The sequence below is a fragment of the Nocardioides sp. zg-1308 genome, assembly GCF_013155375.1.
GTDB lineage: Bacteria > Actinomycetota > Actinomycetes > Propionibacteriales > Nocardioidaceae > Nocardioides > Nocardioides renjunii.
In genome coordinates this window covers 2,642,162-2,697,488 of the sequence record NZ_JABJQY010000002.1, presented here as the reverse complement: position 1 = coordinate 2,697,488, position 55,327 = coordinate 2,642,162, and the positions used below count along the sequence as shown (strand labels likewise).

At 72.8% G+C, this 55,327-nt stretch carries 59 protein-coding genes, 1 tRNA gene and 1 pseudogene (1 of these 61 only partly in view); 21 read left to right on the top strand and 40 right to left on the bottom strand.

Features of this window, described 5'->3' with window-relative positions; all coding sequences use genetic code 11:
• Both HN031_RS14820 and HN031_RS14815 read left to right on the top strand, forming a co-directional pair.
• Positions 1–1,008 carry the 3' portion of a DUF1800 domain-containing protein gene (locus HN031_RS14820; RefSeq protein WP_172271091.1) on the top strand. It extends 441 nt beyond the left edge of the window, so 1,008 of the gene's 1,449 nt are visible here — the last part of the coding sequence; the start codon falls outside the window, past its left edge; it ends in the stop codon at positions 1,006–1,008.
• A gap of 1 nt (position 1,009) precedes the next feature.
• The gene (locus HN031_RS14815; protein WP_172271089.1) at positions 1,010–2,290 is read left to right on the top strand and encodes a DUF1501 domain-containing protein; all 1,281 of its coding nucleotides are present in this window, start codon (positions 1,010–1,012) and stop codon (positions 2,288–2,290) included.
• Between the two features lie 25 nt (positions 2,291–2,315).
• On the opposite strand, the gene HN031_RS14810 is transcribed toward HN031_RS14815, so the two are convergent.
• Positions 2,316–3,518 (bottom strand): sulfite oxidase, encoded by a 1,203-nt coding sequence (locus tag HN031_RS14810; protein WP_172271087.1) that lies wholly within the window; start codon positions 3,516–3,518, stop codon positions 2,316–2,318.
• 67 nt (positions 3,519–3,585) lie between these two features.
• Here HN031_RS14810 and HN031_RS14805 point away from each other — a divergent pair, with 67 nt between their 5' ends.
• The gene (locus HN031_RS14805) at positions 3,586–4,338 is read left to right on the top strand and encodes a PIG-L deacetylase family protein (protein ID WP_172271085.1); all 753 of its coding nucleotides are present in this window, start codon (positions 3,586–3,588) and stop codon (positions 4,336–4,338) included.
• An 82-nt stretch (positions 4,339–4,420) separates the two neighbouring features.
• Here HN031_RS14805 and HN031_RS14800 read toward each other — a convergent pair whose 3' ends face one another.
• The 13 genes from HN031_RS14800 to dnaG form a co-directional block, all read right to left on the bottom strand.
• Positions 4,421–5,344, bottom strand: a complete 924-nt coding sequence (locus HN031_RS14800; protein WP_172271083.1) for a TauD/TfdA family dioxygenase — start codon at positions 5,342–5,344, stop codon at positions 4,421–4,423.
• A 32-nt stretch (positions 5,345–5,376) separates the two neighbouring features.
• On the bottom strand, positions 5,377–6,282 hold the full coding sequence (locus tag HN031_RS14795; protein ID WP_172271081.1) for an ABC transporter permease subunit: 906 nt from the start codon (positions 6,280–6,282) through the stop codon (positions 5,377–5,379).
• The gene (locus tag HN031_RS14790; RefSeq protein WP_172271079.1) at positions 6,275–7,522 is read right to left on the bottom strand and encodes a glycine betaine/L-proline ABC transporter ATP-binding protein; all 1,248 of its coding nucleotides are present in this window, start codon (positions 7,520–7,522) and stop codon (positions 6,275–6,277) included. The genes HN031_RS14795 and HN031_RS14790 overlap by 8 nt, the downstream gene beginning before the upstream one ends.
• Positions 7,519–8,505 (bottom strand): ABC transporter substrate-binding protein, encoded by a 987-nt coding sequence (locus tag HN031_RS14785; protein WP_172271077.1) that lies wholly within the window; start codon positions 8,503–8,505, stop codon positions 7,519–7,521. The genes HN031_RS14790 and HN031_RS14785 overlap by 4 nt, the downstream gene beginning before the upstream one ends.
• Before the next feature lie 148 nt (positions 8,506–8,653).
• Positions 8,654–9,574: a LysR family transcriptional regulator gene (locus HN031_RS14780; RefSeq protein ID WP_172271075.1), complete on the bottom strand. Its 921-nt coding sequence runs from the start codon at positions 9,572–9,574 to the stop codon at positions 8,654–8,656.
• 45 nt (positions 9,575–9,619) lie between these two features.
• A complete protein-coding gene (locus tag HN031_RS14775) occupies positions 9,620–10,444 on the bottom strand; it encodes a hypothetical protein (RefSeq protein WP_172271073.1) in 825 nt (274 codons plus the stop codon).
• A gap of 129 nt (positions 10,445–10,573) precedes the next feature.
• Positions 10,574–11,254 carry a response regulator gene (locus HN031_RS14770; RefSeq protein ID WP_367650770.1) on the bottom strand — a complete coding sequence of 227 codons (681 nt, stop codon included), beginning with the start codon at positions 11,252–11,254 and terminating at the stop codon, positions 10,574–10,576.
• A complete protein-coding gene (locus HN031_RS14765) occupies positions 11,251–12,444 on the bottom strand; it encodes a sensor histidine kinase (RefSeq protein WP_322424464.1) in 1,194 nt (397 codons plus the stop codon). Before HN031_RS14765 ends, HN031_RS14770 begins: the two co-directional genes overlap by 4 nt.
• A gap of 49 nt (positions 12,445–12,493) precedes the next feature.
• Positions 12,494–14,632, bottom strand: coding sequence for an MMPL family transporter (locus tag HN031_RS14760; RefSeq protein ID WP_172271071.1), 2,139 nt, complete (start codon positions 14,630–14,632; stop codon positions 12,494–12,496).
• Positions 14,633–14,736: 104 nt separating this feature from the next.
• Positions 14,737–15,849 carry a PAS domain-containing sensor histidine kinase gene (locus tag HN031_RS14755; protein WP_172271069.1) on the bottom strand — a complete coding sequence of 371 codons (1,113 nt, stop codon included), beginning with the start codon at positions 15,847–15,849 and terminating at the stop codon, positions 14,737–14,739.
• A 353-nt stretch (positions 15,850–16,202) separates the two neighbouring features.
• Positions 16,203–16,278: transfer RNA gene (locus HN031_RS14750), tRNA-Asn, on the bottom strand.
• Positions 16,279–16,330: 52 nt separating this feature from the next.
• Positions 16,331–16,849, bottom strand: a complete 519-nt coding sequence (locus tag HN031_RS14745) for a hypothetical protein (protein WP_172271067.1) — start codon at positions 16,847–16,849, stop codon at positions 16,331–16,333.
• The gene (gene dnaG / locus HN031_RS14740; protein WP_172271065.1) at positions 16,846–18,747 is read right to left on the bottom strand and encodes a DNA primase; all 1,902 of its coding nucleotides are present in this window, start codon (positions 18,745–18,747) and stop codon (positions 16,846–16,848) included. The genes HN031_RS14745 and dnaG overlap by 4 nt, the downstream gene beginning before the upstream one ends.
• A gap of 173 nt (positions 18,748–18,920) precedes the next feature.
• Between dnaG and HN031_RS14735 the strand changes: the two genes are divergently transcribed.
• The 3 genes from HN031_RS14735 to HN031_RS14725 are packed head-to-tail and all read left to right on the top strand — an operon-like array spanning position 18,921 to position 19,943.
• Positions 18,921–19,328 carry a phage holin family protein gene (locus tag HN031_RS14735; RefSeq protein WP_172271063.1) on the top strand — a complete coding sequence of 136 codons (408 nt, stop codon included), beginning with the start codon at positions 18,921–18,923 and terminating at the stop codon, positions 19,326–19,328.
• The gene (locus HN031_RS14730) at positions 19,321–19,593 is read left to right on the top strand and encodes a DUF3618 domain-containing protein (protein WP_172271061.1); all 273 of its coding nucleotides are present in this window, start codon (positions 19,321–19,323) and stop codon (positions 19,591–19,593) included. The genes HN031_RS14735 and HN031_RS14730 overlap by 8 nt, the downstream gene beginning before the upstream one ends.
• A 23-nt stretch (positions 19,594–19,616) precedes the next feature.
• Entirely contained in the window at positions 19,617–19,943 is a 327-nt protein-coding gene (locus HN031_RS14725) for a hypothetical protein (protein WP_216652142.1), read from the top strand.
• An 18-nt stretch (positions 19,944–19,961) separates the two neighbouring features.
• Here the strand turns inward: HN031_RS14725 and HN031_RS14720 are convergent, their stop codons facing one another.
• The gene (locus HN031_RS14720) at positions 19,962–21,278 is read right to left on the bottom strand and encodes a deoxyguanosinetriphosphate triphosphohydrolase (RefSeq protein ID WP_172271059.1); all 1,317 of its coding nucleotides are present in this window, start codon (positions 21,276–21,278) and stop codon (positions 19,962–19,964) included.
• A 117-nt stretch (positions 21,279–21,395) separates the two neighbouring features.
• Between HN031_RS14720 and HN031_RS14715 the strand changes: the two genes are divergently transcribed.
• Positions 21,396–21,884 carry a DUF5994 family protein gene (locus tag HN031_RS14715; RefSeq protein WP_172271057.1) on the top strand — a complete coding sequence of 163 codons (489 nt, stop codon included), beginning with the start codon at positions 21,396–21,398 and terminating at the stop codon, positions 21,882–21,884.
• A gap of 40 nt (positions 21,885–21,924) precedes the next feature.
• On the opposite strand, the gene HN031_RS14710 is transcribed toward HN031_RS14715, so the two are convergent.
• From HN031_RS14710 to HN031_RS14695, 4 genes are all read right to left on the bottom strand, one after another.
• Positions 21,925–22,800, bottom strand: a complete 876-nt coding sequence (locus HN031_RS14710) for an SH3 domain-containing protein (protein WP_172271055.1) — start codon at positions 22,798–22,800, stop codon at positions 21,925–21,927.
• A gap of 256 nt (positions 22,801–23,056) precedes the next feature.
• On the bottom strand, positions 23,057–24,199 hold the full coding sequence (gene dusB / locus HN031_RS14705) for a tRNA dihydrouridine synthase DusB (protein ID WP_172271053.1): 1,143 nt from the start codon (positions 24,197–24,199) through the stop codon (positions 23,057–23,059).
• Between the two features lie 99 nt (positions 24,200–24,298).
• Entirely contained in the window at positions 24,299–25,699 is a 1,401-nt protein-coding gene (locus HN031_RS14700; RefSeq protein WP_172271052.1) for a glycine--tRNA ligase, read from the bottom strand.
• A gap of 54 nt (positions 25,700–25,753) precedes the next feature.
• Positions 25,754–26,083, bottom strand: coding sequence for an antibiotic biosynthesis monooxygenase (locus tag HN031_RS14695; protein WP_172271051.1), 330 nt, complete (start codon positions 26,081–26,083; stop codon positions 25,754–25,756).
• 72 nt (positions 26,084–26,155) lie between these two features.
• On the opposite strand from HN031_RS14695, the gene HN031_RS14690 reads away from it, so the two are divergent.
• Genes HN031_RS14690 through HN031_RS14675 form a run of 4 tightly spaced genes read left to right on the top strand, consistent with a single transcriptional unit; the run spans position 26,156 to position 29,376 of the window.
• On the top strand, positions 26,156–27,145 hold the full coding sequence (locus HN031_RS14690) for a metal ABC transporter substrate-binding protein (protein WP_172271050.1): 990 nt from the start codon (positions 26,156–26,158) through the stop codon (positions 27,143–27,145).
• Positions 27,142–27,975 (top strand): ABC transporter ATP-binding protein, encoded by an 834-nt coding sequence (locus HN031_RS14685; RefSeq protein ID WP_322424473.1) that lies wholly within the window; start codon positions 27,142–27,144, stop codon positions 27,973–27,975. The genes HN031_RS14690 and HN031_RS14685 overlap by 4 nt, the downstream gene beginning before the upstream one ends.
• Positions 27,972–28,976, top strand: a complete 1,005-nt coding sequence (locus HN031_RS14680) for a metal ABC transporter permease (RefSeq protein WP_172271049.1) — start codon at positions 27,972–27,974, stop codon at positions 28,974–28,976. Before HN031_RS14685 ends, HN031_RS14680 begins: the two co-directional genes overlap by 4 nt.
• Entirely contained in the window at positions 28,963–29,376 is a 414-nt protein-coding gene (locus HN031_RS14675; protein ID WP_172271048.1) for a Fur family transcriptional regulator, read from the top strand. The genes HN031_RS14680 and HN031_RS14675 overlap by 14 nt, the downstream gene beginning before the upstream one ends.
• A gap of 16 nt (positions 29,377–29,392) precedes the next feature.
• On the opposite strand, the gene HN031_RS14670 is transcribed toward HN031_RS14675, so the two are convergent.
• Complete coding sequence (locus HN031_RS14670; RefSeq protein ID WP_322424474.1) at positions 29,393–30,169, bottom strand: isoprenyl transferase; 777 nt, start codon at positions 30,167–30,169, stop codon at positions 29,393–29,395.
• Between the two features lie 108 nt (positions 30,170–30,277).
• On the opposite strand from HN031_RS14670, the gene HN031_RS14665 reads away from it, so the two are divergent.
• From HN031_RS14665 to HN031_RS14655, 3 genes are read left to right on the top strand one after another with little or no spacing between them, the layout of a single operon-like run.
• Positions 30,278–30,709 carry a hypothetical protein gene (locus HN031_RS14665; RefSeq protein ID WP_172271046.1) on the top strand — a complete coding sequence of 144 codons (432 nt, stop codon included), beginning with the start codon at positions 30,278–30,280 and terminating at the stop codon, positions 30,707–30,709.
• Between the two features lie 56 nt (positions 30,710–30,765).
• Entirely contained in the window at positions 30,766–31,281 is a 516-nt protein-coding gene (locus tag HN031_RS14660) for a TetR/AcrR family transcriptional regulator (protein ID WP_172271045.1), read from the top strand.
• Complete coding sequence (locus HN031_RS14655) at positions 31,278–31,943, top strand: GAP family protein (RefSeq protein ID WP_172271044.1); 666 nt, start codon at positions 31,278–31,280, stop codon at positions 31,941–31,943. Before HN031_RS14660 ends, HN031_RS14655 begins: the two co-directional genes overlap by 4 nt.
• Positions 31,944–31,979: 36 nt before the next feature.
• On the opposite strand, the gene HN031_RS14650 is transcribed toward HN031_RS14655, so the two are convergent.
• Positions 31,980–32,732, bottom strand: a complete 753-nt coding sequence (locus tag HN031_RS14650) for a class I SAM-dependent methyltransferase (RefSeq protein WP_172271042.1) — start codon at positions 32,730–32,732, stop codon at positions 31,980–31,982.
• A gap of 64 nt (positions 32,733–32,796) precedes the next feature.
• Here HN031_RS14650 and HN031_RS14645 point away from each other — a divergent pair, with 64 nt between their 5' ends.
• Complete coding sequence (locus HN031_RS14645; protein WP_172271040.1) at positions 32,797–33,459, top strand: hypothetical protein; 663 nt, start codon at positions 32,797–32,799, stop codon at positions 33,457–33,459.
• A gap of 51 nt (positions 33,460–33,510) precedes the next feature.
• Entirely contained in the window at positions 33,511–34,314 is an 804-nt protein-coding gene (locus HN031_RS14640) for a metallophosphoesterase (RefSeq protein ID WP_172271038.1), read from the top strand.
• Positions 34,315–34,326: 12 nt separating this feature from the next.
• On the opposite strand, the gene HN031_RS14635 is transcribed toward HN031_RS14640, so the two are convergent.
• The 3 genes from HN031_RS14635 to HN031_RS14625 form a co-directional block, all read right to left on the bottom strand.
• On the bottom strand, positions 34,327–34,893 hold the full coding sequence (locus tag HN031_RS14635) for a TetR-like C-terminal domain-containing protein (RefSeq protein ID WP_172271036.1): 567 nt from the start codon (positions 34,891–34,893) through the stop codon (positions 34,327–34,329).
• Positions 34,886–35,725 (bottom strand): alpha/beta fold hydrolase, encoded by an 840-nt coding sequence (locus HN031_RS14630; protein WP_172271034.1) that lies wholly within the window; start codon positions 35,723–35,725, stop codon positions 34,886–34,888. The genes HN031_RS14635 and HN031_RS14630 overlap by 8 nt, the downstream gene beginning before the upstream one ends.
• Positions 35,726–35,795: 70 nt before the next feature.
• Positions 35,796–36,266, bottom strand: coding sequence for an HIT family protein (locus HN031_RS14625; RefSeq protein WP_172271032.1), 471 nt, complete (start codon positions 36,264–36,266; stop codon positions 35,796–35,798).
• 56 nt (positions 36,267–36,322) lie between these two features.
• On the opposite strand from HN031_RS14625, the gene HN031_RS14620 reads away from it, so the two are divergent.
• Entirely contained in the window at positions 36,323–36,640 is a 318-nt protein-coding gene (locus tag HN031_RS14620) for a MazG nucleotide pyrophosphohydrolase domain-containing protein (RefSeq protein ID WP_172271030.1), read from the top strand.
• 58 nt (positions 36,641–36,698) lie between these two features.
• Positions 36,699–37,103 carry an NUDIX domain-containing protein gene (locus HN031_RS14615; RefSeq protein ID WP_172271028.1) on the top strand — a complete coding sequence of 135 codons (405 nt, stop codon included), beginning with the start codon at positions 36,699–36,701 and terminating at the stop codon, positions 37,101–37,103.
• A gap of 15 nt (positions 37,104–37,118) precedes the next feature.
• On the opposite strand, the gene recO is transcribed toward HN031_RS14615, so the two are convergent.
• The 4 genes from recO to HN031_RS14595 all read right to left on the bottom strand — a co-directional run bounded on the left by recO (position 37,119) and on the right by HN031_RS14595 (position 40,011).
• Positions 37,119–37,847, bottom strand: coding sequence for a DNA repair protein RecO (recO, locus tag HN031_RS14610; protein WP_172271026.1), 729 nt, complete (start codon positions 37,845–37,847; stop codon positions 37,119–37,121).
• A 44-nt stretch (positions 37,848–37,891) separates the two neighbouring features.
• Positions 37,892–38,758: an alpha/beta fold hydrolase gene (locus HN031_RS14605; protein WP_172271024.1), complete on the bottom strand. Its 867-nt coding sequence runs from the start codon at positions 38,756–38,758 to the stop codon at positions 37,892–37,894.
• Positions 38,759–38,813: 55 nt separating this feature from the next.
• Entirely contained in the window at positions 38,814–39,278 is a 465-nt protein-coding gene (locus HN031_RS14600) for a carboxymuconolactone decarboxylase family protein (RefSeq protein ID WP_172271022.1), read from the bottom strand.
• 118 nt (positions 39,279–39,396) lie between these two features.
• Positions 39,397–40,011 (bottom strand): TetR/AcrR family transcriptional regulator, encoded by a 615-nt coding sequence (locus HN031_RS14595; protein WP_172271020.1) that lies wholly within the window; start codon positions 40,009–40,011, stop codon positions 39,397–39,399.
• Positions 40,012–40,144: 133 nt separating this feature from the next.
• Here HN031_RS14595 and HN031_RS14590 point away from each other — a divergent pair.
• Positions 40,145–41,134 (top strand): annotated as a pseudogene (locus HN031_RS14590) (NAD(P)/FAD-dependent oxidoreductase); the annotation flags it as partial.
• 330 nt (positions 41,135–41,464) lie between these two features.
• Here HN031_RS14590 and leuA read toward each other — a convergent pair.
• The gene (gene leuA, locus HN031_RS14585; RefSeq protein ID WP_172271018.1) at positions 41,465–43,192 is read right to left on the bottom strand and encodes a 2-isopropylmalate synthase; all 1,728 of its coding nucleotides are present in this window, start codon (positions 43,190–43,192) and stop codon (positions 41,465–41,467) included.
• 171 nt (positions 43,193–43,363) lie between these two features.
• On the bottom strand, positions 43,364–44,122 hold the full coding sequence (locus tag HN031_RS14580; RefSeq protein ID WP_172271016.1) for a class I SAM-dependent methyltransferase: 759 nt from the start codon (positions 44,120–44,122) through the stop codon (positions 43,364–43,366).
• Positions 44,123–44,169: 47 nt separating this feature from the next.
• Between HN031_RS14580 and HN031_RS14575 the strand changes: the two genes are divergently transcribed.
• A complete protein-coding gene (locus HN031_RS14575; RefSeq protein WP_172271014.1) occupies positions 44,170–44,655 on the top strand; it encodes an NAD(P)H-dependent oxidoreductase in 486 nt (161 codons plus the stop codon).
• Entirely contained in the window at positions 44,652–45,482 is an 831-nt protein-coding gene (locus tag HN031_RS14570) for a septum formation family protein (protein WP_172271012.1), read from the top strand. Before HN031_RS14575 ends, HN031_RS14570 begins: the two co-directional genes overlap by 4 nt.
• A gap of 10 nt (positions 45,483–45,492) precedes the next feature.
• Here HN031_RS14570 and era read toward each other — a convergent pair whose 3' ends face one another.
• The 10 genes from era to HN031_RS14520 form a co-directional block, all read right to left on the bottom strand.
• Positions 45,493–46,449, bottom strand: a complete 957-nt coding sequence (era, locus tag HN031_RS14565) for a GTPase Era (RefSeq protein WP_253943467.1) — start codon at positions 46,447–46,449, stop codon at positions 45,493–45,495.
• Positions 46,450–46,639: 190 nt separating this feature from the next.
• Positions 46,640–47,416 (bottom strand): siderophore-interacting protein, encoded by a 777-nt coding sequence (locus HN031_RS14560; protein ID WP_172271008.1) that lies wholly within the window; start codon positions 47,414–47,416, stop codon positions 46,640–46,642.
• A 20-nt stretch (positions 47,417–47,436) separates the two neighbouring features.
• Positions 47,437–48,738 carry a class I SAM-dependent methyltransferase gene (locus HN031_RS14555; RefSeq protein WP_172271006.1) on the bottom strand — a complete coding sequence of 434 codons (1,302 nt, stop codon included), beginning with the start codon at positions 48,736–48,738 and terminating at the stop codon, positions 47,437–47,439.
• Complete coding sequence (locus HN031_RS14550) at positions 48,735–50,117, bottom strand: FAD-binding oxidoreductase (RefSeq protein WP_172271004.1); 1,383 nt, start codon at positions 50,115–50,117, stop codon at positions 48,735–48,737. Before HN031_RS14550 ends, HN031_RS14555 begins: the two co-directional genes overlap by 4 nt.
• A gap of 47 nt (positions 50,118–50,164) precedes the next feature.
• A complete protein-coding gene (locus HN031_RS14545) occupies positions 50,165–50,518 on the bottom strand; it encodes a cytidine deaminase (RefSeq protein WP_172271002.1) in 354 nt (117 codons plus the stop codon).
• 42 nt (positions 50,519–50,560) lie between these two features.
• Positions 50,561–51,883 carry a hemolysin family protein gene (locus HN031_RS14540; protein ID WP_172271000.1) on the bottom strand — a complete coding sequence of 441 codons (1,323 nt, stop codon included), beginning with the start codon at positions 51,881–51,883 and terminating at the stop codon, positions 50,561–50,563.
• A 72-nt stretch (positions 51,884–51,955) separates the two neighbouring features.
• On the bottom strand, positions 51,956–52,417 hold the full coding sequence (gene ybeY, locus HN031_RS14535) for an rRNA maturation RNase YbeY (RefSeq protein WP_172270998.1): 462 nt from the start codon (positions 52,415–52,417) through the stop codon (positions 51,956–51,958).
• Positions 52,414–53,517, bottom strand: a complete 1,104-nt coding sequence (locus tag HN031_RS14530) for a PhoH family protein (RefSeq protein WP_172270996.1) — start codon at positions 53,515–53,517, stop codon at positions 52,414–52,416. The genes ybeY and HN031_RS14530 overlap by 4 nt, the downstream gene beginning before the upstream one ends.
• Positions 53,518–53,613: 96 nt before the next feature.
• On the bottom strand, positions 53,614–54,855 hold the full coding sequence (locus tag HN031_RS14525) for a hypothetical protein (protein ID WP_367650769.1): 1,242 nt from the start codon (positions 54,853–54,855) through the stop codon (positions 53,614–53,616).
• Positions 54,856–54,859: 4 nt separating this feature from the next.
• The gene (locus HN031_RS14520) at positions 54,860–55,213 is read right to left on the bottom strand and encodes an HIT domain-containing protein (RefSeq protein ID WP_172270994.1); all 354 of its coding nucleotides are present in this window, start codon (positions 55,211–55,213) and stop codon (positions 54,860–54,862) included.
• Positions 55,214–55,327: the final 114 nt, after the last annotated feature.

Here is a 55,327-nt window from a genome sequence, read left to right as displayed (position 1 = left end):
GACGAGCTGCTCGCCGCGACCACGACCCACCCCGCGATGCTGATCTTCCTGTCGGGCGCCACCTCGACCAAGCGCGCACCGAACGAGAACCTGGGCCGCGAGCTGCTCGAGCTGCACACCCTCGGCACCGGCAACTACGACGAGGACGACGTCAAGGCGTCGGCCCGCATCCTCACCGGGCACCACGTGGACCTGTGGGAGACCTGGAAGGCGTCCTACGTCGAGGAGGACCACTACCGCGGCCGGGTCAAGGTACGCGGGTTCAGCGCGAAGAACGCGAAGGCGGACGGCCGCAGGGTGACCAAGGAGTACCTGCACTACCTGGCCCACCACCCCGACACCGCGCACCACGTGTGCGAGCGGCTCGCCACCAAGTTCGTGCGCGACGACCCGCCGCAGTCGCTCGTCCGACGGCTCGCGAAGGTCTACCTGCGCAACGACACCGCCATCGTGCCGGTGCTGCAGGCGCTCGTGGCGAGCAAGGAGTTCCGCACCTCGGCCGGCGACAAGCTCCGCGACCCCAGCGAGGACGTGGTGGCGACCTACCGCGCGCTCGGCGTGGAGGTCGGCCGGCCGCGCAGCGGCGACTCCGGCGCCAACGCCATCCTGTGGCAGGCGTCCGGGCTCGGGCTCTCGCCCCACGCCTGGCCGCGACCCGACGGCACACCCGTCCGGAACGACGTCTGGGCCTCCCCGGCGCGGGCGCTCGGATCGATGAGCATGCACTGGTCGATGGCCGGCGGCTGGTGGCCCACCGCGGAGCTCGACTACCGCACGCCCAGCGCGTGGGTGCCGGCCAAGAAGCCGATCCGGTTCGCGGACCTCGTCGACGAGGTGAGCCGCGACCTGCTCCACCGACCGGCCTCGAAGCACCTCGTCGAGACGGCGTGCCTGGCCACCGGTTGCGGCCGCAAGGAAAAGATCGATCGCGAGCACGGCCTCTACCAGTGGGGCTTCCCACGGCTGCTCGCCGCTGTCCTCGACTCCCCCGACCACCTGGCGTGCTGACATGACTACTGACCAGTTCCAGACCTCCTGCGGCTGCCCGGACTACGACGAGGCGCGCACCGCGCTGAGCCGCCGGGCCCTCATCGGCACGGCTCTCGCGGGCGGCGCGATCGCCCTCGGACCGAGCCTGGGCGGCTCGGGTCCCCGCGCGTACGCCGTCACGGGTCGCCCCGCCACCCGCCTGGCCAACCCGGCGGGGTCGGTGCTCGTCCTGCTGTCGCTCCGCGGTGCCGCCGACGGGCTCTCGTTGGTCGTCCCGCACGCCGACCCGACCTACTACGCCGCGCGCCCGCGCATCGCCGTACCTCGCGAGTCGCTGCTGGCGCAGGACGCGATGTTCGGCCTGCACCCGGCGCTCGCGCCCCTGCTGCCGATGTGGGAGGCGGGCACGCTCGCGGCGGTGCACGCCACCGGCATGGCGACGCCCAACCGCTCGCACTTCGCCGCCATGGAGGCCATCGAGGACGCCGCTCCGGGCTCGACCGCCCGCAACGGGTGGCTCAACCGGCTCCTCGGCGAGCTGCCCGGCGTGTCCCCCCTGCAGGGCACCGCGATGGGCAACCAGGTGCCGACGTCACTGTTCGGCACCAACCCGGCCTTCGTGGTCGGCCGCGTCGACAACGCCAAGGTCGCCGGCACGGAGGAGGACGGGCGCCGCCTGGCCTCCCTCAAGCACGCGTGGAAGGGCACCGGCCCCATGAGCCGGGCGGTCCGCGACGCGATCTCGGGCGCCGAGACCTTCGGCGCCGCCCGCGACCTGCCGGCCGGTCAGCCCGCGACGGCGTACCCGGGAAGCGGCCTCGGCAAGGCACTGTCCGACGTCTCACGGATCGTCCGCTCCGGCGTCGGCGCCGAGGTGATCACCGTCGACCAGGGCGACTGGGACATGCACACCGACGCGGGCACCGTCGAGTGGGGCGAGATGAAGCGCAACGCCGGCGACCTGGCCGCCTCGATCGCCGCCTTCTTCGCCGACCTCGGCCCCGCCGCGGACCGCGTCACGCTGGTGACGCTGAGCGAGTTCGGCCGACGGGTCAAGGAGAACGACGACTACGGCACCGACCACGGCTTCGGCAACGTCATGTTCGTCGCCGGCGCGGGCGTCCGGGGCGGCCGCTACTACGGCTCGTGGCCCGGTCTGGCCAACTCGCTGGACTCCGACCTGCTGGTCACCACCGACTACCGCAGCGTGCTCACCGAGGTCGTCACCCGGCGCTTCGGGGTCTCGGTCGCGCAGGTGTTCCCGGGCTTCGCCCCCCAGGCCGTCGGCGTGATGGCCTGAGGGGAGCCCGGCTCCTCGGGACCGCTCAGGCCACCTCGACCGGGTGGCGGACCACCGCGTCGAAGAAGTAACCCTGGCTGTTGACGGCCGCCTCGAGCGGCTGCGTGCGTCCGGCCTCGTCGGTGGCGCGCGCCAGCAGGTGGTGCACCCCCGGTCGCGGGTTGCCCCACCGCACCGACCACTGGGTCCAGCCCTGGTCGCGCCGCGACCTGCGGTCGAGCACCGCCGGGCGCCACGACCGGCCGTCGTCGAGGCTGACCGACACCCGGGCGATCCTCGCCGCACCGCTCCACGAGCGGCCGGTGAGCGTCACCGAGCGGGACGGCAGCCGCGCCCCCGGGGCCAGCTCCCAGGACGAGCGCACGGGGTTGACCGTCAGCGGCGGCGAGTCCGCCGGCCAGCCCGGGCCGGTCATCCGGTACCACTGCGTGTTCCAGGGCGAGGTGAGCTCGCTGCGGGAGACCTCCAGCGACCCCAGCCACTTGATGCTCGCGATGCCGACCCAGCCGGGCAGCACCAGCCGCAGCGGGTAGCCGTGGTCGGGAAGCAGGTCCTCGCCGTTCATGCCCCACGCGAGGAGCGCGTCGTCCAGCGCCTTCGCGATGGGGAACGGCCGGCGCACGCGGCCGTGGTCGACGCCGCCCGTGACGTACGGGGCGTCGAGGCCCGTCGCCTGCACCGACACGGCGTCGGAGGCGATGCCGAGGTGGGCCAGCACGTCGCGCAGCCGCACGCCCTGCCACCGCACGGTGCCGACCGAGCCGAGCGCCCACGGCGTGCCGGCGACGGTCTGGCCCTGCTGCTCGGCGAAGAAGCGCCGTCCGTTGCCGGTGCACTCGTGCGTCGCCGTCAGCTCGTGGCGGGGCAGCCGCTGGAGGTCGTCGAGGGTCAGCGTGAGCGCCTCGCCCTCGGTCCGCGCCGTCGCCAGCCCGTCGCCGTGCACCCGCAGTGCGTAGCCGGCGCGGCTGATGACCGGCGTGCTCGTGTGGTTGCGCACGAACAGGCGCGACTGCGGCGTGAGGTAGGCGTCGCGGTCGACCGAGCTCCACAGCATCTCGGCGTTGGAGCCGTGGTCGACGAACCACTCCGGCGGGGTCGGTTTGAGGATCAGGGGCGGGCGGGCGGAGGCGGGGGCAGCGGGCCACAGCGAGCCTGGGACGAGGGCGGCGCCGCCGATGACGGCGGCACCGGCGAGGAAGCCGCGGCGGGTGGGAGCGATCGAGGTCATGGATGGACCTTATAGGAGTAAGTCACCTGTTTCACTACACCAAGGGTCGGGTGCCATGCTCGGGCGCATGACCGACGACCGCCCCGCTCCCCCGTCCTACGAAACGCTCCCCGAGGACTGGGAGTCCGCGCTGTTCGTGGTGGCACACCCCGACGACATCGAGTACGGCGCGGCGGCCGCGGTCGCCCGCTGGACGGCGCAGGGCAAGCGCGTCGTCTACTGCATGGTCACCAGCGGCGAGGCCGGCATCGACGGCCTCCACCCCGACGAGTGCACGGCGGTGCGAGAGGCCGAGGAGATCGCCTCGGCGGGCGTCGTGGGCGTCGACGAGGTGGTGTTCCTGCGCCTGCCCGACGGGATCCTGGAGTACGGCGTGGAGCTGAGGCGCGCCATCGCGCGCGTCGTGCGCGAGCAGCGCCCGGACGTCGCGATGACCATCAACTTCCGCGAGACCTTCGGCGGCAGCAACCTCAACCAGGCCGACCACATCGCGGTCGGCCGGGCGCTGCTCGACGCCGTGCGCGACGCCGGCAACCGGTGGATCTTCCCCGAGCAGCTCACCGACGGCCTCGAGCCGTGGGGCGGCGTACGCGCCGTGTGGGCCGGCAACTCACCCCAGGCAACGCACGCCGTGGACGTGACGGACACGTTCGACGCCGGCGTGGCCTCGCTGAAGGAGCACCGCGCCTACATCGACGGCCTCGGCTGGGAGGGCTGGGACCCCGAGGAGTTCCTCGACGGCATCCTCCGCGCCGGCGGCCAGGGGCTCGGCGTCACCCACGCCGCCACGTTCGAGGTGTTCCCGCTCGGCTGGGGGTGACCGGCGTCCGGGCGGGCGCCGGCACACCCCCGTGCGCGCGCCGGCACCCTCCCCCGGTCTCGGACCGCCTGTCGGCGTCGGGTCAGCTGATGAGCTCGTCAAGGCGGGAGTACGCCTCGGCGTCACCCGCGAGGACCTCGCTGGAGCGGCCGTCGATCGACACCGGCACGTCGCCGGCGACCGTGATCCGGCGCATCTCCCGGGGCTCGGAGCCGAAGTCCGCGACGGCGTAGTGCTGGGTGGCCCGGTTGTCCCACATGGCCACGTCGCCGCGCTGCCACGTCCACCGGATGGTGTTCTCCAGCCGGGTGATGCGGTTCTGCAGCAGGTGGTAGAGCGCCGTCGACTCCGAGCTGTTGAAGCCGTCGAAGGCCTTCACGAAGTTGCCGAGCACCAGCGACCGCTCCCCCGTCTCCGGGTGGACGCGGACAACGGGGTGACGGGTCTCGAAGAGCTGCGAGGCGAAGTCGTCGCGCGTGTAGTTGGCGTCGGGCTGCTCGTTCTCCTCGTCGCGCTGGGCGTAGTCGTAGCTGTTGGTGTGCACGGCCCACAGGTCGTCCACCAGCGCCTTCAGCGGACCCGGCATCGCGTCGTAGGCGGCCACGGTGTTGGCCCAGACGGTGTTGCCGCCGTAGGGCGGGATGACCACGCCGCGCAGCACGCTGATGGCGGGGACGCGGTCCACGAACGTGACGTCGGTGTGCCAGGCGTTGGCGGCCATGCCCTTGTTGGCGGTGACGCGCAGCACGCGGGCGCTTCCGGTGTTGACCGTCGGGTGCGCGGTGGTGAGCGGGCCGAAGCGCTCGGCGAACGCGAGGTGCTGCTCGTCCTCGAGGTGGTCCTGGCCGCGGAAGAACACGACCTTGTGGCGCAGGAGCGCCTCGCGGACGGCGGCGACCGTGCTGTCGGGGAGGTCCCCGTCCAGTCGTACGCCGTCGATGCGGGCTCCGATGCGGCCACCGAGCTGCTGCACGGTGAGGGTGGGACGGTCGATCGTGGAGGTCATGGCAGGGGTCCTTTCGGTGGACGGGGAAGGGGTCAGGCGACGGGCGCGGGCTCCGCCGCGACGGCGGGGACGCGAGCGGCCGGGCGACGACGCGGCCACCAGGCGGGTGCGGCGCGCCCCTGCCCGCCGAGGGCGGAGGTGACGCGGTCGAGGTAGACGGCGATGACGACGACGGCCAGGCCGCCCTCGATGGAGGCGGCGATCTGCAGTCCCTGCACGGCGTTGACCACGACACCGCCGAGACCGGCACCGCCGACCAGGCCCGCCACGACGACCATGGACAGCGCCAGCATGATGACCTGGTTGACGCCGGTCATGATCGAGGGCATCGCGAGGGGCAGCTGCACCTCGCGCAGCACCTCGCGCCGCGAGGCGCCGAACGCCACCGCCGCCTCGACCGTCTCGCCGTCCACCTGGTTGATGCCCAGCTGGGTGAGTCGCACCGCCGGTGGCACGGAGAAGACGATGGTCGCCACCAGGCCGGGTGCGTCACCGACGCCGAAGAAGAGGATCGTCGGCAGCAGGTAGACGAACACGGGCAGCGTCTGCATCAGGTCCAGCACCGGCCGCAGCACGCTGCGGACCACCGGGTCGAACGCGGACCAGATGCCGAGCGGGATGCCGATCAGCAGCGCGACCGCGGTCGCCACGACGACCGACGCCATGGTCTGCATCGTCTCCGGCCAGAGGTCCATCGACTGGATGACGAGCAGGCCGAGGCCGAGGCCGACGGACAGCAGCACCCGCCGGGTCGCGACGAGCGCGACCACGACCAGCACCACCACCATGGCCACCGGCGACAACGCCGTGAGGACGTCGTAGACCGACCGCAGCGCGAAGTTGAGGATCTCCTTGAGCAGGTCGAAGAACCCGCCGAGGTGCTCGGTCATGAAGTCGATGACGCTCTCGCCGCGTTCACCGATGCGCAGGTCAGGCACTGAGCACCTCCTGGGTGCGGTCGAGGTCGCGCTCGGCCTGCGGCGCGGTGGACAGGGCCGACAGGATGGTGGCGCGCGGCACCACGCCGCTGAGCCGACCGCGCTCGTCGACCACCGTGATCGGGACGACCTGGCGGCCGGCGCGGTGCATGAAGTCGCCGATGTGGGCGGTGGGCTCCACGGTGCTGTAGTCCTGCGAGACGGATCCGGACAGGTCGGCGTCGCCCCGGTTGGCCGCGGCGAGCAGGGCCGCGTCGGTCGCGACACCGAGGAGCCGCTCGCCCGCGCCGATGACGTACGCGCCCTGCGCCTCGTTGTCGCCGAGCCGGCGCAGCGCCACGTCGGGTCGCTCGTCGACGGGCAGGACGAGCTTGGCGGGGCGGAGCAGGTCGTACGCCGTCAGCACCCGCGCGCGGTCCACGTCGGCGACGAACTCGCTGACGTAGTCGTCGGCCGGGTGGGCGACGATCTCGGCCCCCGGGGCGCACTGCACGACCTTGCCCTCGCGCATCACCATGACCTGGTCGCCGATCCGCATGGCCTCGTTGAGGTCGTGCGTCACGAACACCGTGGTGCGCCGGTCCTCGGCCTGCAGCTGCAGCAGCAGGTCCTGCATGTCGCGGCGGATGAGCGGGTCGAGCGCCGAGAAGGGCTCGTCCATCAGCAGGATCGGCGGGTCGACCGCGAGCGCCCGGGCCAGGCCCACGCGCTGGCGCATGCCGCCGGACAGCTCGTGGGGGAGCTTGTCGCCCCGACCGTCGAGGCCGACGCGAGCCAGGGCGGCGTCGGCGCGCTCGTAGCGCTCCGCCCTGGCGACGCCGCGGACCTTGAGGCCGTAGGCCGCGTTGTCCCGCACGCTGCGGTGCGGGAACAGCGAGAAGTGCTGGAAGACCATGCCGATCTCGTTGTTGCGGAGCTCGCGCAGCCGCCCGTCGCCGACCCGCGTGATGTCCTCGCCGTCGACCAGCAGCTCGCCCGCGGTGGGCTCGTTGAGCCGGTTGATCATCCTGAGGACGGTGGACTTGCCGGAGCCGGACAGGCCCATGACGACGAACATCCCGCCCCGGGCGACCGTGAAGCTCACGTCGCTGGCGCCGAGGTAGCCGCCGGCGGCGGCGACCGCGGCAGCGGGGTCGTCGGCGGCCAGCGCCCGCGCGGCCTGCCGCTGCCCGAGTCCGTAGACCTTGGACAGCCCACGGCCCTCGATGGCCGGCGGCGCCGACGCCTGGGAGGTGCTCATGACGCGAAGGCCTCGGCGGCCGGCTGGCCCTCGGCGTCCTCCACTCCCTCGAGGAAGGACGCCACGACGTCGGGGTTGGCCTCGATCCAGGCCGAGGCGATCTCGGCCAGGTCCTGGCCCTCCTTGTCGTGCGCGTAGTAGAACTCGCCGGCCTGGTCGGTGGTGAAGGTGAGGTTGCCGATGAACTCGGCGATCTCGGGGTTGTCGTCGGCGAAGCCGGCCCGGGTGACGGTGCGGATCTCGCCGGCGCCGCCCCAGACCTCCTCCGGGTCCTCGAGGAAGACGGTGTCGTACTGGACGGTCATCCAGTGCGGGCTCCACGCGAGGAAGACGATCGGGTCTCCGTCCTTCTGCGACTTCTCGACCTGCGCCAGCATGGCGGGGGTGCCGCTCGCGACGAGCTCCCAGTCGCCGAGGCCGTAGGCGTCGGCGTCGATCGCCGCCTGGATGGTCTCGTTGCCGGGCGAGCCGGCCTCGATGCCGTAGATCTTGCGGCCGAACGCGTCGGCGTGCTGGTCGAGGTCGGCGAGCGAGGCGATCCCGAGCTCGTCGGCCACGTCGCCCGGGACGGCGGGGGCGTACTCGGTGCCGGTGACCATGGTGGAGACGACGTCGACGTCGCCGCCGTCGATCAGGTCGCCGAAGGTGGGCTCCTGCGAGGGCCACCAGTTGCCGAGGTAGGCGTCGATGTCACCCGTGCCGAGCGCCGAGGCGGCGTTCTCGACCGAGAGGTTCTTCTTGATGGAGGCGTCGTAGCCGATCTCCTCCAGGACCTGCACGGCGATCTCGTTCTCGACCTGCAGGTCGACCCACGGCTGCTCGGCCAGGACCACCGAGTCCGTGCCGCCGCCCGAGGAGCCGCTGGCGAAGCCGTCGTCGCTGTCGCTCTCGCTGTCGGAGGCGCAGCCGGCGAGCACCGCGCTGAGGCCGAGGGTCGCGACGACCGCGAGCCGGGCGCGGCGAGGGATGGGGCGGTGGTTCATGGTGGCTCCTGGTCGGAAGTCTCGATCAATATATGAGTGAGACGATAGACTTAATTGACACGCGGCTCCAAGCGGTAGCGCGCTGCGACCCAGACCACTTGTGAGCGACAGCCATAGGAAGCGGCTATGGCCGAGGGCGAGGAGCCGATCAGGACGACCGGTCGGCGCGGTGCTCCCTGACCAGCTCGAGGAAGTCGGCCGCCACGCCTTCGGGCCCGGTCGCGCGCCACACCAGCGACACGGCCGCCCGGGTCTCGGGCTCGAGGCGGGCGACGCGCGCACCCTTCGTCGCAGCGTCGACCGCCATCCCCTCCGGCAGCACGGCTGCGCCCGCGCCGGAGAGCACCAGCGGGACCACCGATGCGACGTGGGCGGTCTCCACCATCACCTCCGTGGCGTGCCCGGCCGCCTCGAGGTGCTGGTCGAGGAGGTCACGCAGGGCGGTGCCCCGTGGGGTCCCGATCAGCCCGTGGCGCTGCAGCTCCTCGACCGTCGTCGTCAGGCCCTGACCGCTCCCCTGCGGCAGCACGGCGAGCAGCTGCTGCTCCGCCAGCTCGAGGCTGGCCAGGGCTCCGGCGGGAGGGGTGCCGTCGACCAGGCCGAAGTCGACCTGCCCGGTGCGCACCTGGTCGAGCACGACCGTCCGCGCAGCCGGGTCGGTCACCTCGAAGCGCACCCGGGGGCGCAGGCGCCGGAACTCCCCGATGAGCTCGACGAGCGGGTGGACCGCCCACGACGTGCTCGACACGACGCGGAGCCGGCCGACGTCCCCGTCCGTCACGGCCCGCACCGCGCTGGCGGCCAGCCCGAACGAGCGCACCGTGCGACGCGCCGGACCGAGCAGGGCCTCCCCGGAGGCGGTGAGCCGCACCCCGCGGCCGTGCCGCTCGAACAGCGGGGACCCCAGCTCGGCCTCCAGCGTGCGCATCGAGTGGGACAGGGACGGCTGGGCGATGTGCAGGACCTGCGCGGCGCGGGTGAAGCTGCCGGCCTCGGCGATGGCGAGGAAGAACTCGAGCTGCCTGCGCTCCATGCCGTCCCCCTTGTGGTCGTCATTGTCGATCGACATGGTGAGGTTAGCGTCGTCACGCTCCCCCGGGTGACGGCGTTCGTGTCAGCGCGCCCGGAAGATCGAGCGCCGTCGGCGCCTGTCGACCGGCTCGCCGGCACCGCGGAAGCGGGCCCCGACCAGGGCGGGCGCGGGCGCTCGGTCCTGCTCGTGCGCGTCGTCGCCGGCCGGTGTCGTCGGTGCCTCGACCGCGTCGGGGTCGAGCTCCGTCGCGACCACCGACAGGTCGTGGCCGGCCAGGACGGCGCGGATCTCGTCGATGACCGCCAGCACCTCGTCGTCGTCGGTCACGGACGTGCAGGCGACCAGCGCGTGCCGCCCGAGCGAGGCACCGATGACGGCGCCCTGCTCGAACCGCAGGCGCATGAACCCGGTCGCGTGCTGGTCCTCGAGCGACCGCAGGATCGCGAGCATGCGGTTGCCGACCTCGGCGAGGTGGTGCAGCTCGCGCCGGTCCCCGACGGCGGCGATGACCCGCGACCCGGCGGTGACCACGGAGCTCCACACCACCCCGTCGACACCGGCCAGCCGGTCGAGGCAGTGCGCCACGGCAGCGGTGGTGTCGACCGCGCCGACGACCGTGAAGACCGGGACCGTGCGAGGCACGAGCGGCGTCACCGCAGCCCGGAACGTGCCCTCGCCGGCGGGCGTCCAGGTGACGCCGACCGTCAGCCGATGGGTGCCCGACGCCTCCATCACCCTGAGGTCACCCGCCTCGACGAGCTCGCCCATCCGCCGCGCGAGCCGGCCGGTGTAGGGCAGCGCGGCGGCCAGCGCACCCGCGGACCCGTCGTCCCCCACCACCGTCCCGTCCGGCCGGACGAGGAACTCCGTGCGGTCGCCCGCACCGTCCTGCAGATGTGCGCCCATGCCACCACCCTGTCGCAGGGACGTCGCGGGCGTCCGGGGCGTAACGCACAGTTCACACCGGGTGCGGAACCGTTACGCCACGGCAACCGGGCGGTCCCGCCGTCCCGCCCTGCCTTGCTGCAGTCCTGCCTACCCGCCGACGGTGACGAGTCCGGCCTCGTAGGCACTGACCACCAGCTGCGCCCGGTCGCGGGCTCCGAGCTTGGTCATGATCCGCGAGACGTGCGTCTTGGCGGTGAGCGGCGACAGCACCAGGTCGGCCGCGATCTCGTGGTTGGACATCCCGGCACCGACCAGGGCCAGGATCTGGCGCTCGCGGGTCGTGAGCTGCTCGAGGCCCCGCACGACGCTCGCCGGGACGGGCTCGGGGGTCCCCGACGAGACGAAGGCCTCGATCAGCCGGCGGGTCACCTGGGGCGCGAGGAGCGCCTGCCCCTCGTGCACCAGCCGTACGGCGTCGATGAGGGCCTGCGGCTCGATGTCCTTGAGGAGGAAGCCGGACGCGCCCGCACGGAGGGCGCCGAAGACGTACTCGTCGAGCTCGAAGGTGGTCAGCACCACCACCTTGGTCCCGGCGAGCGCGGCAGCGGCGGTGATCCGTGCCGTGGCGGCGAGACCGTCGACGCGGGGCATCTGGACGTCCATGAGCACGACGTCCGGCGTCGTCTCCAGCGCGAGCCGGACGGCCTCGGCGCCGTCGGCGGCCTCCCCCACGACGGTGAGGCCGGGGTCGGAGTCGAGCAGGGCCCGGAAGCCTGCGCGCAGCAGGGCCTGGTCGTCGGCGAGCAGCACCCGGATCGGGGCGGTCACGGGGCCGGCACCCCCGCGTCGTCGCGTACGGGCCTGCTCGGCTCCGAGCCCACCGGCAGCCAGGCGGCGACCCGCCACCCGCCGGCCGGGCGAGGTCCGGCCTCCAGCGTGCCGCCGAGCGCGGTGACGCGCTCGCGCATGCCGCGCAGGCCGTGCCCGGACCCGCTGCCGCTGAGCGGAGGGGTCGCGACACCGCCGTCGTCGAGGACCTCGACCACCACGCGGTCCTCCGCGCGGGACACCCGCACGCGTGCACTGGTGGACCCGGCGTGGCGCAGCGTGTTGGTGAGCGCCTCCTGCACGATCCGGAAACAGGTCGCGTCGACGGCCGCGGGCAGCGCCCGGGCGCCGGGGTCGATGTCGAACGCGACGTCGACGCCCGCCGCGGCGAGGCTGTCGCGCAGGTCGCCGAGGTCGGCCAGCCGCTGCACCGGCGGCGCCGGGGCGTCCCCCGTGGCGTCCTCCCGCAGCAGCCCGAGCATGGCGCGGAGGTCGGTCAGGGCGTCGCCGCTGACCTGCTTGATCGAGCGGAGCGTGTCGTAGGCCTGGGCGGGGTCGCGGTCGAGGAGGTGCGCGCCCACGCCGGCCTGCACGTTGATCGTCACCATGGCGTGCGCCACGACGTCGTGGACGTCGCGCGCGATCCGCAGGCGCTCCTCGTCGACGCGGCGCAGCGCCTCGGCCTCGCGACTGTGCTCAGCGGCCTCGGCGCGCTCGACGAGCATGGTGGTGTAGCCGCGCCGGGCATGGGCGGCCACGCCGAGGGCGAGCGGCAGGGGGACGAGCGCCAGGTTGCGGGCGGTTCCCCAGCTGACGATGTCGTGCGGGCTGAAGACCTGCAGGATCGCGAGCACGAGCGGCAGCGAGCACGCCCCGGTCACCAACGCGGCACGCAGGCCGTGGCGCTCGGCGACCGAGTAGGCGCACAGCACGACCGGGGCCGGCATGGTGTTGTAGACCGACACGGTGGCGATGACGCCGTACATCGCGACGAAGGACAGCGCGTACGCCACCACGGGCGCCTGGCGGCGGAGCAGGACCGGGAGGGACGCCACGACGACCGCGACGCTGCCCAGCAGGCTGGGGTCGGCCTTCGGGTTGAGGGGCATCTCGACGTGCATCACCACCATGCAGGCGAGCGCGAGCGCGACGTCCCCCCATCGGGGGCGCTCGAGACGGAACCGGGCCACCCGCGCAACGGTAGCGGCGGGCGGCCCGGTCCGGTGGGGAGTCACTCGCTCAGACACCGGCCAGCTCGGGGGCCGGGACCGGACGACCACGGTCCTCGTCGTCGTCCCCGCGCTCCGGGGCGCCCTCGCTCAGCCCGATGCGGTCGTGGACCCGGCGCAGCCACATCGGCGACCACCAGTTCCACTTGCCCATCATCGCCATCAGTGACGGCACCAGGAGCGAGCGGACGACGAAGGCGTCGACCAGGACGCCGATGGCGGTCGCGATGCCGATCTGCTGCATGAAGGTGATCTCGCTCGTGCTGAAGGCCCCGATGGCCACGGCGAGCAGGATCGCGGCGGCGGTCACGATGCCGCCCGTACGGCCCAGCCCCGTGGCGATCGCCTCCCGCTCGCTGAGCCCGGCGTCACGCGACTCCTTGATCCGGCCGAGCAGGAAGACCCCGTAGTCGGTGGAGAGCGCGAACACGACGGCGGCGGCGATGAGGAAGTTGCTCAGCTCGATCCCGCCGTTGGGCGTGTAGCCGAGGAGGTCGGTGAACCGGCCCGCCTGGTAGACGAAGACGATCGCCCCGAGCGAGACCCCGACCGTCAGCAGGTTCATCAGCACCGCCTTGACCGGCAGCACCACCGAGCCGGTCATCAGCCACAGCACCAGCATGGTGAGCGCCACGAGCACGGCGATCGCGAGCGGCAGGGTGTCGCCGATGGCCTGCAGCTGGTCGGTGAACTCCGCGGCAGGTCCCGTCACGAGCGCGTCCACGCCCGCGTCCTCGGCCAGCAGCCGGACGTCGTCCACGACCTGCTGCGCGTCCGCACCCGCCGGGTCCCCGGCGACCGCCAGGTCGACCTGCCAGACGTCGTCACCGAGGTCGGCCACGCGAGCGTCCGCGACCACGCCCGGGAGGTCCGAGGCCGCGTCGGCCAGCCCGGCCACCGCAGCGTCGTCCGTGCTGCTGACGGCGATGGTGACCGGCGTCGCGCCGTCACCGGCGTACTGCTCCACGAGCGCGTCGCCCACCGTGCGCGAGCTGAGCCCCTCGGGGATCACCGAGCCGTCGACCGGGGTGAACTCGGCCTGCACCGCCGGCGCGGCGAGCACCACCATGACCGCGGCCGTCGCGGCGGCGATGGCGCCCGGGCGACGCATCACCGCGTGGGAGAAGCGGTACCAGCGGCCCTCCGCGGCGGCCCCGTCGCGGCGCCGACGGGCCAGCTTGGACCCCCAGAGGCCGAAGGCCGCCGGTGCGATGACGAGCGCCGAGGCTGCCGCGACGACCGCGACGGCTGCGCCGGCCAGTCCCATCGAGCGCAGGAAGCCCAGCGGGAACAGGGTGAGCGTGGCCAGGGCGACCGCGACGGTGGCCGCGGAGTAGACGACCGTACGTCCAGCAGTGGCCATGGTGGTGCGCGCGGCGCCCGCCGTCGGGCCCTGCAGGGCGAGCTCCTCGCGGTAGCGGCTGACGAGGAAGAGCGTGTAGTCGATGGCGAGGCCGAGTCCGAGGCCGATCACCAGGTTGAGCGCGAAGACGCTGAGCCCGTAGAGCTGGTTGATCCCGGCGAGCGTGAGGAACGTGCCGAGGACGGTGGTGATGCCGACCATCAGCGGGAGCAGGGCGGCGCGGCCGCCGAAGACCAGGATCGACAGCAGCACGAGGATCGGCAGCGCCATCAGCTCGGCCCGGCTGAGGTCCGCCTCCACCTGCTCGCCCATCTGCAACCCGGACACGGCCGGGCCACCGACGGTGACGCCCTCGACGCCCTCGAACTCGTCGAGGACCTCGCCGGCCACGGCCTCCTCCTCCGCCGAGGCGTCGAGCGTGCCGGCGACCAGGGCGGTCGAGCCGTCCTCGGCCGTGCCGGCCGGGACGGCGCTGGCCATCCCGTCCATGGCGGCGAGGGTCGCCACGGCCTCGTCCACACCGCTCGCGTCGCCGGCCGGGGTGTCGACGAGCAGGAGGATGCCGGCGGTGGGCTGGACGCCGGTGACCTCCTCGAGCCGCTCGAGGGCGAGCGTGGAGTCGGAGTCGGCGGGCGCGAAGCCGCCGTCGGAGTCGAGCGCCCCGGCGACCGGGCCGCCGACCACGCCGGCGAGGGCGACGAAGAGCAGGACGGCCGCGAGCGACCGCCGTGGGAAGGAGTGCAGGATCGCGATGATCCGGCCGGGCAGGGAGGGTCTGGTGTCCATGCCCCTACCGTCGCGTCGGGGGCCCGGGTGCCGCGTCCGCCGCAGGGAGTCACTCGACGTGCGGGCGTACTCCCCCTGCAGTACGCCGGTGGAGGGGCCCGGTCCTAGGCGGCGGGCAGCGCGAGGGTGAAACGGGCGCCCGAGTCGGTGGGCGTGTGCACGACGGTCCCGTGGTTGGCGCGCGCGAGGACACGCACGATGTAGAGGCCCAGGCCGGTGCCGGCGCCGGCGGGTCTCACCGCCGCCCCGGTGTGGCTGAACCGGGTGAAGAGACTGGGCACCACCTCGGCCGGGACCCCCGGTCCGTCGTCGGTCACGGTGACCAGGACGCGATCGCCCACGCGTGACGCGCTCAGGACGACCTCGCGACGGGCGTGCCGCACCGCGTTGGACACCAGGTTGGAGAGCATCTGGGAGAGGTGGCTCGGTTGGACCGTGCAGCACAGGCCGGCCGGGCAGTCGACGCTCACCGTCACGTCGGCCGACGCCAGGTCGGCGGCAGCGTCGAGCTGGGCCAGCACGTCGACGCTCGTCCCCCTCGCATCGACGGTGTCGGCGTCGGCGGCAGCGAGGATGAGCAGGTCCCCGCGGATGGCCTCGAGGCGGTGGGACTGGCGCACGACGACCTCCAGGCACCGACGAACGGCCGCGGCGTTGATGTCCCGGGGCGGTTGGCGTCGCTCGCGGTTCACCTCCTCGAGCGCCAGCTCGGCGCAGGCGAGGATCGCGGTGAGGGGTGCGGCGACGTCATGGCCCAGCATGGCCAGCGCGTCGGCCTGCCGGACGGCGACGGCACCGTCGGGCCCGTGGTGCGCGTCGCCGCGGGAGGCCGGGTCCTCGACGACGACGCCGTGCCACTCCGTCGCCCCGTCCGGCAGCCGCGCCGGTCGCGACGTGATGCGCACCGGACACGTGCTGCCGTCGCGGCGGACGATCCTCCCCCGCCACCTCAACAGCTGGAGGTCGCGCAACGAGCGTCGACCCTCCTCGTCGAAGCGCCGACGGTCGTCCGGGTGGACGGCGTCGTGCATGAGGCTCACGTCGCGCATCGCCTCCTGCGCGGAGAAGCCGAACAGCTCGGCGCACGTGTGGGAGACGAAGGGGAACGACGCGCTGCCGTCGGCCTCGATGCGGAACGTGTAGAACGTCGCCCACAGCTCGGCGCCGTCGTCGTCGGTCGGCGGGACCACCGCCTCGAGCTTCAGTGTCGGGGTCACCACCACGTGTCCGCGTCCTTCGTCCGTGTCGTCCCCCGACTGCGACCAGTACCCACTCGGGGCAACACGACTCCCCCGCGGGTGAACGCAGAAGCTGACGCAGCGGCGCGGTCCGGGGGTAGGGGACCGTGCCGCTGCGTCTGGTTGGCACCCGGACCCGGACCCATCGTCTGTGGGGTCCTCTCCGCGGAGCGGGAGCACGGCGGAGAGGCTGATGGACGAGGTGCTCAGTGGCTGCAACGCCCCGACCGATCGAGCGTGACGGCTCGTGCCGGGCCTGCGCGGACTCCCGACGCCGGCGCACATGACGAAGGGCCCCCGATCCGCGTGTCCGCAGATCAGGGGCCCTTCGGTGGCTCCCCCGGTTGGACTCGAACCAACAACCCTCCGGTTAACAGCCGAATGCTCTGCCAGTTGAGCTACAGGGGATCGCTTGTGCAGCGAGGCGAAACCTTAGCAAGCCCCGACAGCGCGGGGGAAATCAGGGCAGGCCGACGTCGCGCTGCATGACCTCGAGGGCCTCGCGGGCCGCGGACCGGACGGCCGGGTCGTCGGGATCCACGCCCTCGTCGTACTCGTAGACCCACTGCACGCCCCCCGATCCCGCGGGTGCGCGACGCGCGATCACCCGCACGCCGCGACGGCCGTCGACCGTCACGTGGCGCTGGAGGACGACGCTGGCGGTGACGCGCTCGCGGACCAGCTCGAGCAGCCGACCCGGCTCCCCCAGCGTCGCTGTGTGGACCGGGCGCGGGTCGCCCCACGCGCCGACCTCCGAGAGCGTGAAGAGGTCGGTGTCGCGGTCCCAGTGCGCCGCCTCGACCTGCTCCCACGGCACGCGGCGGCTCTCGCCGTCGACCACGACGTAGAAGGCGTCACGGGTGCCGGCGAGGACGGTGCCCTCGACGCTCGTGGCGGCGGCGAGCACGCGCTCTCCCGGCGCGACGACGACCGGGGGCGTCGGCGTACGTCCCCAGCGACCCCGCGCGGCCGGGCTCACGGCTGGCCCCCGGACTGACCGACGGCGCCCTCGCGGAGCTTGCGACGGTGCTGCTCGAGCATGACGAGCTCGCCGAACATGCGGTTGTAGTCGAGCGCCTGGTCCACCGGGTTGGTGCGCTGGAGGCGGGCCTTCACGTCGGCGATGCGCCGGGAGGTGGTGAGCTCCTGGAGCCGGTAGACGTAGGCGACGGCGAAGGTCGGGTTGGGGTCGGACGTGCCTCGGACGGGCTCGACGCCGAGCTCGGTGATCGCCGCGACCACCGCGGGGTCGCTGGCGGCCCCACGCACGCGGTTGCCCCACCCCTGGTCGTCGACACCGGAGGCCGGACCGCCGGCGACGGTGACCGCCTCCCAGACGCCCTGGAAGGTCGGGTGGGTGAAGTCGCCGGTCGTCACGTGCGCGGTCGTGCGACCCACGCCGGCCGGGTGCTGGATGACGAGCTTGAGCAGCTCACGCTCGATGAGGAAGCGCGGGTCGGACAGGCTCGGCAGCGCGGGCCGGGCGGGCTCGGGGGCCTCGACGGCCTCCGCGCGCCGGCCCGGGCGACGCTCCTCGGTGCGGGCGGGCCGGCTGGCGGCACGGCGCACCTCCCCGCGGACCTCGTCCATGTCGACACCGACCATGTGGGCCAGCTCGCGCGAGAACGACTCCACCTTGGTCTTGTCGCGGATGCTGGCGACCAGCCCGGCGGCGTCGCGCAGCGCGTCGACCCTGCCGTCGGCGCGGTCGAGGTCGTGACGGGCGAGGATGTTGTCGAGTGCGAAGCGATAGAGCGGCTGCCGCTTGGCGACGAGCTCGCGCACCGCCTCGTCACCGTCCTGCAGTCGCAGGTCGCACGGGTCCATCCCCTCCGGCGCGACGGCGACGTAGGTCTGGGAGGCGAAGACCTGGTCGCTCTCGAGCACCTTCATCGCTGCCTTCTGCCCGGCCGAGTCACCGTCGAAGGTGAAGATGACCTCGCCGCTCGTCTCGCCGTGGTCGCCCAGGAAACGCCGCAGCACGCGCGCGTGGTCCTGGCCGAACGCCGTGCCGCACGACGCCACCGCGGTGCGTACGCCGGCGAGGTGGCAGGCCATCACGTCGGTGTAGCCCTCGACGACGACGGCCTGCTGGCTGTCCTTCATCGCCGTGCGCGCGAGGTCGATGCCGTAGAGGACGTGGCTCTTCTTGTAGATCGCGGTCTCGGAGGTGTTGAGGTACTTCGCCTCGATGCGGTCGTCGTCGAAGATCCGCCGCGCCCCGAACCCGATGGTGTCGCCGTTGGCCTCGCGGATCGGCCACACGAGCCGGCCCCGGAAGCGGTCGTAGTGGGAGCGACCGTGCGCGACCAGCCCGGCGGCGACCGACTCCTCGTCGGTGAAGCGGCGCCCGCGCAGGTGGCGGGTCAGCGCCTCGCCGTCGCGCGGGGCGAAGCCGACGCCGAACATCTCGGCGGCCGCCTGGTCGAAGCCGCGCTGGTGGAGGAACTGGCGGGCCACCACGGCGTCGCCGGAGGCGAGCTGCTCGGCGTAGAACTCCTGGGCGACCTTGTGGGCCTCGATGAGGCGTCCCCGGGCCGGGCCGCGGGGGCGTACGGGCTCGTCGTCGCCCTCCTCGCGGCGCAGCTGGACGCCGAACTTGTCGGCCAGCCGCTCGACGGACTCGGTGAAGGTGAGCCCGTCGACCTTCATGAGGAACGAGATGACGTCGCCGCCCTCGCCGCACCCGAAGCAGTGGAAGAACTGGCGGGCCGGGTTGACGTTGAACGACGGGGTCTTCTCGTCGTGGAACGGGCAGAGGCCCTTGAGCGACCCGCCGCCGGCCCGTTTGAGCGTGACGTAGCCGGAGACCACGTCGTCGATCCGGGCCTTCTCCCGCACCTCGGCGATGTCGTCGTCACGGATCCGGCCTGCCACGCCGGGGAGTCTACGGGCGCGCACCCACCGCGCTGCCGCGGTCTCCACATCCCCCGGCGGTCCCGTCCGCGTCCGTCGCGGATCCGGTGCGGATCCGGTGCGGTGGCGCCGCCAGCCACCCCTTGGGGCGAGCCCGGGTGGTGCACCGGCCCGGGGTCTGGGAGGGTCGAATCATGACTGCTCAGCACGGAGCGCCAGAGAGTCAGACTCTCGGGGCACTCGTCCACCAGCTCTCCCAGCAGATCCCCGGGCTGATCCGCTCGGAGATCCGGCTCGCGCAGGCCGAGGTGGCCCAGAAGGGCAAACGCGCCGGCGTCGGGATCGGCATGTTCAGCGTCGCCGGCCTGCTCGCGTTCTTCGCGCTCGCGGCCCTGGTGACGACCGCGATCCTCGGCCTGGCCAACGTCGTCGACGCCTGGCTCGCGGCGCTGATCGTCGCCCTGGTCCTGCTCGCGGGCGCGGCCGCGGTCGGGCTGCTGGGCAAGAACAAGGTCGCCGAGGCGGCACCCGCGGCGCCGGAGCGCGCCATCGCGGGCATCAAGGAGGACATCGCGACCGTGAAGGGTGACCACCATGAGTGACCAGGACGACCAGAGCAGCGGGCAGAAGACCCCCGAGGAGCTCGAGGCCGAGATCGCGCTCCAGCGCGAGCAGCTGGCCGGGACCATCGACGACCTCGCGGCCAAGCTCGACGTGAAGTCGCAGGCCCAGGAGAAGGTCGCCTCGCTGAAGGACTCGGCCACCACCGTCGACGGCAAGCCACGACCGGAGGTGCTGGCAGCAGCCGGCTCGCTGGTGGCGATGATCGTCGTGCTGGTCGTCTGGCGCATCCGCCGCGACCACTGAACCCGAACGAGAGGAACACCATGATGAGGAAGCTCACCCTGCTGATCGCCGGAGGCATCGGCTACGTGCTCGGCACCCGTGCCGGACGCGAGCGCTACGAGCAGATCAAGCAGACCGTCACGCGCGTGAAGGAAGACCCGCGGGTGCAGGAGAAGGCCCAGCAGGCGGCCGACCTGGCCAAGGAGAAGGCGCCGGTCGTCAAGGACAAGGTCGCCTCCGCGGCCGGCACCGCCGCCGACAAGGTCGCCCCCTCGGGCAAGGGCGAGCACCGCTCCGACCTCGAGGACCAGCTCAACCCCGAGAGCACCGCACTGCAGGACGACCCCTACCCCCAGGGCGACCTGCCCTGATCACCGCCGCCTGAGGCGTCAGCGCGATCCCGGTCCACCCCGGTCGACCGGGGTGGGCCGGGATCCGTTGCGTAGTGCGGCGTGGCGGGTGACCGCGCTGGCGTCGGTGAGCGAGGCGACCTGGTCGACCACGACCCGGCGCCGGGCGGCGTCGTCACCGGCCTCCTCCCAGTCCTCGACGAAGACCGGGTCGAGGCCGTCGACGCCCCGCTGCCACAACCCCTCGACGAGCTCGGCCACGAGCTGGCGCTGGCGCTCCATGAGCGCGACGCGGTCGTCGGCCTGCATGACGTAGTGGGCCGCGATGCCCTTCAGCACCCCGATCTCGACCTCGGTGGCCTCGGGGACCACCAGGTCGGCGCGGTGCCGCACGAGCGGCTCGCCGCCGGCAGCGTCGAAGGTGGCCTGCTGGGCGCTCCCGCAGAAGCGGCCGATGAGGTCGCTGGTGAGGTTCTTGATCGCCGCGAGGCTGCGCCTGCTGCCGTCGTAGGGCGCCTCGGGCCAGCTGCCGACGGCGCGCAGCTCGTCCAGGGCCGTGTCGAGCGCGTCGTCGTCGGTGCCCGGCAGGTACCACGACCGCACCGTCTCCCAGAGCGCGTCACGGTCGAGGCGGGTGAGGTCGAGGCGACCGGCCACGATGCCGTCCTCGACGTCGTGCACGGAGTAGGCGACGTCGTCGGCGAGGTCCATCACCTGCGCCTCGAGGCAGCGGCGCCGGCCCGCGACCCCGGTGCGCAGCCAGTCGAAGACCGGCCGGTCGTCGTCGTAGACGCCGAACTTCACCACCACCCGCGGGGTCCCGTCGGCGTGCACACCGTGCGGGCCGGTCGCCTCCGACCGCGGCCAGGGGTACTTGGTGCAGGCGTCGAGGGTCGCGCGGGTGAGGTTGAGCCCCACCGACCGGCCCTCCTCGTCGAACGTCTTCGACTCCAGGCGGGTCAGCAGGCGCAGCGTCTGCGCGTTGCCCTCGAAGCCACCGCAGTCGGCGCTGAGCTCGGCGAGGACGCGCTCGCCGTTGTGGCCGAAGGGCGGGTGCCCCATGTCGTGGGCGAGCGCCGCCGTCTCGGCGATGTCGGGATGGGTGCCCAGGGCGCGGGCGAGGTCGCGGGCGACCTGGGCCACCTCGAGGCTGTGGGTCAGGCGGTTGCGCACGAAGTCGTCGGTCTGCGGACCCACCACCTGGGTCTTGGCCGCCAGTCGTCGTGAGGCCGCGGCATGGACCACGCGCGCCCGGTCGCGCTCGAACGCCAGCCGCACCGGCGCGTCGACCCGCTTGGGGGGCTCGGCGACGACGCGCTCGCGCGCCGAGTCGTCGTACAGGTCCTCGATGCTCATCGGCCGCCCAGCCTAACGATGCCGGCCGCCGTCGTGGCGCCGCCCCGGATAGGTTGTGCAGAGACAACCGGCGACGAGCCTCCCGTCCGGGAGGCAGCCGGTCGAGAGGTGGACGTCATGTCGACGGCGAACCGTCCCGCAGCGTCGTCCGAGGACCAGGGACCCGTACGCGGGTCGCTCCGGCTGCGGATGGCCCGGGACCCCGGCCACAACACCTTCGACGGCGGCTGGTGGCCGCGGAGCCGGGCCCTGGCCGTCGAGCTGGTCGACCTCGTCGAGCAGTTCCCGGCCGAGCTCGGCACGATCACGCGCGTGCTGGTCTCGGCGACCGACTGGGACGACCGGCCCGACACCGTCACGGTCGCGGACCGGTCCGTGGACGTGGGCGCCGTCGCGGGCGCCGACACCCAGGTGGTCGACCTGGTGACGCCGGAGCGGACGCTGCGGGTCCTGGTCGTGCCGTCGGGGCTGACCGACGACCAGGGCGACGAGGCGCTCCTCGCGGCGGCCACCCGGGGCAACAGGCACTCCGCGACCGACCTGCTCGACACGGTCACCGAGCACCCGGACGTCGACCCCCGGGACCACTGGCCCGCGGTCGACTGAGCGGCCTCACGGCCGGTCGTGCCCGGCCGGTGGCGGCGCGTCAGTAGACGGTGACGTGCACGTGGTCGTAGTGGTTGGCGGTGACCGAGCCGCGGTCGGACATGCCGCGCCAGCCCTCGCCGGAGCGCTCGACCGACCACATCTGCTGGGAGTAGATGATGTACTCGATGCCGAGCGCGGCATAGTTGGCGCGGAGGAACTCCGCGATGGCCCAGCCGGTGTCCCCGCTGACCATGATGTCGATCGCGCGGCCCTGGCCGTGCTCGCCGTCGCTGCGCCACGTGCCGTAGGACGTGATCTCGGGCCAGTTGGAGCACACGACGTCGTGGATCTCGTAGAGCGAGGCACGACCGGCGTCGATGGACGACCCGTTGGCGCAGGTGCCGCCCAGCGCGGGGCCCGAGGCGACCTTCGCGACCTTCTCGGGCTTCGGCTTGTCCTGGCTCAGGTAGTCGGCCGTGACCCAGCGGGACTGCCCGTCGATCACGATCTGGACGCGTCCGAGCTGGCGGCGACCGGTGACCGCGACCTGTCGGAGCGCCTCGACGACGCCCAGCTTCTCGGCCTTCTCGCTCGGGCCGTCCCACAGGTTGAGGACCTCGGTGGTCCACACCTTGTCGTCGACCTTCGCGGCGAGGCGACGCGCCTTCAGGTCCACGTCGATCTCGCGGCGGGCAGCCGCCTCGGCCTTGGCGGCCGTGCGGATCTGCGACCGGGACACCACGGCGTCACCGCGGCGGCTCAGGGTCGTCGACCGCAGGATCGACTGGCTGCCGGCACCGGTCCGGCTGTCGGTCGACTCGCTGCTGGTGGCGGAGGCGAGGAGGTCGGCGTCGTCGGAGGTGGCCGGTGTTGCGGCGAGCACGCCCATCGTGACGGCCGACATCGTCGCCACGACGGCGAGCGGTGCGGACACCAGGACGGATCGGGGGATCCGGGACGAACGGGGGGTAGCAGGGGTTTCCCGCTTGTGGCGATGCTGAGCCACAGCGCTGATCCTTTGCACTTGCTGACGGGGGACGGCGTCGAACCACGAGGTCGGACTGCAGGGGAACCTCGTGCCCACGTCGACGCGATCATCGAGTAGAGCACAGGAATCTCGGCCTGTCCCAATCTCCCCAAGTAAAAATGCGCGTGTTCCGGCTCACCCCGCAGTAATCCACGGGGACGGGTCAGCCGCCGGTGGTCTCGACGGCGTCCTCGCGCACGTAGGTGCCGCGGCCGTCGGTGTCGTCGAGCCACCCGTCGGGCAGCACGACCTTCGTACGAGGGGCCCCCTGCCGCCCGCGCGGTGTGCCGAGCTCGTGCGTGGGGAACGGCTCGGCGGGATCGAGTCCCTCGAGCAGCCGGTCGAGCGAGGCCAGCGAGTCGACGAGGGCCAGCTGGTGGCGCAGCTCTCCGCCGGCCTTGAAGCCCTTGAGGTACCAGGTGACGTGCTTGCGGAACTCCTTGCAGCCGCGCTCCTCCCCCATGTGCTCGCAGAGCAGCTCCGCGTGGCGCCGCATCATCGTGCGCACCTCGCCGAGGGTGGGCAGGGTGGCGACGTCCTCGCCGTGGAAGGCCGCGGCGAGGTCGCGGAACAGCCACGGCCGGCCCAGGCACCCGCGTCCGACGACGACGCCGGCAGCGCCCGTCTGCTCGACCATGCGCAGCGCGTCGGCGGCCTCCCAGATGTCGCCGTTGCCGAGGACCGGGATGTCGACGTGCTCGACGAGCGCGGCGATGGCGTCCCAGTCGGCCCTCCCGGAGTAGGCCTGCTGCACGGTCCGCCCGTGCAGGGCGATCGCGGCGACTCCGGTCTCCTGGGCGATCCGGCCGGCGTCGAGGTAGGTGAGGTGGTCCTCGTCGAGGCCCTTGCGGGTCTTCATGGTCACCGGGACGTCGTACGGCGCCGCTGCGGCGACCGCGGCGGTCAGGATCTCGCCGAGGAGGTCGCGCTTCCAGGGCAGCGCTCCCCCGCCGCCCTTGCGGGTGATCTTGGGGACCGGGCAGCCGAAGTTGAGGTCGACGTGGGCCACGCCGTGGTCGGCGCAGAGGATCTCGACGGCCTTGCCGATGTAGACCGGGTCGGTGCCGTAGAGCTGGACGGAGCGGACGGACTCGAGCTCGTCGAAGACGAGCATCTTGCGAGTCACCTCGTCGCCCTCGACCAGCCCGCGGCTGGTGATCATCTCGCTTACGTAGAGGCCTGCGCCCTGCTCGGCGCAGAGGCGGCGGTAGGCAGCGTTGGTGATCCCGGCCATCGGCGCGAGCACGACCGGCGTACCGACGCGCAACGACCCCAGGGCCAGCGAGTCGGGCACGGCGGCGGTCATGGTCCCATTGTCGAACCACGCCGCCCGCGGCCCAAATCAGCCGGATGTCTCAGGCTCGGCGCCCGACGTCGTCTGGACCGACGAGCGAGCGCCCACAACTCAGCAGCCGACGAGCTTCTCCGCGAACCACCGGGTGATGCCGTCGAGGCCGACGCGCTCCTGGCGCATGGTGTCGCGCTCACGCACGGTGACCGCGTCGTCGTCGAGGGTCTCGAAGTCGACCGTGACGCAGAACGGCGTGCCGATCTCGTCCTGGCGGCGGTAGCGGCGACCGATCGCGCCGGAGTCGTCGAACTCGACGTTCCAGTTCTGGCGCAGCTCGGCGGCGAGGGCCTTGGCCTTGGGCGAGAGGTCGGCGTTGCGGCTGAGCGGCAGCACGGCGACCTTGACCGGCGCCAGGCGCGGGTCGAGCTTGAGCAGGACGCGCTTGTCGACGCCGCCCTTGGTGTTGGGTGCCTCGTCCTCGGTGTAGGCGTCGATGAGGAAGGCCATCAGCGAGCGGGTCAGTCCGGCCGCGGGCTCGATGACGTAGGGCAGGTAGCGCTCGTCGGCGGCCTGGTCGTAGTAGGACAGGTCCTTGCCGGAGAACTCGCTGTGCTGCTTGAGGTCGAAGTCGGTGCGGTTGGCGATGCCCTCGAGCTCCTCGAAGTCACGGCCGGAGAACCCGAAGCGGTACTCGATGTCGGTCGTGCCCTTGGAGTAGTGGGACAGCTTCTCCTGCGGGTGCTCGTAGTGGCGCAGGTTGTCGGGGTTGATGCCGAGGTCGACGTACCAGCGGGTGCGCTCCTCGATCCAGTAGCGGAACCACTCGTCGTCCTCGCCGGGCTTGACGAAGAACTCCATCTCCATCTGCTCGAACTCGCGGGTGCGGAAGATGAAGTTGCCGGGCGTGATCTCGTTGCGGAAGCTCTTGCCCATCTGCGCGATGCCGAAGGGGGGCTTCTGGCGGCTCGAGGTCACCACGTTGGCGAAGTTGAGGAAGATGCCCTGCGCGGTCTCGGGGCGGAGGTAGTGCAGGCCCGACTCGTCCTCGATGACGCCGAGGTAGGTCTTGAGCATCATGTTGAAGTTGCGCGGCTCGGTCCACGCGTTGCGGGTGCCGCAGTTGGGGCACGCGACCAGCTCGTTGATGTCGACCGAGTCGGGGTCGTCGATCCCCTTCTTGGCTGCGTAGTCCTCCTGGAGGTGGTCCTCGCGGAAGCGCTTGTGGCACGACTGGCACTCGACGAGCGGGTCGCTGAAGGTGCTGAGGTGGCCGCTGGCCTCCCAGGTGCGCGTCGGGAGGATGACGCTGGAGTCGAGGCCCACGACGTCGTCGCGCCGGGTGACCATGAACTTCCACCACTGGCGCTTGATGTTCTCCTTGAGCTCCACCCCCAGCGGGCCGTAGTCCCACGCGGACTTGGTGCCGCCGTAGATCTCACCGCAGGGGTAGACGAAACCTCGGCGCTTCGCGAGGGAGACGACGTTGTCCAGGGCGGTCGGGGCGGGCTTGGCCACGGTGGGGTTCCTTCGGGTCGGGCCGGCTGGCTGCCGGCTCGTGCGGGCGAGCGCTCACCCTATCGATCGCGGACGGACCTCATTGAGGTCGGTCCCCTCCTCCACCACCTCGTAGGCGCTGGGCTCGTCGACCGCGTGCACCATCAGCGGCTGGATGTGCATCTTGCCCTCGTAGGACCCGAGAGCCCGCCGGTAGGAGCCGACGTTCTCCCAGCGGGTGGTCAGCACCCACAGCGACGGATCGTCCACGTTGCGCCCGACCTCGCCGCCGACGTAGCCGGGCTTGGCGGCGAGGATGCCCAGCGCGTGCAACAGACCGCGACGCAGCTCCTCCTCGGCGGTGCCGTCGGGACCGGGCGTACGGAGGCGGGTGACGACGAGCACGGGCCCAGCCTATGCGTGGGGGCCGACAACCCGGTTTGACAACGGTTCTCAATCGCGGTGAGAATCGTTCTCATGTCGCTCACCACCCGCTCGCTCTCCCTCACCAGCCTCCTGGCCGCCACCGTCCTCCTTGCCGGATGTGGTCAGTCGGACGACGCCCAGGCCGGGAGTGGTCGCCAGGCCGTCGCGTCGTTCTACCCGCTGGCATGGGTGACCGAGCGGGTGGCGGGCGACGGCTGGAGCGTCGAGAACCTCACCCAGCCGGGCCAGGAGCCGCACGACCTCGACCTCGACATCGCCCAGACCGCCGCGCTCGAGAGCGCCGACCTCGTCGTCCTGGAGAAGGGCTTCCAGCCGGCCGTCGACGCCGCAGCCGAGAACACCGACGCCCCCGTCGTCGACGCCGCGGCCGTGGTGGACCTGCTGCCGGCCAGCGAGGACGAGCACGCCCACGAGGAGGGCGAGGAGGGTCACGAGGGCGAGACCGAGGAGGAGCACGCCGAGCACGAGGAGTCCACCGAGGGCGAGGACCACGACCACGGCGACAGCGACCCGCACTTCTGGCTGGACCCGGTCCGGGTGGCCGACTTCGCTGACGCCGTCGCCGACGAGCTGGCCGAGGTCGACCCCGACGCCGCGCAGACGTACGCCGACAACGCGGCGGAGCTGCGCACCGAGCTGGAGCAGCTCGACCAGGACTTCACCGACGGGCTCGCCTCCTGCGAGCGCACCACGACCGTGGTCAGCCACCAGGCGTTCGCCTACCTCGAGCGCTACGGGCTGGACTTCGAGCCCATCGCGGGCCTGTCGCCCGACGCCGAGCCGACCGCTGCCGACCTGGGACACCTCCAGGAGGTCATCGAGGCCGACGGCGTGACCACGGTCTTCTCCGAGCGGCTGGTCAGCCCGAAGATGGCCGAGACGCTGGCCGACGACCTCGGCGTGACCACGGCCGTGCTCGACCCCATCGAAGGGCTCTCGGACGACACGGCCGAGGAGGACTACCTTTCCCTCATGCGCGCGAACCTGACCGCCCTGCAGCAGGCGAACGGCTGCTCGTGACGTCCCCCGCTCCGTCGGACGCCGCGGGCGCCGCGGGCGCCGGGACCCCTCCCGTCGTCCTCGACCAGGTCTCCGTCTCCATCGGTGGCCGGCCGATCCTGCGCGACGTCGACCTCACCGTGCGTGTTGGCGACATGGTGACGCTGCTCGGTCCCAACGGCTCGGGCAAGTCGACGCTCGTGCGCGCCGTCACCGGGCTGCTCCCCCACACGCGCGGAACGGTCCGGCTCTTCGGCACGCCGATCGGGGACTTCGCCGACTGGCAGCGCCTCGGCTTCGTCCCGCAGCGCTCGACCGCCACGGGCGGCGTGCCGGCGACCGTGCGCGAGGTCGTCGCCTCGGGCCGGGTCGGGCGGCGGCGCCTGCTGCGGCCCACCGGGGCGGCCGACCGCCGTGCCGTGGAGTCCGCCCTCGAGGTCGTCGGCCTCGCCGACCGGGCGTCGTACGGCGTCTCCCAGCTCTCGGGCGGCCAGCAGCAGCGCGTGCTCATCGCGCGGGCCCTGGCCGGCGAGCCGGACCTGCTCGTGCTCGACGAGCCGACCGCCGGCGTCGACCTGCCCAACCAGCAGGCCCTCGCCGACGCCCTCGCCCGGCTGAAGGAGCGGGGCGCGACCATCCTGCTCGTGGCGCACGAGATCGGCCCGATGATGCCGCTGATCGATCGCTCCGTGGTGATGCGCGACGGGCTGGTGGCCTACGACGGCCCGCCGCTCACCCAGGAGGTCGCCGCGCACACCCACCATGCCCACGAGCACGACCTGCCCGGCGGGCACGACCACGCCCCGCACGTGGCCTCGCCCTTCGACTGGGAGCGCGGTGGTCGGGCATGAGCTTCCTCGACCTGTTCTCCCTCGGCTTCATGCAGCGCGCGCTCGTCGCCGCGCTGCTCACCGGCCTCGCCGCCCCCGCGATCGGCACCTTCCTGGTGCAGCGCCGGCTCGCACTGCTGGGCGACGGGATCGGCCACGTCGCCGTGACCGGCGTGGCCCTGGGCCTGCTGACCGGCGCCTCCCCCACGTGGACGGCCGTGGTCGTCGCGGTGCTCGGCGCGGTGCTGATGGAGCTCATCCGCGAGCGCGGCCACACCAACGGCGACGTCGCCCTTGCCCTGCTCTTCTACGGCGGCCTCGCCGGCGGCGTGCTGATCACGGGCATCGCCGGTCAGGGAGCCGCCACGCTGCAGGCCTACCTGTTCGGCTCCCTCAACGCCATCTCCGCCTCGGACGTGTGGTTCACCGCCGCGCTCACGACCGTCGTCCTCGTCGTCACGCTCGGCCTCTCGCCCCAGCTCTTCGCCGTGGCGAGCGACCAGGACTTCGCCCAGGTCGCCGGGCTGCGGGTGCGCGGCTACAACCTGCTCATCGCGGTGCTGGCCGCGGTCAGCATCACCGTGGCGATGCGCACCGTCGGGCTCCTGCTCGTCTCGGCGCTGATGGTGGTGCCCGTCGCGACCTCCCAGCAGCTCGCCCGCTCCTTCCGCGCGACGCTGCTCGGCGCGATGGTCGTGGGGTGCGTGGCGTCGGTCGGTGGGCTCCTGCTGAGCGCCGGCCTGTCGTTCCGCATCTCGGTGGCCCCCGGGCCGACGATCGTGCTGCTCGCGCTGGCGATGTTCACCGCCACGTGGCCCCTCGGCGTGTGGCTGCGCCGGCGCAGCCGCCTGATGGCCCCGTTCCCCGAGGTCACCGCGACCCCGCACCGCTCGACCGACCAGCACCCCCACGACCACGGCGCGGACTGCGGCCACCCGGCCGTCCCGCACGGCGACCACGTCGACTACGTCCACGACGGGCACCGCCACGCCATGCACGGAGAGCACTATGACGAGCACTGACCCGCAGGCGCGCCCCGCCGTCCGTCCCACCCGGCAGCGCCGCGCGGTCGCGGCCGCCCTGGCCGGCCTCGACGACTTCCGCAGCGCGCAGGAGATCCACGACCGGATCTCGCAGCAGGGTGAGTCGGTCGGCCTCGCGACCGTCTACCGGACCCTCTCCGCGCTCGCCGAGGTGGGCGAGGTCGACATGCTGCGCAACGAGGACGGCGAGGCCATCTGGCGCAGCTGCTCCGACACGCACCACCACCACCTGGTGTGCCGCTCCTGCGGGAGGACGGTCGAGGTGGAGGGGCCCGCGGTGGAGCGCTGGACCAACGCGATCGCCGACGAGCACGGCTTCGCCGACATCAGCCACACCCTGGAGATCTTCGGGACCTGCCCGGCCTGCCGCCCGTCGTGAGCGGCAGGCGCTCTTCTCACTCGTTGGGGAGCGCGCCGCCGTAGCGCCGGTCGCGCCGGGCGTACGTCTCGATCGCCGCCCACAGGTGGCGGCGGTCCACGTCGGGCCACAGCACGTCGGTGAACACCATCTCGCTGTAGGCCGCCTGCCACAGCATGTAGTTGGAGAGCCGCTGCTCCCCCGACGTGCGCCAGACGAGGTCGGCGTCGGGCAGCTCGGGGACGTAGAGGTGCCGGGCGAAGGTGCGCTCGTCGATCCGCTCGGGGTCGAGCCGCCCCGCAGCGACCTCGCGCCCGATCGCCTTCGCGGCGTCGGCGAGCTCGGCCCGGCCGCCGTAGTTGACGCACATGGTCAGCGTGAGCACGTCGTTGTCGCGCGTCATCTCCTCCGCGACCTGCAGCTCCTTGATCACCGACCTCCACAGTCGTGGCGAGCGGCCGGCCCAGCGCACGCGTACGCCGAGCTCGTGCATCTCGTCGCGGCGGCGGCGGATGACGTCGCGGTTGAAGCCCATGAGGAAGCGCACCTCGTCGGGCGAGCGCGACCAGTTCTCGGTGGAGAAGGCGTAGGCCGAGATCGCCTTCACCCCGATCTCGATGGCGCCCTCGACCACGTCGAACAGGGTGTGCTCTCCCTGCTCGTGCCCCTTGGTGCGCGGCAGCCCGCGGCCCTTGGCCCACCGGCCGTTGCCGTCCATGATGATGGCGACGTGACCGGGGACGAGGTCGCGCGGCACCTGGGGAGGGGTGGCCCCGCTGGGGTGGGGCGTCGGTGGTCGGACGGCGCGCTTCACGACGGACAGCCTAGGTGTGGCGCGACGGACAGGCGCCGACCGTTTGGCCGTGGCGCGCCGGGGTAGGTGGACCTGCGACATCCGCGTCCCCGAGAGGTACACACACCTATGCATCGCATCGCCACCCTGCTCGCCGCCGTCGCCCTGCCGATGACGGCCCTCCTCGTGCCGGCGAGCTCGACGGCCGCACCCGAGACCGCCGCCGTCGCCCGCGCAGCCACCATCGGCGCGCCCTACTACGGCGAGAGCCCCAAGCCGATCGCCAAGAAGCTCCGCCTCACGCCCGCCGGCGCGGTGAAGTCCAAGAAGGGCGTCCAGCAGCTCACCACCGACGCCGCCATCATCACCACCTACCCGAGCAAGAAGCTGCAGGCCAAGGCGGCCGCGGCGACCGAGAAGGTGGCGACAGAGACCGGGGTGACCTTCCACACCATCTGGTCCAAGGGCGTGATGATCCTGGTCCTCGACAACCTGCCCGAGACGGCCGCCGCACTCGCCGCACAGCTGCCGGGCGGCAAGGTCAAGGTCTTCGCGCCCTGACCGACGCCCGCCCAGCGTCGACCCGTCACCTACCTACCGTCAGGTAGGCTGGTCGCATGGATCAACGTGAGCGCATCCTCGACGCGATGCAGGACCTGACGACGGCGACGGGCAAGGTGCCCAGCATCCTGGCGATCGCCGGGGCCGTCGGGCTGACCAAGCAGGGAGTCCTGCACTACTTCCCCTCGCGGGCAGCGCTCGACGCCGCCGTGCTGCTGCGGGCCGTCGCGAGGGTCGACGCCGCGATGACGGAGGCCGCCGCGAACGGGTCGCCGACCGCGACGTACCTGCGCCTCTCCTCCCCCGACGACGGCGACCGAGCCGCCCTCGTCGTCCTGGCGGCCGGGTCGCGCGGGCACGACAGCGAGCTGCCGCCCGAGGTGGCACGGGCCGCCGCGCGGTGGGAGGCGCTGATCGCCGACGAGCTCGGCGACCCCGTGCGCGCCGAGGTCGTCCGGCTCGTCGGCGACGGCCTCTTCGGCGAGGCACTGGTGACCGGGGCGGCGCCGAGCGCCGAACGGGTCGAGCGCCTCGTCGCCCACCTCCGCCCCGGCGCCGGGCCGCGCGGATGACCTGGCAGCTCGCCGGCAGCATCGCCGGCCTGGCCGCGCTGGACTCGTTGAACCCCGCCACGTTGGTGGCCATCACCCTGATCCTGCTCGGCTCCCGTCGACGGCCGCTCGCGGAGGCGCTCGGGTTCGTCATCGGGGCCTTCGCCACCGTGTTCCTCCTCGGCCTGGCGCTCTACGTCGGCGCCGAGGCAGCCGCGTCGTCCATCTCCGGCGCACTGACCTGGTTGCGCCGCGGTGCCTTCGGGCTCGCTGCGGTGGTGCTGTTCGTGTCGTCCGTGAGGTCGCTCCGCGCCCGCCGGCGCTCCGCCGTCGGCCTGCCGGCCTGGTTCACGCCCCTCACCGCGGCCGGGCTGGGCGTGGTGATGACCGGGGCCGACCTCCCCAACGCCTTCCCCTACTTCATCGCGATCGAGCGCCTCCTCGCCGCGGGCGTCGCGACGCCCACCGCCGTCGTCGTGCTCGCCCTGTACGCGCTCGTCTACTGCCTGCCCTGCCTCGTCCTCCTCGCGCTCGGGCTCAGCCGGGGCGAGCGCGTGATGGGCGCCCTGCGCCGGCTGCACGACCGCTTCGGCACGAGCGCCGTCATCCCGCCGAGCAAATGGCGCGCCGCCGGCTTCTTCCTCGGGGGCGTCGCCGTCACGGCGATCGCCGTGTCGGTGTGACCCGCACGAGCCGGACCGGTCTCCTGCCTGCCCGGTTCAGTCCGCCTCGCAGATGCACAGCTGCAACGGGGACTCTCCGGTGAACGGCTCCCGGGACCAGTCGCCGTAGCGCTCGACGAGCCGGAGACCACCCAGCGAGAGCAGCAGCGGCAGCTCCTGGGGGAAGATGCTCCTCATCCCGAGCGGCGCGACCACCACGTCGGCTTCGGCATCGGTCGAGAAGGACCAGGTCCCGCGGGTCACCTGGGCGGCGGCGTCGTACGTCTCCGCCACGTCGACGTGCAGGATGCCACGGTCCGGATCGGCGAACGACAACGCCTCGCGCCGGCGTCGTACGCCGTCGGCCCGGGCGAGCACCTCCACGCTCGGGTTGAACACGTCGAGGACCAGCCGCCCGCCGGGCGCGAGGTGCCTCCGGACCGTTCGGAAGCAGGCGACCACGTCCGCCGCCTCGTGCAGGTGGAGCAACGAGTTGGCGGCGATCATCACCAGGTCGTACGTCCGGCCCAGGTCGAACGAGCGCATGTCGCCCTGCACCCACGTCACCTCCACGCCGCGGTCGTCCGCCTTGCGTCGGGCCTCGGCGAGCATCTCGGGCGAGAGCTCGAGACCCGTGCACGGGTGCCCGTCGGAGGCGATCGGGACCAGCTTGTGCCCGGTGCCCGACCCGAGCTCGAGGACGGACCCGCCCTGGCGGTCGGCCTCGGCCCGGTAGAACGCGACGGCCTGCTCCCCGCCGGGGAACAGCCGGTCGTACCGCCTCCCGTCCGCGTAGAACCGCTCGCTCACGTGGCGTCCTCCTCCAGGATCCGTCGGACGGGCTCCGACCCGGGCGCACGTAGTGTCGTCCCTCGTGCCGACCGATCCTCCACCGCCGCCCTCGCCGGAACCGGCCGCCGTCGCGCACCTACCTCCGGCGGCCTTCGATCGCTGGTACGGCGGGTGGGACCCGCTGACGCCGTCGACCATCGCGGAGTTCATGGACGGGTTCGACCGACCGTGGTGGATCACCGGCGGATGGAGCGTCGAGGCGTTCACGGGCGTCAGCAGGCCCCACGAGGACATGGACGTCTCCATCCTCGCGAGCGACGCCGAGGCCTTCCGGCTCTTCCTCGGCGACCGCTGGACGCCGTGGAACGTCGACGACTCGTGGTTCCGCCCGTTCGACGACCGGTTCCCCGAGGTGCGACCCGACAGCCAGCTGTGGATCCGGCGGGACGCCCAGTCACCGTGGGTGCTGGACGTCCCGCTCACGCCCGACACCAGGGGCCGGTGGACCAACAAGCGCAACCCGGAGCACACCGAGGACCTCGACGACGTCACCTGGGTCGCCCCCGACGGACTGCGCTACGCGCGGGCGGAGGTCGCGCTGATGTTCAAGGCCGCACAGGCGAGGGAGAAGGACCGGTGGGACGCGGCAGTGTGCCTGCCGATGCTGAGCGAGGAGTCACGCGCGTGGCTCCGCGGTGCGGTGGCCGCGATGGACCCCTCCCATGCCTGGCTCAGCTCCCTGTAGCGGCCCGGCTGGGGCCACCCGGATCGCCAGGGCCCTGCCATCATCTGCGCCATGATGGTGGGACTGATCGGCGACCTCGAGGGTGAGCGCGCCGCGGCTGCCGACTGCCTGCGGCTGCTCGGTGAGCGGGGCGACGTGGACGTCGCCTGCCAGCTGGGCGACCTCCGGTTCGGCTACGGCCCGGATCCCGAGGGCTGTCTCGATGACATCGAGACGCTGTGCGCGGAGTACGGGATCGAGCTGCTGTGCATCACCGGGAACCACGAGAACTGGGCGCTCCTCGACACCCTGTGGTCGGACCCGCGATGGCGGGACGAGGACGGCACCTTGCGGCCGATCGCCGTGCGCGACCACGTCACGATGCTGCCCAGAGGCTTCCGGTGGGAGCTCGGAGGCCGATCGATCGTCGCTCTGGGGAGTGCTCCGTCGGTCAACCGGGGCCTGCTGACCGAGGGAGTGGACTGGTGGCCCTCCGAGGTCCTCCGCGAGGAGCACGTGCAGGCCACGATCGCCGGTGGGCCTGCGGACGTCATGCTCACGCACGACAGCCCGGCGCGGCCCTACTGCACTGCGCCCGTGGCCGACATCGTCGCCGGCAACCCGATGGGATGGCCCGCCGACGTCCTGGCCTACGCGGCCGAGGGCATGGACAAGGTCACCCGGGCAGTGCTGGGCGTCAGACCGAGGTTCCTGGCCCACGGGCACTTCCACGTCGCGGGCGAGGCGGACGTGCGGTTGCCGGGGGCCGACCACGACACCAGGATCTGGTCCCTGGCCGCACGGCAGGACCCGGGCAACGTGCGGGTGCTCGACCTGGACACGCTCACCGATCCCGGTGCGGCGCCGCTGTCCTGACCGTCCGCGGACTCACGACGTGGCCTGCAGGCCGCGGTCGACCAGCGTGAGCATCCACGCGAAGCTCTCGTCGATGTCGGTGTCGAAGCGGAAGCTGCCTTCGGCCTCGAGCGTGGCGAACCCGTGGAGCATGCTCCGGAGCGTCCGGAGGGCGTGCACCTCGTCGGTGGGGTCGAGGTCGTAGCCGCGTAGCACGGCGGAGAAGGACTCGAGCGTCCGTTGTCTCGCCCGGGTCAGGTCGTCGTCCGGTGCGAGCGGGCGGACGTTGTTGCCCGCCGCGTAGCGGCCCGGGTGGGTGGTGACGTAGGTGCGCATGGCACGTGCGGCAGCGACGAGCGCGTCGGTGCCCGCTCGCCCCTGGGTGGCGTCGCGCAGGGCGTCACCGAGCTCGGTGGCGGCGAGGACCGCGATGCGGTGGACCAGGTCGGCGTGCCCGTCGACGTGCTTGTAGAGCGACGGCGGCTTGACCGAGAGCCGCTCCGCGACCAGCCCCATGCTGAGGTGCGCCAGGCCGACCTCGTCGGCCAGCTCGGCGGCCGCCTCCGTGACGGCGGCGGCGGTGAGTCCGGCCCTAGGCATCAGCCACCACCCTCGCGACGAACGGCAGGAGCGATGCGAGCAGCTCGTCCGGGGCCTGCGCGTGGGGGTAGTGCCCGACCCCGTCGAGCACGACCAGCTCACCCAGGCCGGCGGCCAGCTCGTCGACGATCGCCTGACCCTCGGCTCGTGGGTCGGCCCAGTCGGGGTCGAGGGAGCCCTCGACGACGAGGACGGGGCACCGGACGTGGGCCAGCTGGGCGCCGGCGTCGGTGGGCTTGGTCCTGGTCATGGCCTGCAGTGCCTTCATCCGGCCGGGCTCGCGCAGCTTGGCGTCGATGCGAGCCAGCTCGGCGTCCCAGTCGGCGGGCTTGGCGGGGTAGGCGAGGTCGAGGTACTTCTTCCAGCTCGAGAGGCTCCCGGCGACCATGGTCCAGATGAGCGAGGTGGCCCCGCGCCGGTAGCGCGTGTTCGTGAGCATGGCGCCGAGGGGGTAGGACTGGGCGCGGGTGAAGGGGCTGAGCTCGACGACGCCTGCGACGAGGTCGGGCGCCGTGGCGGCGGCAACCGTCGCGGCGCCGCCGCTGATGGAGTGGCCGACGACGACGGCCGGTCCACCACCGAGGTGGCGCACGAGGGCAACCAGGTCACCGGCGATGTCGGTGCGGCTGTAGCCGTCCCACCCGAGGCTGGACTCGCCGCAGCCGCGGATGTCGAGGTTGGCGACGCGGTAGCCCGCGTCGACCAGCGCGGGCGCCAGGAACCGGTAGGAGTGGCGGCTGTCACCGATGCCGTGGGCGAGGACGACCAGGGGGCCGTCGCCGCTCACGTCGTAGGCGAGGGTGTTGTCGCCGATGCGGAGGTGCTCGGTCATGGTGTGCTCCTGGGTCGTGGACGGGTCGAGTGGCTATGTCCATTAGCCTAGGGCTAATGGCATTAGCCAGTCAAGCCCTGGGCCACCCGGCGCGGAGCAGGGCGGCGTACGTCGCTCGCTCGTCGGTGGTCGCCCACCTCGAGGACGCGTCGTTCTCGTAGAGGCGGTCGCCGCGATGGCGGGGCAGCACGTGCACGTGGAGGTGCCACACGTCCTGCCCGCCGTGCGGCTCGTTGTGCTGGCGGGTCGAGACCCCGTCGCACCCGTAGGACGCGCGCATCGCGACCGCGGCCTGCTGCACGAGGTCCCACACGGCGTGGCCGACGGGCGCCGGCAGGTCGTAGAGGTTCTCGTGGTGCTCGCGCGGCATGACCAGGACTCCTCCGGGGTTGTGCGGCCACCACTTCGGGGAGATCCGGGCCAGCGCCAGGTCGGTCTCGGCCACCACGTCGCTCTCCGCGTTGAGGTCGTCGAACTCGCGGGCGACGAACCTGCAGAAGGGGCACGGGTAGTCCGCCGGTTCGTGTCGCCAGGACTCCATGGCGCCACCCTGCCATCGACGCGCACCCGGCACGTCGGCCTGCCAGACTCCCGGGCATGGAGTTCGACGAGCTGCAGGACCTCGCCCGGGGCGTGCGCCAGAAGTACGCCGCCAGGGAGCACGAGAACTACGGGCGGACGTGGAGCCGCGAGGAGATCATGCTCGGCTTCCTCGGGGACGTCGGCGACCTCGCGAAGCTCGTGCAGGGCAAGGAGGGCGTGCGGCCACGCGAGGACCTCGACGAGGCCTTCGCGCACGAGCTCGCCGACTGCCTCTGGTCCGTGATGACGCTGGCCGACTCCTACGGCGTGGACCTCGAGGAGGCCTTCGTCTCCACGATGACCGAGCTCAACGGCGTCCTCGACGAGACGTAGCCGGCGCTGGCCGGCCGAGGCAGCATCCCCTGTCGGACCCGCGTGCTTCGATCAGGGGATGGTGGAGGTCGTCGTCGGAGCGCTGCTCCTCGAGGGTCGGGTCCTGCTGGCGCACCGCAGGCCGGACAAGCACGCGTATCCGGGCGTGTGGGACCTGCCCGGCGGGGTCGTGGAGGACGGTGAGACGGAGCTGGTCGCCCTCAGCCGTGAGCTGCGCGAGGAGCTCGGCGTGGAGATCGTGACGGACTCGGTGTCCCACCTGGGCCGGGTCACCGTGGGGGCGGCGGACGAGCCGGCACTGCTGAGCGCGTGGGTCGTCCCGGAGTGGCGGGGCACGCCGGCCAACGTCGCTCCCGAGGAGCACGACGACCTCGCGTGGTTCGGACCGCTCGAGCTGCCCCCGCCCGCGCATCCGCTCCTGCGCCCGGCACTGCTCGAGGCGATGCGGCGCACCCGCTCGTGAGCCCGGGAGCGAGCCTCAGCGTTCGACGTAGGCCATGGAGCGCAGGCCGCGCTCGAGGTGCCAGGCCAGGTAGGCCGCGATGAGGGTGCTGGCCTCGCGCAGGTGGCGCGGGTCGGCGGCGTGGACGACGGGCCAGTCGCCGACGAGCAGCGCCCCGAGCACGAGCACCGTCTCGGGGGCGGGCGTCGCGGAGCCGGGCAGCCGGTCGGAGGCACACATCACGCCGCCGGCCGAGGGGTTGAAGAACCGGTGGGGGCCCTCGACCCCGCACTGCACGCAGTGGTCGAACGACGGCGCGTAGCCCGCGACCGAGAGGGAGCGGAGCAGGTAGGAGTCGAGCACCTGCCCGGCCGGGTGCTCACCGCCGGCCATCGCCCGCAGGCCGCCGACGAGGAGCAGGAACTGCTGGACGGCCGGCTCCTTCTCCTCGGTGACCAGGCGCTCGGCCGTCTCCAGCATCGCCGTGCCGGCGGTGTAGCGCTCGTAGTCGAGGCCCAGCCGCGCGTGGAACGGGTCGAGCGTCTCGGCCTGGGTGATGACGTCGAGGCTGCGGCCCTCGGCGAGCTGGAGGTCGACGTGGGTGAACGGCTCGAGGCGCGAGCCCCAGCGCGACGTCGTACGCCGCACGCCCTTCGCGACCGCGCGCACCCGCCCGTGCTGACGCGTCAGCAGGGTGATGATGCGGTCGGCCTCGCCCAGCTTGTGGGTGCGGAGCACGACCGCCTCGTCGCGGTAGAGGGGCACCGCCCCATTGTCCCCCACGGACCCCGACCGGGCCCGGCGCCACGTCAGCGTTTCCGCAGGCGTGCCCGGCGGGCGGTCGTGGCGTCCTGCCAGCACGCGACGGCGAAGTCGCTGGCGGCCGCGGTGAGCCGCTCCGGACGCAGGCGCCACTCCAGGACCGAGGAGGCCCGCTCGACCCGGACGTCGGGCAGCTCGGCGGCGAGCATGTCGACGTCGACGAACGGGTGGAACGGGTCGACCGGGTGGCCCACGACGAGGACCGGCGCGGCGATCCGCCGGCGCTGGCTCGACGACGGGGCGATCCGCCCGAAGACGACTCCGTGCAGCACCGAGGCGAGCGAGTCGGCGCGGTGGTCGACCGTGTCGAGGAGGACCCCCGCCCAGAACGGCACGAGCCCGCGCGGCACCGACCGGGCCGTCCGCTGCACCGTGTCGGCCACGACGGGCACGTAGCGCGCCGCGAGCATGATCGGGACGAAGGCGAGGATCCCCGCGACGAGCGCGTTGTCGAGCACCGGCATCTCCACCACCAGTCCCCGGACCCGCTCGGGCGCGACGACCGCCACCTCCAGCGCCACGTTGGCACCCAGCGACGTACCTCCGATGACCGCCTGGTCGGCGCCGAGGTGGTCGAGGAGCGCCACGACCTGCTCGCCGAACGACGACGTCGAGTAGACGAGCGGGTCGGCCGGCTGGTCCGAGCGGCCGTGGCCGAGCAGGTCGAGGGTGACCACGTGCAGGCCCTGCGCCGCCATCGCCCGCGCAAGCGGCTGCTGCATCCGGCGTGGCATCAGCAGGCCGGGGAGCAGCACCACCCAGTCGCTGCCGGAGCCGTACTCGGTGTACTCCAGCCGGTCCCGCCCGCCGTGGGACTCGACGAACAGCTGGCCGATCCGCTCGCTCACCAACATCCGTCGAATGTAGCCGCTCCTCCCGGCTGCCCACGGGAGGTGTCCGGCGCTGCGACTAGGCCGGTCCGACGGCGTACGCGCTCGTCACGGCGATGCGGTTGAGCGTCCCGATCGCGATCGCGACCCACGCGACGGCCGCGACCTGCTCGGGGGTCATCGCGCTCGTGTCCGGCGCCTCGCCCGCGCGCTCGGCGATGAGCGCGACGTGCTCGACCAGCGCCAGCGCCGCACGCTCCGCCTCGTCGAAGTACGACGTCTCCCGCCACGCCGGCAGCACCGCCAGGCGGTCCGCTGTCTCCCCCTTGGCGAGCGCGTCGCGGCTGTGCCAGCGCAGGCAGAACGCGCAGCGGTTGAGCTGCGAGACCCGCATCTTCAGCACCTCGACGAAGCCGGTGGACAGGCCGGCGTCGATCGCGGCGGCGTCGGCCTCCCGGCCCAGGGCGATGGCGGCTCCGTAGAGGTGGGGCTCGAGGTCGGCGATGTTGGTCGTGCCCGGGGTCGTGGTGGTGGTGACGGTCATGGCGCTGCTCCTGTCGACGTGCGGCCCGGACGGGCCGGCACCACGAGCGTGGGCCGGCCGTGGCGGGGACGGCGACACGGTGGGACGAACCGGGTGGCGACGTCCCACCCGGCACGGGTCAGCGCGGCGCGAACCCGGCGGCGACCACGTCGACCAGCGCCGAGACGAAGCGCTCGTCGATCGGCTTGCGGGTCACCAGCAGGCGGTGGTGGACCGCGCCGTAGAGCGCGTCGACGGTCACGGACACGTCGAGGTCGGCCCGCACCTGTCCGCGCTCCTGACCTCGCAGCAGGATGGCGATGAAGGCGCGTCGTCGCTCACGCACCATGGTGGCGCGGAACATCCGGGCGAACTCCTCGTCCTGCACCGCCTCACTGACCAGCCCCGACACCACGGACGCGGCGCCACCGAAGTCCAGGCACCAGGCCAGCCGGAGCAGGTAGGTCCGCAGGTCGGCGACCGTGTCGCCCGTGTCGGTCACCGCCGTCATCTTGTCCGTCTTGTGGGTGAACGCCTCCAGCACCAGCAGCCGCCGGCTGGGCCAGTGCCGGTAGATCGTCGACCTGCCGACGCCCGACGCCCGCGCGACGGCGTCCATCGTCACCGCGTCGTAGGACAGGCGGTCGATCAGCCCCGCCGCGGCGTCCAGCACCCGCCGGCGCGTCTCCGCGGCCGGCCTCGACGGGCGGGACGCGCGGGCGGCGCTGGTCTCGTCACGCGTGGTCCCGACCATCGGCTCCTCCGTCCGTGCCGACCCTACCGAGCAGGTGGGACGGTCGGCACCGGTTCGTCCCGTTCATCGGGGTCCCGCCTGTCGTCGTGCCTAGCGTCGCAACCACCAGTGACGACGAGGAGAGGACGAGACGATGCGCACCATCGTGATCGTGGGAGGCGGCTACGCAGGGTTCTACACCGCCTGGCGGCTGGAGCGGCTGCTCCGCCGGGGAGAGGCGCAGGTGACGCTGGTCGACCCGCTCCCCTACATGGCCTACCAGCCGTTCCTGCCCGAGGTGGCGAGCGGCTCCATCGAGGCCCGGCACAGCGTGGTCTCGTTCCGCCGCCACCTCCGGCGGACCCACGTGGTCACCGCCCCGGTGACGTACGTCGACCACGCGCGACGGACGCTCACCCTGGAGCACGCCGACGGCACGACCTCGCACCTCGGCTACGACGTCGTGGCAGTCACGGCCGGCGCCGTGACCCGCACCTTCCCGGTGCCCGGCGTCGCCGAGGAGGCCATCGGCCTCAAGACCGTCGAGGAGGCCGTGCACCTGCGCGACCGGCTGCTGGCCAACATCGACCGAGCCGCCGCGCTCCCGCCCGGTCCCGAGCGCGACAGGCTCCTCACCGTGGTGTTCGTCGGAGGTGGGTTCGCCGGCATCGAGGGCTTCGGCGAGCTGCGGTCGCTGGCGACATCGGTGCTGCGACGCCACCCGACGCTCACCGTCGCGGACAGCCACTTCCACCTCGTCGAGGCCAGCGGCCGGATCCTGCCGGAGGTCGACGTCCCCACCAGCCGCTGGGTCGTGCGCCACCTGGCATCGCGGCGGGCCGTCGTCCACCTCGACACCCTGGTGGTGTCCGCCGAGGGCGGCCACGTCGTGCTCTCCGACGGGCGCGAGCTCGACACCGACCTCCTCGTGTGGACCGCGGGCGTGGTGGCCAACCCCGCCATCACCCGGCACACCGACCTGCCGGTCGACGAGCGTGGCCGCATCGTGGTCCGCGCCGACCTGCGCGTCGGGACCGAGGACCACGTCGTCCCCGACGCCTGGGCGGCAGGTGACGACGCGGCGGTGCCCGACCTGACCGGCGGGGGCATCGGTGGGACGACGGTGCCGAACGCCCAGCACGCCGTGCGGCAGGGCAAGCTGCTGGCGCGCAACCTGGTGGCGACGCTGCGCGGGCACGTACCCAGCTCCTACCGCCACCACACCCTGGGCGCGGTCGCCACGCTGGGCCTCGGCAGCGGCGTGATGCAGGTCGGCCCCGTCGTCCTGAAGGGATTCCCGGCCTGGCTCGTCCACCGCGGCTACCACGGGCTCGCGATCCCGACCTGGGAGCGCAAGACGCGAGTGCTGGCGGGGTGGGTGCTCGCGCTCCTCCTCGGCCGCGACACGGTGGGGCTGCGCCACCTGGAGGAGCCGCGGGCCGCCTTCGAGCAGGCGGCCCGCGGGAAGTCCTCGCTACGCCCGGTTGACGGCGCTGATCACGGCCTTGAGCGAGGCGGTGACGATGTTGGCGTCGAGCCCGACGCCCCACAGCACCTTCTCGCCGACGGCACACTCGACGTACGCCGCCGCGATCGCGTCGCCGCCGGCTGAGAGCGCGTGCTCGGCGTAGTCGAGGACGCGCACGTCGTGTCCGAGGCCGGAGATGGCGTCGACGAAGGCGGCAATCGGGCCGTTGCCCTGTCCCGACAGCTCCTGCCGCTCGCCGTCGACGAGCACCCCGACCGTGAGCTGGTCCTTCTCCCCCGCCGCGCTGGAGGTGTGGACCGAGTCGAGCTCGAGCGGGGTGGTGCGGTCGAGGTACTCGCCCCGGAACACCGACCAGATCTCCTCCGGGGTGATCTCGCCGCCCTCGGTGTCGGTGTGCTGCTGCACCACGCGGCTGAACTCGATCTGCGCGCGGCGCGGCAGGTCGAGCTTGTGCTCGGACTTGAGGACGTAGGCGACGCCGCCCTTGCCGGACTGGCTGTTGACGCGGATCACGGCCTCGTAGGTGCGGCCCACGTCCCGGGGGTCGATCGGGAGGTACGGCGCCTCCCACGGCAGCTCGCCGACCTCGACGCCGAGGGCGGTGGCCTTCTTCTCGAGGTCCTCGAGGCCCTTCTTGATGGCGTCCTGGTGGGAGCCGGAGAAGGCGGTGTAGACGAGGTCGCCCGCGTAGGGGTGGCGCGGGTGGACCGGCAGGTTGGTGCAGTACTCCACGGTGCGCCGGACCTCGTCGATGTCACCGAAGTCGACCTGCGGGTCGATGCCCTGGCTGAACAGGTTCATGCCCAGCGTCACGAGGTCCACGTTGCCGGTGCGCTCGCCGTGGCCGAACAGGCAGCCCTCGACCCGGTCGGCGCCGGCCATCAGGGCCAGCTCGGTGGCGGCGACGGCCGTGCCGCGGTCGTTGTGCGGGTGCAGGCTGATCGCGGAGTGCTCGCGGCGGGTCAGGCCGCGGCCGAAGTACTCGATCTGGTCGGCGTAGGTGTTGGGCGTGGACATCTCCACCGTGGCCGGGAGGTTGAGGATGATCTCGCGTCCCGCCTCCGGCTGCCACACGTCCGAGACGGCCTCGCAGACGCTCAGCGCGAAGTCGGTGTCGGACTGGGTGAAGATCTCCGGGCTGTACTGGTAGCCGAAGTCCTGGGAGCCGACGATGCTGCCGAGCCGCTCCTCGGCGTACTTCATCACCATCTCGGTGCCGCGCACGGCGATGCTGCGGCACTCGTCGGGGGTGACGTTGAAGACGACGCGCTGGAAGAGCGGCGCCGTCGCGTTGTAGAGGTGCACGGTCGCGCGCGGCGCGCCGACCAGCGAGTCGACGGTGCGCTCGATGAGGTCCTCGCGGGCCTGGGTCAGCACCGAGATCTGCACGTCGTCGGGGATCCGGTCCTCGTCGATGAGCTTGCGGACGAAGTCGAAGTCGGTCTGGCTGGCGCTCGGGAAGCCGACCTCGATCTCCTTGTAGCCCATCGACACCAGCAGCTCGAACATCGTGAGCTTGCGGGCGGGCGTCATCGGGTCGATCAGCGCCTGGTTGCCGTCGCGCAGGTCGGTGGAGAGCCAGCGCGGCGCCTTCTCGACCTTCTTCGTCGGCCAGGTGCGGTCCGGGACGTCGACGGGGACGAACGGGGTGTAGCGGGCGAACGGCATCGGGCTCGGCGCCTGCTGGTTGGCGGTGTTGCTCAGGTGGGTCATGGGTTCCTCGGTCTGCTGGAGGGGCGACCGGCACGCGCCACACTCCGCAACGAGGGGGCCGGGTCTAGGCCTCGTTGCGGCGGCGAAGGAGGAGGCTGCGCATCATGACCCGACCACCCTAACCGCCCGCGGCGCCGTGCGTCGCCGGACCTCCCGCGGACTGAGACGCGGTCAGGCCCGCCCGCGGGCGGCGTACGCCACCGCGGTGAGGTCGAAGGGACCTTCGCCCAGGCGCCGGCGCAGGACCTCCTCGAGACGCTCGCGGCCGTCGGGACCGAGCGCGGCGACGACGTCGCCGGCCGGGCCGACGCCGTGGAGGTAGGGCTCCCACCACTCCTCGAAGGTGGGGTGGGTGACCGTGACCGACAGCTCGACCGACTCGACGTCGCGCAGGCCCGCGTCCCGGACGATCGCGACGAGGCCGTCCTGCGACCCGCCGGGGAACTCGCGCTCGCCCGGGTGCTCGGGCCGGAGCTCGGCGACCGCCTCCCACAGCGGCCACATCGGCGCCCGGGACCCCGCGAGGTCCCACACCGTCGCCCCGACCCACCCGCCGCGACGGGTCACGCGTCGCATCTCACCGACGCCGCCGACGGGATCGGCCATGAAGTGCACGACCAGGCACGCACCCGCCACGTCGAACGTGGCGTCGTCGAAGGGCAGCGACTCGGCGGCGGACTGCCGGACGTCGACGCCGGGGAAGCGCTCGCGGCAGGCCTCCACGAACGGCGCCGACGGGTCGACGGCCGAGACGCGCTCCGCGCCGATCCGCTCGACGAGCTGCTCGGTCAGCGCGCCGGGGCCGCACCCGACGTCCAGTGCCCACTGGCCCTCCGTGACCTCCAGCAGGTCGGCGAGGCCCGCGGACAGCGGTCGCGAGTAGCGGCCCATGAAGCGGTCGTAGGCGTCGCCGGGCACGTCGAACGTCATGCGCCGAAGGTACGCCCGCCGGTGGGGCGGTGAGTAGCCTCGGCACCGTGCCGCGCCTGCTCGTCGTCCACCACTCGCCGACCCCGTCGGTGGTGTCCCTGACCGACGCCGTCGTGGCCGGGGCCTCGGACGACGCCATCGACGACGTCGAGGTGGTGGTGCGCGCGGCGCTCGAGGCGGACGCGGACGACGTGGTGGCGGCGGACGGGATCGTCCTCGGCACGCCGGCGAACTTCGGCTACATGAGCGGTGCCCTCAAGCACTTCTTCGACTCCGTGTTCCTCCAGGTCGGCGGCGCGCTGTCGGACGACGGCTCGGCGGCCGGCGCCGACGGGGGCCGCAAGCCGTACGGCCTCTACGTGCACGGCCGCTACGACACGGCCGGTGCCGTGCGCTCGGTGGAGTCGATCGTCGGGGCACTGCCCTGGCGCCGCGCCGCGCCGGTCCTCGAGGTGCTCGGCGACGTGGGCCGGGCGGACCGGGAGTCGGCGTACGAGCTGGGCGGGACGCTGGCCGCTCTGGTGATGCGATGAGGCGGCTGCCGCTCCTCGCGCTGGTCGCCGCCCTCGCGCTGGGCGGCTGCACGTCGCCGTCCGACGGGGAGCCGCCGGCGGGGACGCCGTCCACGTCGGCCACGCCGACCGGGACGGTGCCGACCGAGACGGTGCCGCCGGACCCCGGACCGGACCCCCGCGTCGGCGAGTGCCACGCCCTGTCGTTCGGGCAGGCCGTCGCCGTGGTCGGCCGCACCGCCCCCGTGCCGTGCCGGCGCAGGCACACAGCCCAGACCTACTTCGTCGGGCGCCTCGACCTCGAGACCGGGGCGGGATTCACCCGTCGCGTCGACTCGCGGGCCGCCCAGCGCCAGGCGCGGCAGGCCTGCACCACCCGGCTCCCCCGGCACCTGGCCCGTACGCCGCGGGAGCTGCGGCTCAGCATGGCGCGGGCGGTGTGGTTCACGCCGAGCCCGCGACGCGCCGAGGCGGGGGCCGACTGGTTCCGCTGCGACCTGGTCGTCGTCGCGGCCCCGGAGCAGCTGCTGCGCCTGCCCCGGCGCACGCGCGGCTGGGGGGACACGCCGGCCATCGCGATGTGCGCGACCGCGGCTCCCGGCACAGCCCAGTTCGCACGGGTCGCCTGCGGCGGCAGGCACTCGTGGCGGGCGGTGACGACCGTGGACCTGCCCGGCCGTCGGCTGCCGCGACAGGCGGCGATCGCCGCCCGCATGGAGTCCTCGTGCCGCAACGCGGCACGCGCCCAGGCCGACGACCCGCTCGACTTCGTGTGGTCGCAGGAGAGCCCGACCCGCGAGCAGTGGGACGCCGGTCAGCGCTACGGCATCTGCTGGGCGCCGGCCTGACCGACGCGCCTCAGAAGCCGAGCTTGCGCAGCTGGCGGGGGTCGCGCTGCCAGTCCTTGGCGATCTTGACCTGGAGGTCGAGGTAGACCGGGGTGCCGAGCAGGGCCTCGATCTGCTGGCGGGCGGCCGTGCCGACGGCCCGCAGGCGCGAGCCCTTGTGGCCGATCATGATGCCCTTCTGGGAGTCGCGCTCGACGTAGAGGTTGGCGACGATGTCGAGGAGCGGCTTGTCGTCGGGACGGCCCTCGCGCAGGCCCATCTCCTCCACGACCACGGCGATCGAGTGCGGGAGCTCGTCGCGCACGCCCTCGAGCGCGGCCTCGCGGATCAGGTCGGCGGCGAGCGCCTCCTCGGGTGCGTCGGTCAGGTCGCCGTCGGGGTAGAGCGGCGGCCCCTCGGGCATGAGCCCCACCAGCAGGTCGGCCAGGAGGTCGACCTGGTCGCCGGCGACCGCTGACACCGGGACGATCTCGGCCCACTCGGTCGACGTCTCCTGCCCGAGGACGGCGATGTCGAGCAGGTGCTGGGCCAGCTGCTCGGGCGTGGCGAGGTCGGTCTTCGTGGCGACGGCGATCCGCACGGTGCGGCGCACCTTGGCGAGCTCGGTGACCAGGTAGCGGTCACCGGGCCCGATCTTCTCGTTGGCCGGGAAGCACACCGCGACCACGTCGACCTCGGCCCAGGTCGTGCGGACCAGGTCGTTGAGCCGCTCGCCGAGCAGCGTGCGGGGGCGGTGCAGCCCGGGGGTGTCGACCAGGATCAGCTGGGCGTCGTCGCGGTGCACGATGCCGCGCACCACGTTGCGCGTGGTCTGGGGCTTGGACGACGTGATGACGATCTTCTGCCCGACGAGCGCGTTGGTCAGCGTCGACTTCCCCGCGTTGGGGCGTCCCACGAACGACGCGAAGCCGCTGCGGTAGCCCTCCGGGGCCTCGAAGAACGCGCCGGCGGGGGCGACGCCCGACAGGTCGAACTCGTCGTCCAGCTCGTCGTCGTCCTCGTCGTCGTCCTCGTCGTCGTCCTCGTCGTCGTCCTCGTCGAGCTCGTCGTCTCCGTCGTCCGGCTCGTCGGCGAGCTCGTCGTCCGGCTCGTCGTCCACCTCGTCCCCGACGCTGTCGTCCGCGTCGAGCTCCTCGGGGACCTCGCGGTCCTGGTCGTCAGCCATCGTTCGCCTCTCGCGCCGCGTCGTAGTCCGCCCAGATCTGCTCGTCACTCTTCCCTGCCGCCTTGCCCGCACGCCAGATCGGGCCGGGGTCCACGGCACGCGGCTGCCGGCCGGCGGTGGCGCGCCAGTAGCCCATCACGTCGTAGTGGCTGGTCGGCAGCCCGACCTCGCGCATCAGGTGCTTGCGGATGGCCCGCATCTGCGCGGACTCCCCCGCCATCCAGAAGTAGCCCTCGCCCTCGGGCCAGTCGATCCCGGCGACCACGTCGGCCAGGGCGCTCTGCCCGGCCGACGGCGGGCTCAGCCAGGTGACGTCCGCGGTGGCCGGCAGGTAGCCGGCGAGGTCGTCGGGCACCTCGGCCAGGACGTGCGTCGGCAGGCCGGGGTGGGTCTCCAAGATCCGCGCCATCGCGGGCATCGCGGTGAGGTCGCCGACGAGGATGAGCCACTGGGCACCGGCGGGCGGGTGGAACGACGCCTTCGGCTCGGTGATGGTGACCGTGTCACCGATGCAGTCGCGCATCGCCCACTCGGTGACCAGCCCGACGTCGTGGACGACGACGTCGAGGGTCATCTCACCGTCGGCGAAGGACCGCACGGTGTAGTAGCGGCTCTGGAACTGGCCCGGCACCACCAGGCCGACCCACTCGTCGGGGACGCCGGTGGAGGTGAAGTCGTCGAGCCCGCCCAGCACGAGTCGCAGGAGGTGGTCCGACAGCGGCTCGCGGCGACGTACGGTCGCCTGGAACTGCGCTGCCCGGGTGCTCACCGCACGAGGCTATCGGTGGCTCACCAGTGCGGGCGCATCGGGAAGTCGGAGCGTCCGTCGTCGTGGTTGCGGGTGGCCAGGACCTGGTGGAGCTCGACCTCGCCGCGCTCGAAGCCGACCCGGGACGCGGCGATGTAGAGGCCCCAGACGCGAGCGGATCCCTCGCCGACCTCGGCGACGCACTCGTCCCAGTGCTCGACCAGGTTGCGGTTCCAGTCGCGCAGCGTCGCGGCGTAGTGCAGGCGGAGGTTCTCGCTGTGCTGCACCTCGAGGCCCCGGTCCTGCGCGGCGGCGATGATCGTGCCGGACCCGATGAGCTCACCGTCGGGGAAGACGTAGCGGTCGATGAAGGCGCCGGTCTCCTTGCGCTGGTTGGCGCGGCGGGTGATGGAGTGGTTGAGCAGCCGGCCACCGGGCCGGAGCCGGTCGCGCAGGTGGGTGAAGTAGGCCGGGTAGTTGCGCACGCCGACGTGCTCGGTCAGCCCGATCGAGCTGACCGCGTCGAAGCCGGTCTCGACGACGTCGCGGTAGTCGAGGTGCCGCACCTCGGCGAGGTCGCCCAGCCCCTCGCGGTCGATCGCCTCCTTGGCCCACTGGGCCTGCTCGAGCGAGAGCGTCACCCCGAGCACCCGGACGCCGTACTCCCGTGCGGCGTGGCGGACCATGCTGCCCCAGCCGCAGCCCACGTCGAGCAGCCGCTGCCCGGGCCGGAGGTCGAGCTTGCGGCAGATCAGGTCGAACTTCGCGGCCTGCGCCTCCTCGAGCGTGGCATCGGGCGTCTCGTAGAGGGCGCACGTGTAGGCCATCGACGGGCCCAGCACGAGCTCGTAGAACCGGTTGGAGAGGTCGTAGTGGTGGGCGATGACCTCGGCGTCGCGCATCATCGAGTGCCGCAGCCCCTCCACCGTGCGGCGCCAGCGCGGCAGGTGCTCCTGCGGCGGCGGAGCCGGCGGGCGCAGCCGCGACAACCCCAGGCTGCGGACGATGGCCAGCGCCTCGGACGGCGCCGGCACCCGGAACCTCGTGTGGTCCTTGAGGAGGACCACCGCGTCGTAGGGGTCGCCCGGGTGGACGCCGGTGAGGTCGAGCTCGCCGCTCACGTAGGCGCGGGCCAGGCCGAGGTCTCCGGGGGCCGTCACCAGGTAGGCCAGGCCGCGCTCGCTGCGCAGGTGCAGGCCGACGTCGGCCGTGGGCGGGCCCGCGCTGCTGCCGTCGTAGGCGGTGAGCCGCAGCGGCAGCCCTCCCCGCACGAGCCGGTCCATCGCCTCGCCGATCGTCACGCGAGCCGCTGCGGTCGAGCCCACCTGGAAACGGGTGCTCATCGGCGTCCCACCACCTTGTCGTAGAGAGGGGTCAGTCGGTCGTCGGGGTCGTGGAGCCGCTTCACGCGGGCCAGCTGGTCGCCGCCGTAGAGGCGGTCGAACTCCCCACGGTCGTAGAAGGCCTCGGAGTAGAGGCTCTTGTGGCCGCCGAGGGCGGACACCTCCGCCTCGATCGCCCGGTTGCGGGGCGCGAGGGGTGCGTCGGGCCCGACGTTGACGACGCCCCAGAAGCCGACGTTGACGTACGTCGTGTCGGGGGCCAGCGGGTAGCCCGGCCACGGCCTGGCCTCTCCCTCGCCGGAGTCCTCGCCCGCGCGTCGCAGCCGCAGCGGGCACAGCCACACCGGCCGCATGCCCACCTCCCGGTCGAACCACTCGAGGAACTCCGCGAGCCGGTCGACGGGGACCTCGACGTCCTGCACCACGCGCTCGCCCTGCGGCCGGCCGGCCCGCCGGTCGAGCCGGTCGCCGATGCCGAGGCGGCGGTCGAGGGCGACCAGGCGCCAGTAGACGTCGGAGCGACGCAGGCGCCGCGGCCACAGCCGTCGTACGAGCGGGTGCTGGGCACCGAAGGCGCGCGAGCACCAGAACCAGTCGGTGTCCCAGCGCCACAGGTAGTCATGGATCGTCAGCCGGTCGGTGGCCCTGTGCTGCAGCGAGCGGTAGTAGACCTGCTGGCCGGTGTAGTCGCTGGTCGGACCGGGCTCGTCGGTCCAGCGGGCCAGGGTCAGGTAGAGCTCGTCAGGGGTGAAGGCGACGCCGTCGAGGCCGTCGACCCGCTCGCCGTCCCACGCGCCGTCGGCGACGATGCGGCCGACCGCGTCGGCGAGCGAGCCGGCGTCGTCGAACCGCACGTGCCGGAGCGCGACGTGGGCCGGCACCTGCTCGAGCTCGATCCGGAGCCGCGTGGCGTAGCCGAGGGAGCCGTAGGAGTTGGGGAAGGCGTCGAAGAGCGCGTCACCGGGCTTGGTGGTGACGACCTCGCCCGCACCGGTCAGCACGTCCATCTCGAGCACCGACTCGTGCGGCAGGCCGCTGCGGAAGCTCGTGGACTCGATGCCGAGCCCGGTGACCGCGCCGCCCAGGGTGATGGTCCTGAGCTGGGGCACCACGAGCGGGATCCGTCCGTGCGCGAGGGTGACCTCGACCAGGTGCTCGTAGGTGCACATGCCCTGCACCTCGGCGACGTCGCCGTCGACCTCGATCACCCCGGTCAGGCCGGACACGTCGAGCCCCCGCCCGGCGTCGGAGCGGCCCCGGAAGAGGTTGCTGGTGCGCTTGGCCAGCCGCACCGGCGACCCGGCTGGCAGGGCGGCGTAGGACTCCCGGAGCCTCGTGACCCCGACGGAGTGCTGCTCCCATCCCCCCGGCTCGCGCACGCGACCACGCTAGCGAGGTGCGCGGGGGGACGCGAGCGGGTTGTCCGTCAGCCGGCGCGCGTGGCGGAGCGTGAGTGGATGCGGCCCTGCGGGTCGCCGACGAGGACGGGGACGTCGGGGCCGGCGAAGTCACCGGCCGCGCGGACGTCCACCGCGTCGCCGTCGGTGAGCACGACCGCCGCCTCCAGACCGGTGGAGCCGGACGACAGCGCCATCGCGACGCAGACCTCCAGCCCGGTCAGCCGCAGGTGCGGGAGGTCGACGCTGGCCGCGGCGTACGTCCGCCCGTCGAGGTCACGCACGGCGGCGCCCTCGGCGGCGCGGGCCCGGGCGCGGGTGGCGCGTGCGAGGGTCACCAGCTTGGCGTCCTCGGCACTCAGGTCGGCTGACAGGTCGGTCATGCGAGCAGCGTAGTGAGGGGGCAGCCGGCCTCCCCAGCGTGCTCAGCGACCGGCGGAGCCCACGTGGGTGGCCGCGTCGTCGGAGGCGTCCTCGGCGGCGTCCGACAGGACGGACACGAGCACCGTGTCGATCTTGTTGCGCCGCCCGGTGGCCCGCTCGGCCTCGAGGCGCAGGCCGTGGCACTCGACCACCGACCCCGGGATCGGGACCTTGCCGAGGTGCTTGGCCATGAGGCCGCCGACGCTGTCGACGTCGTCGTCCTCCACCGAGACGCCGACGATCTCGTCGAGGTCGTCCACCGGGTAGCGCGAGGAGACCCGGATCGCGCCGCCCTCGACGTGCTCGACCTCGACCTCCTCCGCGTCGTACTCGTCGGTGATCTCGCCGACGATCTCCTCCAGCACGTCCTCGATCGTGATCAGCCCGGCGGTGCCGCCGTACTCGTCGACGACGACCGCGATGTGCTGGCGGCGGGCCTGGAGCTCGGTGAGCAGCGCGTCGACCGGCTTGGAGTCGGGCACGTAGTGGACCGGGCGCATCACCTCGTCGACCCGCTGGGTGAACTCGACGTCGGGGGCCTCGAAGTCGCGGCGGACGAGGTCCTTGAGGTAGGCCATGCCGACGATGTCGTCGAGGTTGTCGCCGATGACCGGGATCCGTGAGTAGCCGCTGCGCAGGAACAGCGACAGCGTCTGCCGGAGGTTCTTGTGGCGCTCGATGTAGACGACGTCGGGGCGCGGGACCATCACCTCGCGGGTGATGGTGTCGCCGAGCTCGAAGACGGAGTGGATCATCCGGCGCTCGCCGGACTCGATCACCGCCGACGCCTCGGCGAGGTCGACGAGCTCGCGCAGCTCGGTCTCGGTGGAGAACGGGCCCTCGCTGAAGCCCCGCCCCGGCGTGATGGCGTTGCCGAGCAGGATGAGCAGGGCGGGGATGGGTCCGAGGATCGTGGTGACCAGCGACAGCGGACCGGCCGACAGCAGCGCCACCGTGGCGTCGTGCTGGCGACCGAGGGTGCGCGGCGCGACGCCGATCGCGACGAAGGACACCACGAGCATGACGCCGATCGTGGTGAGCACGCTGGGCACCAGGGAGTCCTGGTAGGCGTCGCGCGCCCACGTGCTGACGAGCACGATGGCGCTGATCTCGCACAGCAGCCGCAGCAGCAGCGCCGTGTTGAGGTAGCGCGGCGGGTCGTCGAGCAGCATCAGCAGGCGCGTGGCACCCGCGCGGCCCTCGGCCTTCAGCTCCTCGGCGCGGGCGCGCGAGAACCCGTTGAGGGCCGCGTCGGCCGCGGAGAACAGCCCCGCGAGGAGGACCAGCAGGGCGGCGGAGCCGAGCTGCCAGATGTCGGCGGTCATGTCGGGAGGGTCATCTTCGGGAGGTCATGTCGGGAGGGTCGTGTCGGGAGGGTCATGTGGGGAGCGTCGTGCTCAGGCGGGCTCGGGGCTCGAGCGCCACTTCTCGAGCAGCTCCCCCTGCAGCCCGAACATCACGGCGTGCTCGTCGGGCTCGGCGTGGTCGTAGCCCAGCAGGTGGAGGATGCCGTGCACGGTGAGCAGGTCGATCTCGGCCTCGCGGCCGTGCCCGGCATCCTCGCCCTGGCGCTCGGCCACGGTCGGCGCGAGCACCAGGTCGCCGAGCACGCCCTCCTCGGGCTCCTCGTTGACCTTGCCGGGACGCAGCTCGTCCATCGGGAAGGCGAGCACGTCGGTCGGGCCCTGCTTCTCCATCCAGTGCTCGTTGAGGTCGGCGATCGTGTCCTCGTCGACGGCCTTGATGCACAGCTCGGCCTGCGGGTGGACACGCATCTCGTCCATCACGAAGCGTGCGAGCCGGGACAGGCGGCGTACGTCGACGTCGCGCCCCGACTCGTTGAGGACCTCGATGCTCACCGGGGCTTCCGCCCGTCGGTGCCGCGGTCGCTCGCGGCGGGGACCGTGGTGGCGACCGGTGTGGCGGAGACGGGCTTGCCCTTGGCCTGGCCGGACTTGGGCCCGCGCGCCTGGTCGGTGGCGTCGAAGACCTCGTAGGCCTCGACGATGCGGCCGACCAGCCGGTGGCGTACGACGTCGGTGCCGGTGAGGCGGCAGAACGTGATGTCCTCCACGCCGTCGAGGATGCCCTCGACGACCCGCAGCCCCGACTGGGTGCCCGAGGGGAGGTCGACCTGGCTGGTGTCGCCGGTGACGACGATCCGCGAGCCGAAGCCGAGCCGGGTGAGGAACATCTTCATCTGCTCGGGCGTCGTGTTCTGCGCCTCGTCGAGGATGATGAAGGAGTCGTTGAGCGAGCGCCCGCGCAGGAACGCCAGGGGCGCGACCTCGATCGTGCCGGCGGCGAGCAGCTTGGGGATCGTCTCGGGGTCGACCATGTCGTGCAGCGCGTCGTAGAGCGGGCGCAGGTAGGGGTCGATCTTCTCGCTCAGCGTGCCGGGCAGGAACCCGAGCCGCTCCCCCGCCTCGACGGCCGGGCGGCTGAGGATGATCCGGTTGACCTCCTTGGCCTGCAGCGCCTGCACGGCCTTGGCCATGGCCAGGTAGGTCTTGCCGGTGCCGGCCGGCCCGATGCCGAAGGTGATGGTGCTCTTGTCGATCGACTCGACGTAGCGCTTCTGGTTGAGCGTCTTGGGTCGGATCGTGCGGCCGCGGTTGGACAGGATGTTGAGGCTCAGCACGTCGGCCGGCCGCTCCTGCGTCTCGGTCTGCAGCATCTGGATGATCCGCTCGACCGTCTCGCCGGAGACGCCCTGGCCGGTGCGGACGAGCGTGACGATCTCGTCGAGCAGCCGCTCGGCCATGGCCACCTCGGCGGAGTCGCCGGCCAGGGTGATGCGGTTGCCGCGCACGTGGACGTCGGCGTCGAAGGCCCGCTCGATCAACCGGAGGTGCTCGTCGCCCGGACCCAGGACCGAGACCATGTCGATGCTGTTGGGGACGACGACGGTGTGGGTCGGCTTGTCCTGCTGGGTGTTGGTGCCGGTCGTGTCAGTCATGGATGCCCGTGATCGGGCGGCCTTCCGGGTCGGTGGCAGAGCACCTCCATGCTACCGAGCGGGCCGCGCGCAGCCCACCCGGTTGTGGCCGACCCCTCAGGGGCGGGTGACCTGCAGCATCCCCAGGCACATCTCGTCGGTCGTCCCCTCGCCCCACACGACGTAGCGGTCGGGCTGGCCCTCGAACGACGGGAGCCTGTCGCGCAGCCACTGCACGTGCCTGCAGGTCACCTTGACCTGCTCGAACGGCTCGAGCCGGACGGGCTCGATCGGCCGGCTGCCCTGGTCGTCGAAGTCCCACACGGGGATGTTGAGGATCGTGCGTGCCTGCGGCGTGCCGGGGTTGACCTCGATCGTCAGCGAGCGGCCGAGCAGGTGCATGTGACCGGCGACGCCGTGGATGGTCAGCGGCTCGGACATGGTGCGCACGCACGACTGCACCTCCCCCGGCTCCGGCTCCCCGCCGCACAGGAGGTGGAGCAGGTCGGCGGTGTTGCCCTCCGCACCGAAGCGCTCCTTGACGTCGGCCAGCGCCGCGGCGCGGTCGCAGAGCTCGCCGTCGGAGTGCTTCGGGCGGCACGGCAGCTCGACCGGGGCGGGCAGCAGCATCGTGCTCAGCGACTCGAGCCGCCGCGTGCCCGGGGCGAGGCGCAGCTGGGCGGCCGAGGTGTCGGCCTGCTGGCCGGCGAGGAGGTTGTAGTGCACCTGCATCACGATCCGGCTGCCCTTGGCCAGGCGGATCCCGAAGCCGGGCTTGATGACCGTCTCCTCACCACCGGGCGCCCAGGCGCCGATCCACGACGACCGGTCGACGTTCTGCACGCGCTCGAGCCCCGTGCCACCGAAGCACGTCCAGCCCTCGCCCTCCTCGGTCGCGTCCTTCTCCTCGGCCGCGGCGGACTGCTCCGGCGGGAGCTGGAAGAGGATGACGTGGTGGACGGTGTCGGGGTTGCCGGGCAGGACCTGGGTGCCGGTGAGCCACGCGTCGCGCTCCAGCCCCGGGTCGAGGACGAAGCAGCGGTAGTCGTCGGTGCCGGTGCCGTAGGGGGCTGACGGGGTGTAGCTGCCGGGCATCGCGATCGTCGTACGCGTCTCGCCGGCGCGCAGCCTCTTCGACCGCGCCGGCTCGGCGTAGTGGCCGTCGTGGCCGGCCTGCTGGGCCTGCTCCTCGCCCGCGTCGGCGGCCGACTCCGGGCTCGCGGCATCGGCCCCTGCCGGCTGGGTGGCGGTGCGGTCGCCCGCGGGGTCCGAGGCGGGGTCGTCGCCTCCGCAGGCGGTCAGGAGCAGCAGCCCGGAGGCCAGGGCGGCGGCGAGCGCTCGGCGGGGTCGGGTCAGCACCGGGTCAGACCAGCGACTCGGTCATCCCGGGCGCGGAGCCGAGGACGTGGAAGTGGGTGTGGAAGACGGTCTGGCCGGCGGAGGCGCCCGTGTTGGCGACGAGCCGGTAGTCGTCGTTGCCGGACGCCCGGGCGACCTCGTCGGCCAGCGCGATCGCGTGCCCGGTGCCGGTCGGGTCCGCCGCGGCCGAGGCTCCGGCGTTCTCGTGGTGCGCCACCGGCAGCACGAGCGCGTGGAACGGGGCCTGCGGGTTGAGGTCCTTGATCGCGATCGCGTGGTCGTTGCGACCGAGCACGTCGGCCGGGATGTCCCCGGCGACGATCTTGCAGAAGACGCAGTCCGCCGAGGTGTCGCTCATGGCGCCACCCTACGGCTGCGGGGCGCGCGCGGCGCCCGGAATCGACGGTCGGGTGATCGGCCGCGCTCGGCGGGTGCGGGTGCGCCGGGGTGGTCGGGGTGGCGCGGCGTGTGC

Coding starts and splice junctions, on each gene's coding strand:
- HN031_RS14815 (WP_172271089.1), top strand. CDS start 1,010: ATGACTACTGACCAGTTCCAGACCTCCTGCGGCTGCCCGGACTACGAC.
- HN031_RS14810 (WP_172271087.1), bottom strand. CDS start 3,518: ATGACCTCGATCGCTCCCACCCGCCGCGGCTTCCTCGCCGGTGCCGCC.
- HN031_RS14805 (WP_172271085.1), top strand. CDS start 3,586: ATGACCGACGACCGCCCCGCTCCCCCGTCCTACGAAACGCTCCCCGAG.
- HN031_RS14800 (WP_172271083.1), bottom strand. CDS start 5,344: ATGACCTCCACGATCGACCGTCCCACCCTCACCGTGCAGCAGCTCGGT.
- HN031_RS14790 (WP_172271079.1), bottom strand. CDS start 7,522: ATGAGCACCTCCCAGGCGTCGGCGCCGCCGGCCATCGAGGGCCGTGGG.
- HN031_RS14785 (WP_172271077.1), bottom strand. CDS start 8,505: ATGAACCACCGCCCCATCCCTCGCCGCGCCCGGCTCGCGGTCGTCGCG.
- HN031_RS14780 (WP_172271075.1), bottom strand. CDS start 9,574: ATGTCGATCGACAATGACGACCACAAGGGGGACGGCATGGAGCGCAGG.
- HN031_RS14775 (WP_172271073.1), bottom strand. CDS start 10,444: ATGGGCGCACATCTGCAGGACGGTGCGGGCGACCGCACGGAGTTCCTC.
- HN031_RS14760 (WP_172271071.1), bottom strand. CDS start 14,632: ATGGACACCAGACCCTCCCTGCCCGGCCGGATCATCGCGATCCTGCAC.
- HN031_RS14735 (WP_172271063.1), top strand. CDS start 18,921: ATGACTGCTCAGCACGGAGCGCCAGAGAGTCAGACTCTCGGGGCACTC.
- HN031_RS14730 (WP_172271061.1), top strand. CDS start 19,321: ATGAGTGACCAGGACGACCAGAGCAGCGGGCAGAAGACCCCCGAGGAG.
- HN031_RS14725 (WP_216652142.1), top strand. CDS start 19,617: ATGAGGAAGCTCACCCTGCTGATCGCCGGAGGCATCGGCTACGTGCTC.
- HN031_RS14720 (WP_172271059.1), bottom strand. CDS start 21,278: ATGAGCATCGAGGACCTGTACGACGACTCGGCGCGCGAGCGCGTCGTC.
- HN031_RS14715 (WP_172271057.1), top strand. CDS start 21,396: ATGTCGACGGCGAACCGTCCCGCAGCGTCGTCCGAGGACCAGGGACCC.
- dusB (WP_172271053.1), bottom strand. CDS start 24,199: ATGACCGCCGCCGTGCCCGACTCGCTGGCCCTGGGGTCGTTGCGCGTC.
- HN031_RS14690 (WP_172271050.1), top strand. CDS start 26,156: ATGTCGCTCACCACCCGCTCGCTCTCCCTCACCAGCCTCCTGGCCGCC.
- HN031_RS14680 (WP_172271049.1), top strand. CDS start 27,972: ATGAGCTTCCTCGACCTGTTCTCCCTCGGCTTCATGCAGCGCGCGCTC.
- HN031_RS14675 (WP_172271048.1), top strand. CDS start 28,963: ATGACGAGCACTGACCCGCAGGCGCGCCCCGCCGTCCGTCCCACCCGG.
- HN031_RS14665 (WP_172271046.1), top strand. CDS start 30,278: ATGCATCGCATCGCCACCCTGCTCGCCGCCGTCGCCCTGCCGATGACG.
- HN031_RS14660 (WP_172271045.1), top strand. CDS start 30,766: ATGGATCAACGTGAGCGCATCCTCGACGCGATGCAGGACCTGACGACG.
- HN031_RS14655 (WP_172271044.1), top strand. CDS start 31,278: ATGACCTGGCAGCTCGCCGGCAGCATCGCCGGCCTGGCCGCGCTGGAC.
- HN031_RS14640 (WP_172271038.1), top strand. CDS start 33,511: ATGATGGTGGGACTGATCGGCGACCTCGAGGGTGAGCGCGCCGCGGCT.
- HN031_RS14635 (WP_172271036.1), bottom strand. CDS start 34,893: ATGCCTAGGGCCGGACTCACCGCCGCCGCCGTCACGGAGGCGGCCGCC.
- HN031_RS14630 (WP_172271034.1), bottom strand. CDS start 35,725: ATGACCGAGCACCTCCGCATCGGCGACAACACCCTCGCCTACGACGTG.
- HN031_RS14625 (WP_172271032.1), bottom strand. CDS start 36,266: ATGGAGTCCTGGCGACACGAACCGGCGGACTACCCGTGCCCCTTCTGC.
- HN031_RS14620 (WP_172271030.1), top strand. CDS start 36,323: ATGGAGTTCGACGAGCTGCAGGACCTCGCCCGGGGCGTGCGCCAGAAG.
- HN031_RS14615 (WP_172271028.1), top strand. CDS start 36,699: ATGGTGGAGGTCGTCGTCGGAGCGCTGCTCCTCGAGGGTCGGGTCCTG.
- HN031_RS14605 (WP_172271024.1), bottom strand. CDS start 38,758: ATGTTGGTGAGCGAGCGGATCGGCCAGCTGTTCGTCGAGTCCCACGGC.
- HN031_RS14600 (WP_172271022.1), bottom strand. CDS start 39,278: ATGACCGTCACCACCACCACGACCCCGGGCACGACCAACATCGCCGAC.
- HN031_RS14595 (WP_172271020.1), bottom strand. CDS start 40,011: ATGGTCGGGACCACGCGTGACGAGACCAGCGCCGCCCGCGCGTCCCGC.
- leuA (WP_172271018.1), bottom strand. CDS start 43,192: ATGACCCACCTGAGCAACACCGCCAACCAGCAGGCGCCGAGCCCGATG.
- HN031_RS14580 (WP_172271016.1), bottom strand. CDS start 44,122: ATGACGTTCGACGTGCCCGGCGACGCCTACGACCGCTTCATGGGCCGC.
- HN031_RS14570 (WP_172271012.1), top strand. CDS start 44,652: ATGAGGCGGCTGCCGCTCCTCGCGCTGGTCGCCGCCCTCGCGCTGGGC.
- HN031_RS14555 (WP_172271006.1), bottom strand. CDS start 48,738: ATGAGCACCCGTTTCCAGGTGGGCTCGACCGCAGCGGCTCGCGTGACG.
- HN031_RS14545 (WP_172271002.1), bottom strand. CDS start 50,518: ATGACCGACCTGTCAGCCGACCTGAGTGCCGAGGACGCCAAGCTGGTG.
- HN031_RS14540 (WP_172271000.1), bottom strand. CDS start 51,883: ATGACCGCCGACATCTGGCAGCTCGGCTCCGCCGCCCTGCTGGTCCTC.
- HN031_RS14530 (WP_172270996.1), bottom strand. CDS start 53,517: ATGACTGACACGACCGGCACCAACACCCAGCAGGACAAGCCGACCCAC.
- HN031_RS14520 (WP_172270994.1), bottom strand. CDS start 55,213: ATGAGCGACACCTCGGCGGACTGCGTCTTCTGCAAGATCGTCGCCGGG.